General features: G+C 60.6%; 42 protein-coding genes and 2 riboswitches. Of the genes, 9 read left to right on the top strand and 33 right to left on the bottom strand.

Translation table 11 applies throughout. The features are described from left to right. Window positions 1-226: hypothetical protein (locus EXY20_RS39620; protein ID WP_207671398.1), on the bottom strand; the 226-nt coding region annotated here is incomplete at its 3' end. A 39-nt stretch (window positions 227-265) separates the two neighbouring features. Next, window positions 266-643, bottom strand: coding sequence for a hypothetical protein (locus tag EXY20_RS36555; protein ID WP_135557379.1), 378 nt, complete (start codon window positions 641-643; stop codon window positions 266-268). Window positions 644-1,038: 395 nt separating this feature from the next. Here EXY20_RS36555 and EXY20_RS36560 point away from each other — a divergent pair, with 395 nt between their 5' ends. Then, on the top strand, window positions 1,039-1,791 hold the full coding sequence (locus EXY20_RS36560; protein WP_135557380.1) for a hypothetical protein: 753 nt from the start codon (window positions 1,039-1,041) through the stop codon (window positions 1,789-1,791). 49 nt (window positions 1,792-1,840) lie between these two features. Here the strand turns inward: EXY20_RS36560 and rlmD are convergent, their stop codons facing one another. The 4 genes from rlmD to EXY20_RS36580 form a co-directional block, all read right to left on the bottom strand. Further along, window positions 1,841-3,322, bottom strand: coding sequence for a 23S rRNA (uracil(1939)-C(5))-methyltransferase RlmD (gene rlmD / locus EXY20_RS36565; protein ID WP_135557381.1), 1,482 nt, complete (start codon window positions 3,320-3,322; stop codon window positions 1,841-1,843). Beyond that, the gene (locus EXY20_RS36570) at window positions 3,319-4,248 is read right to left on the bottom strand and encodes a diacylglycerol kinase (RefSeq protein WP_135557382.1); all 930 of its coding nucleotides are present in this window, start codon (window positions 4,246-4,248) and stop codon (window positions 3,319-3,321) included. The genes rlmD and EXY20_RS36570 overlap by 4 nt, the downstream gene beginning before the upstream one ends. Window positions 4,249-4,299: 51 nt before the next feature. After that, on the bottom strand, window positions 4,300-5,166 hold the full coding sequence (locus EXY20_RS36575; RefSeq protein ID WP_328592622.1) for a sirohydrochlorin chelatase: 867 nt from the start codon (window positions 5,164-5,166) through the stop codon (window positions 4,300-4,302). Between the two features lie 288 nt (window positions 5,167-5,454). After that, window positions 5,455-5,745 (bottom strand): YerC/YecD family TrpR-related protein, encoded by a 291-nt coding sequence (locus EXY20_RS36580; protein ID WP_135557383.1) that lies wholly within the window; start codon window positions 5,743-5,745, stop codon window positions 5,455-5,457. Between the two features lie 263 nt (window positions 5,746-6,008). Here EXY20_RS36580 and EXY20_RS36585 point away from each other — a divergent pair, with 263 nt between their 5' ends. After that, complete coding sequence (locus tag EXY20_RS36585) at window positions 6,009-6,473, top strand: aminotransferase (RefSeq protein WP_135557384.1); 465 nt, start codon at window positions 6,009-6,011, stop codon at window positions 6,471-6,473. A gap of 195 nt (window positions 6,474-6,668) precedes the next feature. Beyond that, entirely contained in the window at window positions 6,669-7,217 is a 549-nt protein-coding gene (locus EXY20_RS36590; RefSeq protein WP_135557385.1) for a hypothetical protein, read from the top strand. A 231-nt stretch (window positions 7,218-7,448) separates the two neighbouring features. On the opposite strand, the gene purD is transcribed toward EXY20_RS36590, so the two are convergent. The 24 genes from purD to EXY20_RS36710 form a co-directional block, all read right to left on the bottom strand. Next, window positions 7,449-8,711 carry a phosphoribosylamine--glycine ligase gene (gene purD / locus EXY20_RS36595; RefSeq protein WP_135557386.1) on the bottom strand — a complete coding sequence of 421 codons (1,263 nt, stop codon included), beginning with the start codon at window positions 8,709-8,711 and terminating at the stop codon, window positions 7,449-7,451. A gap of 32 nt (window positions 8,712-8,743) precedes the next feature. Next, window positions 8,744-9,478 carry an IMP cyclohydrolase gene (locus EXY20_RS36600; protein ID WP_135557387.1) on the bottom strand — a complete coding sequence of 245 codons (735 nt, stop codon included), beginning with the start codon at window positions 9,476-9,478 and terminating at the stop codon, window positions 8,744-8,746. 166 nt (window positions 9,479-9,644) lie between these two features. Continuing rightward, window positions 9,645-10,823 carry a phosphoribosylaminoimidazolecarboxamide formyltransferase gene (locus tag EXY20_RS36605; protein WP_235886378.1) on the bottom strand — a complete coding sequence of 393 codons (1,179 nt, stop codon included), beginning with the start codon at window positions 10,821-10,823 and terminating at the stop codon, window positions 9,645-9,647. 23 nt (window positions 10,824-10,846) lie between these two features. Beyond that, window positions 10,847-11,473 carry a phosphoribosylglycinamide formyltransferase gene (purN, locus tag EXY20_RS36610; RefSeq protein ID WP_135557389.1) on the bottom strand — a complete coding sequence of 209 codons (627 nt, stop codon included), beginning with the start codon at window positions 11,471-11,473 and terminating at the stop codon, window positions 10,847-10,849. Beyond that, complete coding sequence (purM, locus tag EXY20_RS36615; RefSeq protein ID WP_135557390.1) at window positions 11,473-12,516, bottom strand: phosphoribosylformylglycinamidine cyclo-ligase; 1,044 nt, start codon at window positions 12,514-12,516, stop codon at window positions 11,473-11,475. Before purM ends, purN begins: the two co-directional genes overlap by 1 nt. Before the next feature lie 105 nt (window positions 12,517-12,621). Then, window positions 12,622-14,103, bottom strand: a complete 1,482-nt coding sequence (gene purF, locus EXY20_RS36620) for an amidophosphoribosyltransferase (protein ID WP_135557391.1) — start codon at window positions 14,101-14,103, stop codon at window positions 12,622-12,624. Next, complete coding sequence (gene purL, locus EXY20_RS36625; RefSeq protein ID WP_135557392.1) at window positions 14,085-16,331, bottom strand: phosphoribosylformylglycinamidine synthase subunit PurL; 2,247 nt, start codon at window positions 16,329-16,331, stop codon at window positions 14,085-14,087. Before purL ends, purF begins: the two co-directional genes overlap by 19 nt. Further along, on the bottom strand, window positions 16,309-17,001 hold the full coding sequence (gene purQ, locus EXY20_RS36630) for a phosphoribosylformylglycinamidine synthase subunit PurQ (protein ID WP_135557393.1): 693 nt from the start codon (window positions 16,999-17,001) through the stop codon (window positions 16,309-16,311). The genes purL and purQ overlap by 23 nt, the downstream gene beginning before the upstream one ends. Then, complete coding sequence (gene purS, locus EXY20_RS36635) at window positions 17,002-17,250, bottom strand: phosphoribosylformylglycinamidine synthase subunit PurS (RefSeq protein WP_135557394.1); 249 nt, start codon at window positions 17,248-17,250, stop codon at window positions 17,002-17,004. Between the two features lie 108 nt (window positions 17,251-17,358). Continuing rightward, on the bottom strand, window positions 17,359-18,243 hold the full coding sequence (locus EXY20_RS36640; protein ID WP_135557395.1) for a phosphoribosylaminoimidazolesuccinocarboxamide synthase: 885 nt from the start codon (window positions 18,241-18,243) through the stop codon (window positions 17,359-17,361). Between the two features lie 16 nt (window positions 18,244-18,259). Further along, window positions 18,260-19,555 carry an adenylosuccinate lyase gene (purB, locus tag EXY20_RS36645; protein ID WP_135557396.1) on the bottom strand — a complete coding sequence of 432 codons (1,296 nt, stop codon included), beginning with the start codon at window positions 19,553-19,555 and terminating at the stop codon, window positions 18,260-18,262. Between the two features lie 23 nt (window positions 19,556-19,578). Further along, on the bottom strand, window positions 19,579-20,775 hold the full coding sequence (gene purK, locus EXY20_RS36650; protein ID WP_135557397.1) for a 5-(carboxyamino)imidazole ribonucleotide synthase: 1,197 nt from the start codon (window positions 20,773-20,775) through the stop codon (window positions 19,579-19,581). Beyond that, window positions 20,772-21,257, bottom strand: coding sequence for a 5-(carboxyamino)imidazole ribonucleotide mutase (gene purE, locus EXY20_RS36655; RefSeq protein ID WP_135557398.1), 486 nt, complete (start codon window positions 21,255-21,257; stop codon window positions 20,772-20,774). Before purE ends, purK begins: the two co-directional genes overlap by 4 nt. A 225-nt stretch (window positions 21,258-21,482) precedes the next feature. After that, window positions 21,483-21,584, bottom strand: a riboswitch (purine riboswitch). A gap of 438 nt (window positions 21,585-22,022) precedes the next feature. Beyond that, window positions 22,023-22,457 (bottom strand): large-conductance mechanosensitive channel protein MscL, encoded by a 435-nt coding sequence (gene mscL / locus EXY20_RS36660; RefSeq protein WP_135557417.1) that lies wholly within the window; start codon window positions 22,455-22,457, stop codon window positions 22,023-22,025. Window positions 22,458-22,670: 213 nt separating this feature from the next. Continuing rightward, window positions 22,671-24,071, bottom strand: a complete 1,401-nt coding sequence (locus EXY20_RS36665) for an NCS2 family permease (RefSeq protein WP_135557399.1) — start codon at window positions 24,069-24,071, stop codon at window positions 22,671-22,673. 135 nt (window positions 24,072-24,206) lie between these two features. After that, window positions 24,207-24,307: riboswitch (purine riboswitch) on the bottom strand. A gap of 106 nt (window positions 24,308-24,413) precedes the next feature. Next, entirely contained in the window at window positions 24,414-26,912 is a 2,499-nt protein-coding gene (locus EXY20_RS36670; protein WP_135557400.1) for an ABC transporter permease, read from the bottom strand. Continuing rightward, the gene (locus EXY20_RS36675) at window positions 26,909-27,592 is read right to left on the bottom strand and encodes an ABC transporter ATP-binding protein (RefSeq protein ID WP_135557401.1); all 684 of its coding nucleotides are present in this window, start codon (window positions 27,590-27,592) and stop codon (window positions 26,909-26,911) included. The genes EXY20_RS36670 and EXY20_RS36675 overlap by 4 nt, the downstream gene beginning before the upstream one ends. A 411-nt stretch (window positions 27,593-28,003) precedes the next feature. Next, window positions 28,004-29,260, bottom strand: coding sequence for a HAMP domain-containing sensor histidine kinase (locus EXY20_RS36680; protein WP_135557402.1), 1,257 nt, complete (start codon window positions 29,258-29,260; stop codon window positions 28,004-28,006). Next, window positions 29,253-29,969, bottom strand: a complete 717-nt coding sequence (locus tag EXY20_RS36685; protein ID WP_135557403.1) for a response regulator transcription factor — start codon at window positions 29,967-29,969, stop codon at window positions 29,253-29,255. The genes EXY20_RS36680 and EXY20_RS36685 overlap by 8 nt, the downstream gene beginning before the upstream one ends. Window positions 29,970-30,588: 619 nt before the next feature. After that, entirely contained in the window at window positions 30,589-32,124 is a 1,536-nt protein-coding gene (gene guaA, locus EXY20_RS36690; protein WP_135557404.1) for a glutamine-hydrolyzing GMP synthase, read from the bottom strand. Between the two features lie 89 nt (window positions 32,125-32,213). Further along, on the bottom strand, window positions 32,214-33,560 hold the full coding sequence (locus EXY20_RS36695) for a GH39 family glycosyl hydrolase (RefSeq protein ID WP_135557405.1): 1,347 nt from the start codon (window positions 33,558-33,560) through the stop codon (window positions 32,214-32,216). Between the two features lie 36 nt (window positions 33,561-33,596). Then, window positions 33,597-35,225, bottom strand: a complete 1,629-nt coding sequence (locus EXY20_RS36700) for a response regulator (protein WP_135557406.1) — start codon at window positions 35,223-35,225, stop codon at window positions 33,597-33,599. Continuing rightward, window positions 35,200-36,981, bottom strand: a complete 1,782-nt coding sequence (locus EXY20_RS36705; protein ID WP_167859777.1) for a sensor histidine kinase — start codon at window positions 36,979-36,981, stop codon at window positions 35,200-35,202. Before EXY20_RS36705 ends, EXY20_RS36700 begins: the two co-directional genes overlap by 26 nt. Window positions 36,982-37,119: 138 nt before the next feature. Continuing rightward, window positions 37,120-38,811 carry a type 2 periplasmic-binding domain-containing protein gene (locus EXY20_RS36710; protein WP_135557408.1) on the bottom strand — a complete coding sequence of 564 codons (1,692 nt, stop codon included), beginning with the start codon at window positions 38,809-38,811 and terminating at the stop codon, window positions 37,120-37,122. Window positions 38,812-39,140: 329 nt separating this feature from the next. On the opposite strand from EXY20_RS36710, the gene EXY20_RS36715 reads away from it, so the two are divergent. Then, entirely contained in the window at window positions 39,141-40,001 is an 861-nt protein-coding gene (locus tag EXY20_RS36715; RefSeq protein WP_235886380.1) for an ABC transporter permease, read from the top strand. A gap of 52 nt (window positions 40,002-40,053) precedes the next feature. Then, window positions 40,054-40,932 carry a carbohydrate ABC transporter permease gene (locus tag EXY20_RS36720; RefSeq protein WP_135557410.1) on the top strand — a complete coding sequence of 293 codons (879 nt, stop codon included), beginning with the start codon at window positions 40,054-40,056 and terminating at the stop codon, window positions 40,930-40,932. Window positions 40,933-41,831: 899 nt separating this feature from the next. Here EXY20_RS36720 and EXY20_RS36725 read toward each other — a convergent pair. Genes EXY20_RS36725 through EXY20_RS36735 form a run of 3 tightly spaced genes read right to left on the bottom strand, consistent with a single transcriptional unit; the run spans window position 41,832 to window position 46,598 of the window. Beyond that, a complete protein-coding gene (locus EXY20_RS36725) occupies window positions 41,832-44,285 on the bottom strand; it encodes a transglutaminase-like domain-containing protein (protein WP_135557411.1) in 2,454 nt (817 codons plus the stop codon). Continuing rightward, entirely contained in the window at window positions 44,260-45,582 is a 1,323-nt protein-coding gene (locus EXY20_RS36730) for a DUF58 domain-containing protein (protein ID WP_135557412.1), read from the bottom strand. The genes EXY20_RS36725 and EXY20_RS36730 overlap by 26 nt, the downstream gene beginning before the upstream one ends. Before the next feature lie 14 nt (window positions 45,583-45,596). Then, the gene (locus EXY20_RS36735; RefSeq protein ID WP_135557418.1) at window positions 45,597-46,598 is read right to left on the bottom strand and encodes an AAA family ATPase; all 1,002 of its coding nucleotides are present in this window, start codon (window positions 46,596-46,598) and stop codon (window positions 45,597-45,599) included. A 229-nt stretch (window positions 46,599-46,827) separates the two neighbouring features. Here EXY20_RS36735 and EXY20_RS36740 point away from each other — a divergent pair, with 229 nt between their 5' ends. The 4 genes from EXY20_RS36740 to EXY20_RS36755 all read left to right on the top strand — a co-directional run bounded on the left by EXY20_RS36740 (window position 46,828) and on the right by EXY20_RS36755 (window position 51,332). Then, window positions 46,828-47,982, top strand: a complete 1,155-nt coding sequence (locus EXY20_RS36740) for a Gfo/Idh/MocA family protein (protein ID WP_135557413.1) — start codon at window positions 46,828-46,830, stop codon at window positions 47,980-47,982. A gap of 72 nt (window positions 47,983-48,054) precedes the next feature. Continuing rightward, window positions 48,055-49,215 carry a dihydrodipicolinate synthase family protein gene (locus tag EXY20_RS36745; protein WP_135557414.1) on the top strand — a complete coding sequence of 387 codons (1,161 nt, stop codon included), beginning with the start codon at window positions 48,055-48,057 and terminating at the stop codon, window positions 49,213-49,215. A 39-nt stretch (window positions 49,216-49,254) separates the two neighbouring features. Further along, entirely contained in the window at window positions 49,255-50,061 is an 807-nt protein-coding gene (locus tag EXY20_RS36750; protein ID WP_135557415.1) for a sugar phosphate isomerase/epimerase family protein, read from the top strand. Window positions 50,062-50,510: 449 nt separating this feature from the next. After that, a complete protein-coding gene (locus EXY20_RS36755) occupies window positions 50,511-51,332 on the top strand; it encodes a helix-turn-helix transcriptional regulator (RefSeq protein WP_235886379.1) in 822 nt (273 codons plus the stop codon). The last annotated feature ends 252 nt before the right edge of the window (window positions 51,333-51,584 follow it).

The following is a 51,584-nucleotide window of genomic DNA, read 5'->3' on the forward strand; positions in this document are numbered from 1 at the left end:
GGCAATTTAACGCTTTACCGTAAGCTGACCGAGCCTGATTTTTAGGCTCGGTTGGTGGAAAAATCCCCACGATTATGATGGGGAAAAATGCACGATTATTTGGGGGATTTTTGCTTGACGAAATACACAATCTCCCGACGCGTAGCCTGCCGCGGGTAACAATCACTACGTTTACCTGTTCCGGCTGCTGCCAGACATCAAGAATAAAGGAACCGTAATTCCACATTTTATCTTGTACCCGCCATAAACTTTCGCTTCCCGTATCTTATTCAAGATAGACAATGAGACGTTGCCCGTTCGGCAATTGAAACGTCCCCATCCCGTCAGGACGCAAAGGCATCTGTTTTTTCCCTTTGTCCCCAAGTCGAGCATAACGTTCCTCCGCATAACGCGTCCCCAACCATTCCACCCAGCCTTCATGGCTTCGGGATAAGCTATCCCCGATAGAACGGATGAAGAATGCGTTCGTTCCGTAGCTATGCTCCAATTGTATAGGCATCTGTCCCCAAACTCGCGATTGAAACGTCCGATAATCACCGTCTGCAAAAGCGGCTTCTTTTGCTCCTGCAGGACACAATAAATATCCAATGGTATTTCCACGTATAAATGGGAGCTTAATCGGTCGTATCAGTTCCCGTTTCATCAGAAACGATCCAACACGATGAATTCTTGCTGGCTGGTATCCGAGCAACACAGCAAGCTGTTTAGGACTCAGTACATGATACCGATACAGGGCAAGCAAGATCGCCTTGCACGCTTCAGGACTAAGTGCAAGAATGAATCTTTGCACTTCCAGTTAAGCACAGTACGTTATGGTCGTTATAGAATCGGAACGAATCTGTATATGAAAAAGGATACCATTGAACCGGCATCCTTCTGAAAATTCTGGTTCGTTTTGAAATTTCACTCTCATAAATCCAACATATCTACGCACTCGATGTCAAAATTCACGTCTAAAACAACGGAATCCTTAATCAGAATGCTGAAAACAAAAGACTTCTAGATATCGATTCGTTGTAGCACTATTACGCATTCCAAATGCACCGTTTGTGGGAGCATAGGCTATTTGGCTCCCGTCTGCCGCGGCAAACTAAAACCTTGATTTACAAGGGATTTCTCCACTCTTTACAGAAACGAGGAGTAAAAGAAACTATTGAAGAGATAGAAAACACCTACAACTCTGTACTAAACAGAATTACTACATTTGAGAAGGAACAAGTTGAAGTCGATATTCTAAGTGATAGTTTTTTTGAAAGTAACTTTTCATTGCTTAAACAAGATAAATACAAGAAACTAGAATCTAAATACTTTACCGCATTTTTCCGCGAATTTAACAGTAACTCAAGACCTGTGGTGGGTATTTACCATCCTGATACTAATCAAATGCAAATTCTTTGTGTAAATCATATTAACAAAACTAAACGTGATTCTAGGTTTCTAGACTTAAAACAGTTTTCACACAACAGCCCTTATATAGTAGAAATTTTAGTAGGAATAAGCATCGCCTTGCCATTAATGAAAGAAATTAAGTTTCACCTAGATGAATACAAACTCAAGAAACTAAGCACACGCATAGATGAAGAAACAGCTACTCTTAATCAAAGACTTGAAGAAATATACAAAAAATTAGAGACCATATCAACTGATAAAGGTCTGACATCTATAGAAAATGTTAAAGATGAGTATTTAAAGTCCCACATTGAAGAAACGAAAAATAATAACGATAAGAAAATTAATGAACCGATAATAAAATATGACTTCCTTTTGACTAATATTATTATAAAAGAGTAAGGGACCCCCCTTACTCTTTTCCCGCCAATACATCTCATAACTATTAGTGTTACTTCCTAACTAACAGTGAGCAACACTCCACATGCACCGTCCAAGGAAACATATCCACCGGCTGCACCTCTCTCACCGTGTACCCTCCATCGGCGAGCTGCCGCAAGTCCCGCGCCAGTGTCGCGGGGTTGCACGACACGTAAACGATGCGCTCGGGGCGCATGGCGAGCATCGTGTCGAGCAGCGACGGCTCACAGCCTTTGCGCGGCGGGTCGACGACGATGACGTCTGGCACTATGCCCTGCTCGCGCCAGGCGGGGATAATTTCTTCGGCGCGGCCGACGGCGAAGTCGACGTTGCCGGCGCCATTCAGCGCGGCGTTGCGGCGGGCGTCGGCGATCGCTTCGCCGACGATTTCGACGCCGTAGACGCGGCGGGCCCGCTGCGCCAGGAAAAGCGAAATCGTACCGATGCCGCAATAGGCATCGATCACGGTTTCGCTGCCGCCAAGGGCGGCGTAGTCCAGCGCCTGCCGGTAAAGCTTCTCCGTCTGCACCGGGTTGACCTGGAAAAAGGAACGCGCGGAAATCGCGAACCGGATATCGCCGATATAGTCGTAAATATAGGCTTCGCCCCACAAAACGCGGGTAACGTCGCCGAAAATAACGTTCGTTTGCTCCGTGTTTACGTTCTGGCAAATGCTGCGCACGCCCGGAACGGTTTCGCGAATGCCACGGATCCACGATTCGCGATGCGGGATGACGTCGCCGTTCGTAATCAAAACGACCATAATGTCGCCGGTCGAGAAGCCAACCTTAACGACGACATGGCGCAGCAGGCCGCGATGTGTCGCTTCGTTGTAAGCTTCGATGCCCAGCCGCCGTCCGATTGCTTTGACCGCATTCACCACGGCGTCGCCCTGCTCGTGCTGGATGAGACATGCCTCCATGTCGATGATGTCATGGCTGTTCTGCGCGTAGAAGCCGCCGACCAGGCCGCCGTCGCGCTCGCCGATCGGTACCTGCACTTTGTTGCGGTACCGCCACGGCTCGTCCATCCCCCATGTCGGATGGACGACGATGCCCTCCCCGTTGCCATCATCCCGCACCGCAAACTTGCCGATCCGTGTCAAGCTGTCGACGACGGTTTGACGCTTCCAGCGCAGCTGCGCATCGTAGCTGAGATGCTGCAGCTGGCAGCCGCCGCAAGCGTCATAGATCGGGCACGGAGGAGCCACACGGTCCGGACTTGGTTCGAGCAAATCGACCAATTCCGCATAGCCGAACGACTTTTTCAGCTTGGTGACGCGGACTCGCACACGATCGCCCGGAACGGCCCCCCGAATAAAAAGGGTAAAGCCATTCGCACGGCCCACCCCTTCGCCATCGTGACTCAAGCCTATGATTTCCGCCTCGTACACGCCGCGCTCCTCGACAGGAAGCCCCTCCAGGCGAGCGCTGGCAACAGGAGCGTGTCCTCTGCTTTTCCCGCCCAGACCGCCGCGTCCCTTCTTGCCCTTGCCGCCGCCACCCCCGCTCATCGCGAACCTCCCGACCGCTTGCGGTACGAGGAGTTGCCCGATTCATCGACGATGATGTCGATGTGCGACGGGAGCAAGCTGAAGACGCTCGGCAGCGTGCCGCCGAATTCGCCGTCGAGGTTGATCTGCACGTAGTCGGGCGACGTTACCTGCAGTTGGCTCGTCTGGAAGTGAATGATGTGCGGGTCGTTCAAATGGTCGCCCCGCAGCGCCGCGCTGGCGATCCGGACGAAGTCGGCCAGATTGCACTTCTTCAGAATGACAACGTCGAGCAAGCCGTCGTTCAGGCTCGCATCCGGCGCAAGCTTCTCGAAGCCGGCCACGGAGTTGCTGTTCGCAAGCAGGAACAGCATCACTTCCTCGTGCATATCCATCTGCGGCGACTTGATGTACACCTCGATCGGCCGCAGCCGCGGCAGCTTCTCGAGTCCTTTCATATAATAAGCGAGCTGGCCGAGCATCGTCTTCAGCTTGCTGGGCACTTCGTATGTAAGTTCGGTCATCGAACCGCCGCCGGCGATGTTGATGAAGTATTTGTGGTTCATTTTGCCGACGTCGATCGTGCGCGTGAATTGTTTGATGATGATGTCGCAAGCCGCTTCCCACTTCTTCGGGATATTGAGCGCCCGGGCAAAATCGTTCGTTGTCCCCAGCGGCATAATCCCGAGCGGCGGCCGGTTCGGCTTCTCCGCCATGCCGTTGATCACTTCGTTCAACGTACCGTCGCCGCCCGCGGCGATAATCAGGTCGAACCCCCGCTGCACCGCATCCGCCGCGGCAAGGGTGGCGTCGCCTTCGCCGATTGTCGCGTGCGTGGACGTCTCCAGACCGCCCCGCTCCAGACGCTGCAGCACATCGGGCAGCCGCTTCTTCATTTCTTCCCGGCCGGAGGTCGGGTTGTAAATCAGTCTTGCTCGTTTGGCCATTCGTAAGTTCACCCGTTCACTTATGTTTGCCTCGGGGCGTGTCTGAACGCCCTAGCGTTCGGCGGCTTGCGCCGCTTCCAGCATCAAGGCGACGCTCTCTTCCATCCACCGCGACAGCAGCGGATGAGGCAGCAGCGCCCTGCCGTTATAGCGATACTCATATCCGGTCAACCGCTGCGGAACGACTTGCTGCGAAAAATACCCGCCGCTCAGAAAGAACGGCGCCACAATAACGGCACGCTCCGGCCATTCCGCACGCCAACGCGCCAGCACGCCCGGCGCCTCGTCCGGCAGCAGCATCGCTCCCTCCGCCACGGCATAACCGCCCAGCTCGCGCACCTGCTCCGCCAACCGGTCCAGCCCGTCGCGCCAGCGCTCGCGGAACCCCGGCTTGTCGCTGCCGTGGCCGACGACAAGCACCGCCTCGTTCGCCGGATCGAGCGACAAGTCTCGAATATGTTCGCAGACGATCCGCGCGATCGTTGGACAGCCATCGATCGGCGCCCCCCAATGGACGCGAGCCCGCCGCCGAAACGGCAGCAAATCCGTCTCCAGCTTCGGCGACGCCGTAACGCCAAGCGCATAGCCGATTTCGTCGAGATGGGTGCTGCCGGACGAAAGGAACAGCGGAATGACGAGCAAATCCGTCACGCCCTGCCCCTCCAGCGCATCGATCCCATCCTGGATGAGCCGTCCGTCCACCAACTCCAGAAACGAGGAATACACGGGCACGCCGTCCGGCTCCCGCATCCCGTCAACCGCGCCATCGACGAGCTCCACCCATTCCTTGCTGCGTGAACCGTGGCTGATCGTCAGAACGCCATATCGGGGCACGACGACACCTCCATACAGCGTCGGCGACAGCCCGCTAAGGGCGCCGCGGCGAAGAGTCTTATCTTTTTCCCAGCCCAGTTTCATCATGTAACTCCCATGCTACCGAATCGCAATCGTAAAGTCAATTACGCCCCGACGACCGCCCCGACGCAAAAATCCTACTCTACGACTAGGGCGTGTTTAAAAACCCGCTCAGGGGCATCTTGCACCGCCTTTTCGCCCCCTGCTGCGTCAGATTTGCTTGACTTACCCCCGGTAAGCCTGCGCAAAACTTCCTTGCGTGGAACAAAAATTCGGCACAATTTGCTTCCTTCGGAGTTCTCAAACACGCCCTAGAGCAGGATTCGCGAAACCGCAAGCGGATGGGTTGATTTACCGGCCGAGCCGTTCGAGCGCCAGCTTATAGCCGTCGTTGCCGTAGTTCAGGCAGCGCTTGACGCGGGAAATCGTCGCCGTGCTGGCTCCGGTTTCCGCTTCGATCTGATTGTACGTATTGCCCTTGCGCAGCATGCGCGCCACTTCGAGCCGCTGCGACAACGATTGAATCTCGTTCACCGTGCACAAGTCGTCAAAAAACACGTAACATTCTTCCACGTCCTTCAGCGTCAACACCGCTTCGAACAACTGATCGATCGCTTTATCGTTCAACTTCTTCAGCTGCAAGTCGTATCAACCCCTGATCCTGTCTGTTGTGTGTCTTACTTGCCCACTATCATTCGACATCGTTGAAACCGTTTCCTGCTTTACATGAGCAGAACGGTAAACGTTTTCCGCGTTACCATGCTAAATCATCCGGGTGCCATTCGTCGCGGCCGGCGGCAAAATGGGCGCCTCTCTCTGCCCGCTCGCCCAATAATCGTGACAAACGTCCAATCATGCCATCCGCCTATGACATAGATTATAAATAAAAAAGGGTTGTGAATCCAGTGAAACCTTACGATCAGGCTTATACGCGAGCATTTATGCCGGATGGGTACGGCGGCAATCCGTTCCCCGGAGGCAGACCTCCGGACGGATTGTTCCAGGGCGGAGGCGCTCCGTTCGGCGGCTTCGGCGAATATCCGGGTCAGTCGATCGTCCCGTCGGGAAACCCCGGTACGGGCCTCGGAGCGGCAGCGGGCGGCAGCACGGGTTCGTCGTTCAACATCGGTCAAATCAAAGGCATGATCGACCGGCTGGGCGGCATCGAAGGCATCATCGGCACGGTGTCGAAAATGCAGAAGGTGTTCTCCAGCATCCAGCAGATGGCGCCGATGCTGCGGCTGCTCGCATCCTCGTTCGGAAGCGCCAAAGCGGCGACGAAAGGCGTATCGACAGCGCGCAGAAGAAGCCGGCCGCGGCGCACCGGCTATTCGTCCGGCCGGACCGGCGGACGTCCGAGACGGCGCTGACCGCAGGCCGCCCGCACAAACGCCTCTTCCAAAGACGGTCGCCCCTCGCAGGGCGGCCTCTTTGCGGAGCGACACGATTTTGCCGCAAAGTGTTCATTTGTCACCCGTCGGGCGCGTTTGCTACAATGGGACTGTTCGGCAGGTGTTGCGCAGGGCGCGAACCGGACAAGCTTCGAAAGGAGATCATCCATCCCCATGAGCAAAAATATGAAAGCGCTGCTGATCCTCATCCTCGTGCTTGGCGTCACGACAGGGGTTGTGTTTCTGCAAGTATATGGAATAGGCAACCGCAACGAACCGAAATTGGGCCGCCCGGTGCCGTCCGACGCCGCGGCGCGCGCTTACGTGCAGGAGCATCAGTTGCTCGCCTCCGTGACCCGCACGGAATCGGTCGTCGCCAGCGGCCCGACGTACATGATCGTCACCGGCACCGACAGCGCCGGAGCGGAGAAATTCGTCTGGCTGACCGGCAGAGACAAGAAGATCGAGAACCTCGGCACGATCCTGGCCAAAGACGGCGTACCGCGCGAGCAAATTGTGGCCAAGCTGGCGGCGGATAACGTGCCGGAGAGCGAGATCCAGTATTTGTTCGTGGCGCCTTACGACTACAACTCGGGCAAAATCGTCTGGTTCGCGCAGGACAAGTCGGTGCGCCACCGGGTGTTCTGGTTCGACTTCAAGACGGGCGGGCTGATCCGCGACGACGTGCTCGACCCAACGGCATGGAGCTTGACGAAGGACTAATCCGGCGCCGGAAGGGGACACTATTCGTACCGAACGACGGTACCGGATAGGAGGTCCGCGAGTTGATGCACCATGTACTGGATTTTGTGCGCAGCCATTGGCTGTCGCTGTCGCTGCTCGTCGGGGCGGCGGCGGCAAGCTGGTATGTATACAAGCATCGGGATACGCTGCTGATCAAATGAAAAAGGACCGCAACCGGGGATAACGAACCGGGCGGTCCTTTTGTTGTTTCTAGACGAGCGCTTTGCGCGCAATGTCGGTACGGTTATGTTTGCCTTCAAAATGAATATCGGCCGCGGCGGCATAAGCGCGCTCGCGGGCTTCGGCGATGTCGCGGCCGCGCCCGACGACGCCGAGCACCCGGCCCCCGTTCGTGACGAGCTTGCCGTCCTTTTCGGCCGTGCCGGAGTGGAACACCAGCGCACGATCTCCAATCGCGTCAAGCCCTTCGATCGCGACGCCCTTCGTCGAAGACGCCGGATAGCCGGCCGATGCCAGAATCACGCATACCGCCGCTTCTTCGCTCCAGCGAATGTCGAGCTCGCCGAGCGTGCCGTCCAGCGTCGCCAGGAAAATGTCGAGCAGATCGGTCTCCAGCCGCGGCAAAATAACCTGCGTTTCGGGATCGCCGAAACGGGCGTTGAACTCGATCGTCTTGGGCCCTTGCGCCGTCAGCATTAGCCCGGCGTACAACACGCCGCGGAACGGCCGGCCTTCGGCCACCATCGCCTCCGCCGTCGGCTTCACGATCGTGGCGATCGCCTCGTCGACGACCGACTGCGGAATATGCGGCAGCGGCGAATACGTGCCCATGCCGCCCGTGTTCGGCCCTTTGTCGTCGTCGAACACCGGCTTGTGGTCCTGCGACGGCACCATCGGCCGAACCGTAACGCCGTCGACGAACGCCAGCAGCGACATTTCCTGCCCTTGCAGAAACTCCTCGACAACCACGCTGTTGCCGGAAGCGCCGAACGCCTTGCTGACCATAATTTCGGCGAGCGCCGCTTCGGCTTCCTGCAGCGTTTGCGCAACGATGACGCCTTTGCCCGCGGCCAGTCCGTCGGCCTTGATCACAATCGGCGCACCCTGTTTGCGGACATATGCCAGCGCTTCTTCGTAGTTGTCGAACGAGCCGTAAGCGGCGGTCGGGATGTTGTATTTGTGCAGCAGATCTTTCGTGAATACTTTGCTGCCTTCGATGATGGCAGCGTTTTTGCGCGGGCCGTATACGCGCAGCCCTGCGGATTCCAGATGGTCGACGATGCCCGCCGCCAGCGGATCGTCCGGACCGATCACCACAAGATCGATCTTCCGCTCGGTTGCGAAGACGGCAAGTTCGTCGAATTGATGCTCCTGAATCGGCACGAGTTCGGCCAAACCGCGCATGCCGACGTTGCCGGGAGCGCAGAGCAGTTGGCTGATTTTCGGGCTTTTGGACAGCGCCCACACGATCGCGTGCTCGCGCCCGCCTTTGCCCACTACCATAACACGCACTTGGCTTCCTCCGTTCCTGCTTGGGCGCAAGGTTACGCCAGTTTGTTGACGATGCGAATGTCTGCGGCGCCGCTTTGGCGATCGATCGTTTTGACCAGCAGCGAAATGCGGTTCTCTTCGTTCAGGCGGCTCCAGTACGTCTCCACGTTGGCTTCGATCGTGTCGTGCAGCGGCACGAGCACCGGCTCGCCGGCAAACGAAGGCAGCGGGCTGCCGTCTCCCTGATACGTATGAATGAGGTGCCCGAAGCCGGGAATGCCATGCTCATAATGAAAAAAGTGGCGCTGCGTCTGCACCGGATCGTTGTGCAGCGACTTGAGAATCGACAGCTTGTACGCGCAGTGCTCGTTGCCAAGCTCGACAAGACCGGAAATGCGCGGCGTGTAGTTCGGCGCGTCCGGCTCGTAGGTGCGCGTCGTCAGCGCGTCCTCGAACGTGCCGCCGGCCGTCAGCGCTTCGTGGATCGTGTCCGTCTGGTCGCCGTTCGTTACGATATGCGACCGTCCGGTATGACGCACCGGGTAATAAATGATCAGCGAAGGATCGGAAAGCTTGGCCGGGTCGGCCGCTTCCGTGCGAACGAAGCCGTTGTCCTCGCGGACGAAGATGCGGTTGCGGCTGTTTTCGCTGCGCCCCATGATCCAGTACACTTGCACGAGTCGCGTGCCGTCCGGCGTCAAGCCGATGACGATGCCGCGTCCCGGGTACGCGTTGCTTGCCAGCCGCTCCAGGCTGCTTTGCGCTTGCGCGCTCCATGTCGATGACAAAACCGTTGCCCCTCTCTAAGAATCCCCACAAAGTGGAGTTTATTCTTCGATGCGTTTTCAGGTACTTTGCGAGGGCCCCAAAACGCGATCTTTCTGTCGAAAAGAGGGCCGCGAATCGTCCCGCCTTACCAAAGGAAGGCCGGGCGATCCGTGGCCGCTGTGAATTTTAGTGATGGAACAGCCGAACGCCGGAGTAGCACATGACCATATCGTACTCGTCCGCCGCTTGCACGACTTCTTCGTCGCGCATCGAGCTGCCTGCCTGCACAACGTATTTGACGCCGCTGCGGCTGGCGCGGTCGAGGTTGTCGCGGAACGGCAGGAACGCGTCCGAGCCGTACGCTACGCCTTGCAAACCGCTCAGCCACTCGCGCTTCTGCTCGCGCGTCAGCCGCGGCGGCACTTCCGCGAACGCCTTCTCCCACGTCGCCTGCTCAACCGGCGTCAGCTCTTCTTCGAGCCACAGGTCGATCGCGTTGTTCTGCTCCGCGCGGGCGAGCCCTTCGCGGAACTTCATGCCGAGCGCAATCGGGTGCTGGCGCAAGTACCAACGATCGGCCTTGTCGCCCGCCAGCCGCGTGCAGTGGATGCGCGACTGCTGGCCGGCGCCGATGCCGATCGTTTGCCCGCCCTGCGTGTAGCAGATCGAGTTGGACTGCGTATATTTGAGCGTGATGAGCGCCACGAGCATGTCGCGCTTGGCTTCTTCGGTCAGCTCCTTGTTCTTCGTCACGATCTTCTCGAACGATGTGCCGTCCAGCACGCCGTTGTTGCGCTGCTGCTGCATCGTAAGGCCGAACAAGGTGCGCGTCTCGATCTCGTCCGGCACATAGTCCGGGTCGATCTGCAGAATCAAGTACTTGCCGCCCTTCTTCGCCTTCAGCATCGCCAGCGCCTCTTCGGAGTAGCTTGGCGCCACGACGAGGTCGGACACTTCGCGCTTCAGCAGCTGCGCGGTGGAAGCGTCGACTTCGTCGCTAAGCGCGGCGGCGTCGCCGAACGACGACATGCGGTCCGCGCCGCGGGCGCGCGCATAGGCGGTCGCCAGCGGCGACAGGTCGAGTCCTTCGACGAAGTAAGCTTTCTTCAGCGTGTCGCTCATGGGCGCGTATACGGCGGCGCCGGCCGGGCTGACATGCTTGAACGAAGCGGCAGCCGGCAGCCCGGTCGCCAGGCGCAGCTCGCGCACGAGCTGGAACGCGTTCAGCGCGTCGAGCAGGTTGATGAAGCCGGGTTCGCCGTTCAGCACCTTGATCGGCAGCGGGCGGCCGCCGTTCGACAGCTTCGCTTCCTTCTGGTGCGGATTCATCCCGTAACGCAGGAGCAGTTCGGTGTTCTCGCTCATCGGTTTCGATTCCATCCTTGTCCTTATTGGGGTTTGGTTGCTTCTTCGATCCGCACATGCCGGCCATCGAGCCGGACGCGGCCCGCCTGGATCCAGCCGATCACCTGCGGCAGCAGCTCGTGCTCCGTGGCATGGATCGCCGCCTCAAGCGTTTCGAGCGTGTCTTCCTCGCGGATCGGCACGGCGCGCTGGGCGATGATCGGACCGCTGTCCAGGCCGCCGTCGACCACATGCACCGTGACGCCGGTCAGCTTCACGCCGTGGTCCCATGCTTGTCCGATCGCATTGACGCCGGGAAAGGCCGGCAGCAGCGAAGGATGCACGTTGATCATCCGGCCTTCGTACGGCGCCAGCAGCGTATCGGTGATGATGCGCATGTAGCCTGCCAGCACGATCAGCTCGACGCCGAGCTCCGCCAGCAGTGCGGCGATTTCCGTTTCGTACGCTTCCTTGCTCGCATACTCCTTCGGGCGAAACACATGCGCGCGAATGCCTGCGCGGCCGGCCCGCTCGACGACGCGCGCTTTCGGACGGTCGCAGACGAGCAGTTCGACCGTCGCCTCCAGCTTGCCGGCCGTTACCGCGTCGACAATCGCCTGGAAGTTGCTTCCGCTGCCGGAAGCGAATATCGCAATGCGGAGCGGATCCATTACACCACCGCTCCGTTAAAGGTGACGACCTGCTCGCCTTCGGTTACGGTGCCGATGCGGTAAGCCTGCTCGCCCAGGCTGCTTGCCAGCGCCAGCGCTTCCTCCGCCTGTTCGGCCGGCACGATGACGACCATGCCGATACCCATGTTGAACGTGCGGAACATGTCGTTGTTGCTGATATTGCCGTCCTTCTGCATCAGTTCGAAGATCGGCAGAATCGGCCACGAGCCGTAGTCGATCTGCACGTTCACGCCGGCCGGCAGCACGCGCGGAATATTTTCCAGGAAGCCGCCGCCCGTAATATGCGCCATGCCTTTGACCTGCACCTTGTCGATCAGCGCCAGCACCGACTTGACGTACAGGCGGGTCGGTTCAAGCAGCACTTCGCCCAGCGTGCGTTCGCCGAGCGCTTCGATATGCCGATCCAGCTTATAGCCTTTTTGCTCCAGCAGCAAGCGGCGCACCAGCGAAAACCCGTTGCTGTGCACGCCGCTAGACGCCAGGCCAAGCACCGCGTCGCCGGGGCGGATCGAACGGCCGTCGATAATTTTTTTCTTGTCGACGATGCCGACCGTAAAGCCGGCGATATCGTATTCGCCATCGGCGTACATGCCCGGCATTTCCGCCGTTTCGCCGCCGATCAGGGCGCAGCCCGATTGCACGCAGCCTTCGGAGATGCCGGCGACGATCGCTTCGATTTTCTCCGGCACGATGCGGCCGGTAGCGAGATAATCGAGGAAAAACAGCGGCTCCGCGCCTTGCACGACCACGTCGTTGACGCACATGGCGACGGCGTCGATGCCGATCGTGTCATGCTTGTCCATCAGGAACGCCAGCTTCAGCTTCGTGCCGACGCCGTCCGTGCCCGACACGAGCACCGGCTCCTCGTACTTGTCCTTGTTCAGGCCGAACAGTGCGCCGAAGCCGCCCAGTTCGGTCAGCACTTCGGGGCGGAACGTGCGTTTCACGTGCTTCTTCATGCGCTTGACGGCTTCGTTGCCAGCGGCGATATCGACGCCCGCTTGTTTGTAAGCTTCCGACACTGGATACCCTCCTAAAGGTTTTGCGATGCTTCCCGAACACACTGCTTTGCGAGCAAAAACTTGCATCGGAAGCATAATCTTAATTTAACAGCCTTCATCGTAAAATCAGCAGCCGCAGCCCGCGGCAGCCGCTTCTTCGTCGTGCACCACGGTCGGGTATTCGTTGTCGAAGCAGCCCATGCACATGCCGCGGTTGTACTCCAGCGCGGGCCGGCCGATCGCCTCCAGAATTCCTTCCTTGGTCAAAAAGTGAAGCGAATCCGCATTGATCGCCTGGCGGATTTCTTCGATCGACTTGCTCGAGGCGATCAACTCGCCGCGGTTCGGCGTGTCGATGCCGTAGAAGCAAGGATTTTTGTACGGCGGCGAGCTGATGCGCACGTGAACTTCCTTGGCCCCGGCTTCGCGCAGCATGTTGACGATGCGCAAGCTGGTCGTGCCGCGCACGATCGAGTCGTCGATCATGACGACGCGTTTGCCTTCGACGACCTTTCTCACCGCGCTCAGCTTCATCTTGACGCCGCGCTCGCGCAGCTCCTGGCTCGGCTGGATGAACGTGCGGCCGGTATAGCGGTTTTTGATCAGGCCGAGCTCGTACGGAATGCCCGTCTGTTCGGCGAAGCCGATCGCCGCGGAAATGCTCGAATCCGGCACGCCGGTAACGACGTCCGCGTCGACGAACGATTCCTTCGCCAGCTCCGCCCCCATCCGCTTGCGCGCGGAATGAATGTTGATCCCGTCGATATCGCTGTCCGGGCGGGAGAAATAAATGAATTCCATGGCGCAATGAGCCCGGCGCGGCGATACGGCGAAACGGTCTTCCTTCATGCCGTATTTATCAATGATGAGCAACTCGCCCGGCTTGAGGTCGCGCATGTACCCGGCCCCGATCGTTTCGAAGGCGCACGTCTCCGACGCAAACACGTAAGCGGCGCCGAGCTTGCCGATCGACAGCGGACGAAGCGCGTTCGGGTCCTGGGCGACGAACAGCATGTCGTTGATCATGATCAGGAACGCAAAACCGCCAACAATACGGCCCAGCGCTTCCTTGACGGCCAGCGCAATGTCGTCGTGCTTCGAGCGCGCGATCAGATGGATGACCACTTCCGTGTCGCTCGTCGTCTGGAAGATCGAGCCTTGCTCCTCGAGCTCCCGGCGAATTTCGCCGGCGTTGACGATGTTGCCGTTCGTGCAGATCGCAAGCTCGCCGCCCTTGTACTTGAATACGAGCGGCTGGGCGTTTTGCAGCTTGCTTTCGCCGGAGGTCGAATAGCGGACATGCCCGATGCCGATCGAACCTTTCAACCGCTGGATCGTCGCGTTGTCGAACACTTCCTTGACGAGTCCCATGCCGCGATGGTAATGGAACTCGCCGCTTCCTTCCGACGTGCAGATGCCCGCGCTTTCTTCGCCGCGGTGCTGCAGCGCGTGCAAACCGTAAAAGGAAAGGGCAGCCGCCTCCGGGTGGCCGTACACGCCGAAGACGCCGCATTCCTCCTTGAGCTTGTCGAAAAACGCGTTATCGGCGCCCTGGTTGTAGTAATCGCCGGTCCAAAGTGTCTCACGAATCAGGCGTTCATCAGACATGGAATCGCATCCTTCCAATCCTTTTCTAGTGGTTCCACAGCTGACTGGATGGCCGGTTGTCCGTTTATGCGAATCATAAGCTCGTTTCCTTGCACCGTGCCGATCGTCCGGCACGGCACGCCTTGCTCCTGCATCAGCCGCTGCAGCGCGGCGGCCTGTTCCGGCCGGACGCTGAGCAGGATGCGCGACTGGCTTTCGCTGAACAGCGCGTGGTCGGCGCGCAGGTCGGTCTTGAAGTCGACGGCGGCGCCTTTGCGGCCGCTGATGCACGACTCCGCCAGCGCGGCGGCAAGCCCGCCTTCGGACAAGTCGTGCGCCGAAGCGACGAGCCCGCCTTGAATCGCGGCAAGAACGGCGCCCTGCAGGCGCTTCTCGACGGCGAGGTCAAGCGCCGGCGGACGGCCTTCGGTTACGCCGTGCAGCACATACTGGAACTCGCTGCCGCCGAGTTCGGCTTTCGTGTCGCCGAGCAGGACGATGACGTCGCCTTCGTGCTTGAAGCCTTGCGTTGTAATATGATCGACGTCATGCACAAGGCCGACCATGCCGACGACCGGCGTCGGGTAAATCGCGCCTTTGGCATTTTCGTTGTACAAGCTGACATTGCCGCCGATTACCGGCGTATTCAGTTGCCGGCACGCTTCCGCCATGCCGTCGACCGCTTTTTCCAGCTGCCAGAAAATTTCCGGTTTCTCCGGGCTGCCGAAGTTCAGGTTGTCCGTCACCGCAAGCGGCTCGGCGCCCGAACAAACGACGTTGCGCGCCGCTTCGGCCAGCGCAATCGCGCCGCCCACTTCCGGATCGAGGTACACGAACCGGCCGTTGCAGTCGGTCGTCATCGCCAGCGCCTTGCGCGTGCCCGGCACGAGCACGACGGCGGCGTCCGAACCGGGAAGAACCGCGGTGCTGGTGCGCACCATATAGTCATATTGGTTATATACCCATTCCTTGCTTGCCACAGTCGGCGAGCCGAGCACCCGCTTCAGAGCGTCCGTCAAATCGCTCACTTCCGCATACCGCGTCGTGTCTACGGAAGCTCCTGCTGTATAGTATGCCGGAACGCTCGAAGGTTTGTTATATACCGGACACTCGTCGACAAGCGCCGTGACCGGCATGTCGCCGACGACTTCGCCGTGGTGGATCAGTTTCAGCCGGCCGTCGTCCGTTACTTTGCCGACTTTGGCGCAGATCAGGCCCCACCGGTCAAAAATCGCTTTGGCCTGCGCCTCATGCTCGGGCAGCACGACGAACAGCATGCGTTCCTGCGACTCGGACAACATCATTTCGTATGCAGTCATGCCGTCCTCGCGCTGCGGAACCGCGTCGAGGTTCAGCTCCATGCCGTTGCCGGCCTTGCTGGCCATCTCCGCGCTGGAGCAAGTCAGCCCCGCCGCGCCCATATCCTGAATGCCAATGACAATGCCGGAGTCGATCAGCTCGAGGCACGCTTCGAGCACCAGCTTCTCCATGAACGGATCGCCGACCTGAACGGCCGGGCGTTTCGCTTCCGATTCGGCGGTAAGCTCCTCCGACGCGAACGTCGCGCCGTGAATGCCGTCGCGGCCGGTAGCCGGTCCGACGTAAAAAACAGGGTTGCCGACGCCGCGGGCGACGCCTTTTTGAATTTTATCATGATCGATAAGACCGACGCACATGGCGTTGACAAGCGGATTGCCTTCGTAGCTTTCGTCAAACATCACTTCGCCGCCGACCGTCGGGATGCCGATGCAGTTGCCGTAGCCGGCGATGCCGGAGACGACGTGCTCGAACAAATATTTGACCCGGTCGTTCGTCAGCTTGCCGAAACGGAGCGAGTTAAGCAGCGCCACCGGACGTGCGCCCATCGAGAAGATGTCGCGGATAATGCCGCCGACCCCGGTTGCCGCGCCCTGGTAAGGCTCGATCGCCGACGGGTGGTTGTGGCTTTCGATTTTGAATACGACGGCCTGGTTGTCGCCGATGTCGACGATGCCCGCGCCTTCGCCCGGTCCCATCAGCACGCGCGGTCCCGTAGTCGGGAAGCGGCGCAGCACCGGTTTCGAATTTTTATAAGAGCAGTGCTCCGACCACATGACGCTGAACACGCCGATTTCGACGTAGTTTGGCTTGCGCCCGAGGAAGCCGCAAATTTTGGCGTACTCGTCGTCGGTCACACCCATTTGTTTGTAAAGCTTCTGTTCCGCGATCTGTTCGCTCGTCGGCTCTTTAACCGATAGCTGCTGCGCCATGTTGCTCCCTCCACGTGTTAAGAATCGATGTGAACATGCGCTTGCCGTCCTCGGAGCCGAGCAACTGATGCACCGCCCGTTCCGGGTGCGGCATCATGCCGACGACGTTGCCGCGCTCGTTGCAGATGCCGGCGATGTCGTCGACCGAGCCGTTCGGGTTGCTGCCCGCGTAGCGGAACACGATCTGGTCGTTCGCCTTGAGCTTCGCCAGCGTGGTTTCGTCGCAATAGTAGTTTCCTTCGCCGTGCGCGATCGGAATGTCGATCGTTTCGCCAAGCTTGTAGCCGCTCGTGAACGCGGTCCGGTTGTTTTCGACCCGCAGCAGCGTGGAGTGGCAGCGGAACTTCAGGGTCTTGTTGCGCAGCATCGCGCCCGGCAGCAGGCCGGACTCAAGCAGAATCTGGAACCCGTTGCAGATGCCGAGCACGAACTTGCCGGCGGCAGCCGCTTTGACCACTTCGTTCATGACCGGCGCGAACCGGGCGATCGCCCCGCAGCGCAAGTAGTCGCCGTACGAGAATCCGCCCGGCACGAGAATGCAATCGAACTTCGACAAATCCGTGCTGGTATGCCATACGTATTCCACCGGCTCGCCGATCGTCGTCTCTACTGCCTTGTAACAGTCGATGTCGCAGTTCGAACCCGGAAATACGAGCACCGCGAAGTTCATTTACGCTCCCTCCAATTCGTAGCGGTAATCTTCGATCACCGTGTTGGCCAGCAGCTTTTCGCACATCGTCTTTACGCGCGCCTCCGCTTCGGAACGTTCCGTCGTGTTCAGAATCAGCTCCAAGTACTTGCCGATCCGCACCTTGCCCACTTCGTTGAAGCCCATGGAGTGAAGCGCTCCTTGCACCGCATTGCCTTGCACGTCGAGCACGCTCTGTTTGATCGTTACGTAAACCGTCGCCTTGATCATTGGTTCATCCATCCTCCTAATATAGGGAGTTTAGCTTGCTAAACTCTCACCTCTAACGAAAAGTGGTCCTTCAATTTCCATTCCGAATTCGCAGGCTCGCACGCTTCTCTATTTTGCCAATCGTTGGAAAATATCGTTATAACGCTGCGAAGTCGCTTCGACGACGCTTGCCGGCAGCGGATCGGGTTCGCTGTTTTTATCCCAGCCGGAGCTTGCGAGGTACGTGCGCACCGGTTCCTTGTCCATGCTGTCGATTTCCGTGTCGAGCGCGTAATTCTCTTTGGCCCAGAAGCGGGACGAATCCGGCGTGAACAACTCGTCGATCAGAATGACCTGACCGTCAATCAGCCCAAACTCGAACTTCGTATCCGCCAAAATAATGCCGCGTTTCTCGCAGTAATCGTGAGCGAACTGGTACAGCTTGAGGCTCTTCGCGCGCAAATCTTCGGCGAGCTCGGCGCCGATCAGCTCCTTCATCCGTTCGAACGGGATGTCTTCGTCGTGGCCGACATCGTTTTTGGCGGCGGGGGTGAAGAGCGGCTCGGCGAACCGTTCGTTCTTGCGAATGCCGGCGGGCAGCGGGATGCCGTTGATCATTCCCGTTTGTTGGTATTGTCTCCAACCTCCGCCGGTAATATAGCCCCGTACGACGCATTCGATGTCGATGCGCTGCGCCTTGCGCGTCACCAGGAACCGGTTCTTGAGCAGCTCGGGTTCGGTGACGATGCCGGCAAGCTTCTCGATGTCGGCGTGCACGACGTGATTCGGCTGAATTGACGCCGTTTGCTCGAACCAGAAGCGGCTGAGCATGTTGAGCGCATTGCCTTTGTCCGGTACGGCCGGCTTCAGCACATAGTCGAAGGCGGAGATGCGGTCGGTGACGACAATGAGGTAGTGCTCGCCGAGATCGTACAACTCGCGAACCTTGCCTTTGTAAATGAGCGGCGCCTTGATGTACGGCGCGGCAGTGTCCAGCGCGACGGTTTTGTTCACCGGAGCGGCCTCCTTTTTATTCAAGCCCCAGACGGGCAAATATCGTATCCACGTGCTTCAGGTGCCAGCTCGGATCGAAGCAGTCGGCGATTTCCTCCAGGCTCAGCTGCCCGCGAATGACGCTGTCCGCTTCGACAATCTCGCGGAACGAGCGCTGCGTCTCCCACGCCTGCATCGCCTTCGGCTGCACCGTATCGTACGCCTGCTCGCGGCTGAAACCCTTGTCGATCAGCTTCGTCAGCACGCGGCCGGAGAACGGCACGCCGTACGTGCTTTGCATGTTGCGCTTCATATTTTCCGGGAACACGGTCAAATTTTTGACGATGTTGCCGAAGCGGTGCAGCATGTAATCGAGCAGAATCGTCGCGTCCGGCAAAATGATCCGTTCCACCGACGAATGCGAAATGTCGCGTTCGTGCCAGAGCGTAACGTTCTCGTACGCCGAAATCATGTGGCCGCGGATGACGCGCGACAGGCCGGAAATGCTTTCGCACCCGATCGGGTTGCGCTTGTGCGGCATCGCCGACGAACCTTTTTGTCCTTTGCCGAACGGTTCCTCGACTTCGCGGAACTCGCTCTTCTGCAAGGCGCGGATTTCCGTCGCGAACTTGTCAAGCGAAGTGGCGATGAGCGCCAGCGTCGCCATGTATTCGGCGTGCCGGTCGCGCTGCAGCGTCTGCGTCGAAATCGGCGCCGACTTCGTGCCGAGCTTGCCGCACACGTATTGCTCGATGAACGGGTCGATGTTGGCGTAGGTGCCGACGGCTCCGGACATTTTGCCGTATTGCACGCCGTCCGCGGCGAAGCGGAACCGCTCGAGATTGCGCTTCATCTCTTCGTGCCAGAGCGCCATCTTCAGCCCGAACGTCGTCGGTTCGGCGTGAACGCCATGCGTGCGGCCCATCATCGGCGTATGCTTATACGCCTTCGCTTTGTCCGCGAGAATGGCGATGAACATGTTCAAATCGCGGTCGAGAATGTCGTTCGCCTGCCGCAGCAAGTAGCCGAGCGCCGTGTCGACGACGTCCGTCGAGGTAAGGCCGTAGTGCACCCATTTGCGCTCCGGACCGACGGTTTCGGAAACCGCGCGGGTGAAAGCGATGACGTCGTGGCGCGTTTCCTGCTCGATTTCGTAAATGCGGTCGATGTTGAACGACGCTTTCTTGCGCAGCTTCTGCACGTCTTCCTGCGGAATGACGCCCAGCTCCGACCACGCCTCGCACGACAGCAGCTCAACTTCGAGCCACGCCTGGAATTTGTTCTGCTCCGTCCAAATGGCCGCCATCTCCGGCCTGCTGTAACGCTCGATCATCGCTTGATTCGCTCCTTCAATAATTACTTATTCCAATGGCCGATTTCCTTCGCCCAGATGCCCGTCTGCTCGATCCAGGCCAAGGCGCCATCGATATCGCTTGTCAGCACGTTGACGTGCCCCATTTTGCGTTTCTCTTTCGCTTCGTGTTTGCCGTACAGGTGCACCTTGACGGCAAGCCCGTCCGGCTCCGCCGTCTGGGCGCCGAGCCAATCGAGCAGCGGCTGCACGTGTTCGCCGAGCACATTCACCATAACGACCGGCGAGAGCAGCGCGGCTGCGCCCAGCGGCAAATTGCAGACGGCGCGCACGTGCTGCTCGAACTGCGACGTCGCGCACGCTTCCATCGTGTAGTGCCCCGAGTTGTGCGGCCGCGGCGCCAGCTCGTTGACGAACAGCTCGCCGTCCGCCGTCAGAAACATCTCGACCGCGATCAGCCCAACGACGCCGAGCGAGGCGGCGATCTTCTCCGCCAGCTTCTCCGCTTCGCGGCAAACCGCTTCCGTCGTGCGCGCCGGCACGATCGACAGATGCAGGATGTTGTCGACGTGAATATTCTCGGCGACCGGGAACGTCTTCACTTCGCCGCGCGGGCTGCGCGCCGCGATGACGCTGATTTCCCGCTCGAAGCGGATGAACTGCTCGAGCACCAGCTCCGTGCGCGCCTTGCTCAGCGTCGCATACGCTTCGTCGATTTCGGCTTCGGAGCGGATGACCCACTGCCCTTTGCCGTCATAGCCGCCGGTCGCCGTCTTCAGTACGCACGGCGTGCCGAAACGGGCAACCGCCGCGCGCAGCTCCTCCGCGCTGCGGATTTCCTCGTACGGCGCCACGCGGACGCCCGCGGCCTCGATCGCACGCTTCTCACGCAGCCGATGCTGCGTCGTATGCAGCAGTTCGCTGCCTTGCGGCACGTACGATTCGGCCATCAGCATCGCCGCCACGCCGGCGTCAACGTTCTCGAACTCGTACGTGATTACGTCCGCTTTCGCCGCCAGCCGGCGCGCTGCTTCCGCGTCGTCATATGCGGCAACGATCTGCTCGTCGGCCACCTGGCCGCACGGCGAATCCGGCGTCGGATCCAGCACAACGAACCGGTAGCCCATATGGCGACCGGCTAATGCCAGCATTCTCCCCAGTTGTCCGCCGCCCAGCACGCCGATCGTGCCGCCCGGCAAAATCACATTCGTCGAAGCTGCTGCTTTCGCTGTATGATTCATAACAATTCACTGCTTTCCATCACCGTCTTGGCGATCTGCTCGCGCCGCGCTTTCACCTTCGCTTGCACGTCAGGCTCGAACGCGCCGATGATTTGTGCGGCGAGCAGCCCGGCGTTGGTGGCGCCGGCGTGTCCGATCGCAACCGTCGCAACCGGAATGCCTCCCGGCATCTGCACGATCGACAGGAGCGAGTCGAGCCCATTCAACGTCGACGTCTTGACCGGCACGCCGACGACCGGCAGTTCGGTCTTCGATGCGACCATGCCCGGCAAATGCGCCGCGCCGCCCGCGCCGGCAATAATCACCTGAATGCCGCGGCCGGCTGCGGTTTCCGCATATTCGAACATCAAGTCGGGCGTACGATGCGCGGATACTACCTTTTTCTCATAAGCGATGCCGAGTTCATCCAATACGTCGCATGCGTGCTTCATCGTTTCCCAATCCGATTGACTCCCCATGATGACTCCGACTCGCGCGGACATGTCAGCCCCTCTTTCGTATCCGAAGATTCTATGTTTAGTATGCCTTGTTACCTGATTGGATAACGGCCGCCGCGGCTTGCGGAGGCGCAAAAAGCCCGTCGGCCGACCGTGCCGGGTCCGCCAACAGGACGACGAACGGATCAAACGCAGCGAAACGGTGCCGGAGAAAAAAATCGCTCCACGGACAAAAAAGAACAAACGAAGCGGCTGTCATCCGCTCCCTGCTCTCCTGCATTTGATCCCCGTAGTCCGAAAATTTGCGGTTTCCGGGTAGAAACATCCGGGCCGTATTCCCGGAAGTATACGAGGCGATTCGATTGATTTCGACGCAAAAGGTTCGATTTTGCGCCTCTTTAGTTTACCAGCCCCTCACCTTCCATGTCAACATTGAAAGGCGAACAATTCTGTGACATTCATTTTAAAAAGTTCGCCTTTCTCGCGCTGGATCGGCGGATGGAATACGCTTACAACGGTAACCTTCGTCTTCCGCTTCATGCGTTTGCCGCGGTGACGCCGCGTACGCCGCATCGCAACGAGACAACATAGGCCATGTTTTATTGGCTATTCCGGCATAAATGGCCCAAGACGCAGAAATAGCCAGTGAAATCACTGGCTATTTCTGTGAAACGTTCGATTTTGAGGCGGCTGACTCAAAATAACCATTGTTTTCACTGGCTATTTTCGACGTACCAAGGAAAAAGTGGCAAATAGGCCATTTTTCATGGCCTATTTTAAGAGGAGGCCTATTCAACTGACGGACCGTCGTTACTTCTCGCCTGCAGCTTGTTGCAGCTGCGACGTACATGCCGGGCAGCGGGTCGCCAGCACCGGAATTTTGCTATAGCAGTAAGGGCATTCCTTATCTTTCGGCGCGGCAGGGGCCGGAGCCGGTTCCGGCTTGCGGAAGCGGTTGATCTGCTTGACGACCATAAAAATGACGAACGCCACGATCAGGAAGTCGAGCACATTATTGATGAATGCGCCGTAGTTAAGCGTAACAGGTTTGTCGTCTTCGCCGTTACCCAGCTTGATTACCAGGTCCGCAAAATCGACTTTGCCGAGCAGCATGCCGATCGGCGGCATAATAACGTCGTTCACAAGCGACGTAACGATTTTGTTGAACGCCGTGCCGATAATGACACCAATCGCCAAATCGACTACGTTGCCGCGGGTGATGAACGTGCGAAACTCCTTGAACACCGTTTTCATGGCATAGCTCCTTCGATAATTTTTGCAATCCGATCCCCGATGCTGCGATTCCGTTGCCACGAAAGTTACATTCTACGGGAAAACCCGGTTTCCTGCTTGTCGGCGAATTTTGCCGAGAACGAACAAGGCCAAGCCCCCGTCCGGGAGATTGGCCTTGTTCGCAAAACATGCCCCTGCCCGCGCGGCGGCAGCGGCTCAGGCAACTTAGCCCTGGCTGCCGATCCAGGCGTAACGCGCAATGACGAGAATCGCAAGCACCCACATGAGCCAGTGCACCTTGTGCCCTTTTTTGCCGAACCAGTTGTCGATCGTTGCCAGAATGACGTACGCCACGATGCCGAACGAAATCCCGTTGGCGATGTTGTACGTAAACGGCATGAACGTGATCGTCAGGAACGCCGGAATGGCGATGACGTAGTTCTGGAAGTCGATTTCCTTGACCGACTGCACCATCAGCACGCCGACGATGATCAGCGCGGCAGCCGTCGCCGGCCCCGGAATAAGCGCCACGATCGGCGCGAGGAACAGCGCCAGCAGGAAACACACGCCGGTCGTCACCGCCGTCAAACCGGTGCGCCCGCCTTCGGCGATGCCGGCCGAGCTCTCGACGTAGGCCGTCGTGGTGCTTGTGCCGAGCAGCGCGCCGCCGCTTACCGCTACGGCGTCGACAAGCATCGCTTTGCCGACGCGCTTGCGGCCTTCTTCCGGATTCTTCATGATGCCGGCGCGGTTGGCCGAACCGACCAGTGTGCCGAACGTATCGAACAGCTCCACAAACGTAAACGTGGCGATGATCGAAATGATGCCGGTTTGCCAGACGCCGTCCCAGTCGAACGAAGCGAACGAGATTTGGCTGAAATCGGGCGCCCATGGCGTTTTCGGATCGCTTAGCGTGTCGAAGTCGACTTGTCCCATAATGATGGCGACGATCGTCGTGCCCAGAATGCCGAACAGAATCGCGCCGGGCACGCGCAGCACCATCAGAACCGAGATCAGCAGCAGGCCGACAAGCGCCAGCTGCACGCCGTGGTCTTCGAGGCTGCCCATATGAAAGATCGTTTCAAACGACAGCAGGTCGGTGAACGCGCCCGCTTTGACATCTTTGGTCGTTTCGGCGGCTACCGTCAGGAGGCCGCTGTTCTTCAGTCCGATCAAGGTGATGAAAAGGCCGATCCCAACCGTAATCGCGTGCTTCAGGCTGTCCGGCACGGCGACGATCAGCAGCTGCCGCACCTGCGTCACCGTCAGGATGATAAAAATAATACCGGAGATAAATACCGCCGTCAGCGCCATCTCCCACGTCACCGGCTTGCCGGTCCCGGCGGAAGACAGAATGACCGTCGCGAAGTAAGCGTTAAGCCCCATGCCCGGCGCAAGCGCTACCGGAAAATTGACGAACAGCCCCATCGCGATCGTAAAAATGCCGCCGGCCAGCGCAGTGGCGAGAAACACCGCGTACCAGTCCATGCCCGTTTTGCCGAAACCGGTCAGCACATCGGGGTTGACCGCAAGTATGTACGCCATCGTCATGAATGTCGTCAACCCGGCCATAATTTCCGTACGAATACCTGTTCCGTTCTCCCTGAGCCTGAAAAAACGATCCATTGCCGCTACTCCTCCTACTTGAATAGGGTGTGCCATGCAAAAAGAAGCCCGGATCCAATTGATCCTAGGCTTCCCAGTACAAGAAAGAATATGCGTTCCGGCCACGCCTCGCCGCGCGCAAGGGTCGCCGAGCCGATATGCTTTCAAGCGCTTCGTAGCCAGATCATTTACGGTGATCTCGTAGAGACTTCCGGGCCGATTCCCGGAATTATACGAAACATTCGGTTCTGCGACTATTCTATCAGATGGCGGGCAAATTGAAAACGCTTATTTCATGCAAAAACCGGACTTTTTCGCAGTTTTTCGACTGCAAAGCCCGGTTTTCAACATGATTCTTCAACCTTACTCTTCCGAGCGGATCGCCTGAACGACATCCATTCGTTCGATGCGGCGCAGCGGCACGCGCGAGGCGAGCATCGTAATAATGACTGCAGCGGCACCCGACACGGAGACGGCAAACCACGGGAATCGGTACGGCAACTCTTGCAAGCTGTTGATCTGTTGGTACATCCAGTAGGAAAGCAGCGCGCCGGCCGCTCCGCCGTACAGCGTCGCGTAAATGCCGTACGAAATGCTTTCGTAGACGATCATTCGCCGCATCTGCCGCATCGTCATGCCGACCGCGCGCATCGTGCCGAACTCTTTGGTCCGCAAAATCAGGTTCGTGCTGATCGTGTTGACGATATTGATGGCGCTGATCAGCGAAATGACGGCGACAAGTCCGTACAGCAGGATGCCAACCATCAACATCGAATCGGTCGAGCTCGTAAAATCCATCACATACCCGGGCTCCAGCCGGTCTGCCACCAGCTGCAGCTGGTCCTTGATCGCACCGTAATCGGCGTCGCGGTCGACGGCCAGATCGATGCGGCTGTACGCGTCGGCCGACCCGGTAAGCTTGCGGAATACCGCTTCCGTCGTCACAATCGTATACTGCTCGGAACCTCCGTGGTAGCTAACCGGCATTTTGTCCAGGATGCCCAGCACTTTAACCTGGACGATCTGCGGCTTGTTCGCCGGATCGTTCCACTGCAGACTGATCGGAATCATGTCGCCCACTTTATAATTCGTCATTTGCAAATTGTCGCCGGTGGCCCGGCTTTTCTGCGAGATGACAACGCCGGTTTCGCGGTCCATCTCCTCTGCGTCCATGCTGCCGGCAATCAGCCGGTCGCGGCTCAGGCTGAAATCTTCCTTGCGGTAGCCGAGCAGCTCGGCCGGAATGCCGAAGGAATCGCCTTTCGGGCTGCCGTCCCACACTTTTTTGATCAGCGCTTTGGTCATCTTGTCCGCGGGCGCTTGAACATACAATGATCGGAGCATCACTCGGTAAGCCTTTTTTACACCCGGCAGCTCCGCGATCGTTTCGAATTCCTGCGGCGTAATTTGCGGCTGCTGATCGCTTCTTGCCTGTTCGACTGCAAAATCCTTGGAGAAGGAGCGCGACTCCGACAGCTGGATAAATTTCATGAAGGAGAAGAAAAACACGAACAGCGCAATGCCGATGCTCATCGAGAACAGCGTGATCCGGAACCTCCGCCGGTTGCGCTTCAGGTTGTCGACGGCCATTTTGCCGGTGATGCCGAGCAGCGCTTGCGTCAATCTCCGCTTGCGGCGAATGATCTTCTCCTTGTTGAACTGGTTGCTGCGCATGATCGCCGTCAGCGGCGACACGCGGCCCGCAGCCCACGCCGGACCGAACGCCGACGCGTACACCGCGCAGAAGCCAAGCGCGACGGCCAGCGCCGTAATCGTCCACGGCACCGTCATGTGCAGGCTGGTGAAGGTCGCCGTGTTGTCGATGCTGGCAAACACGGCAAGAACCGTCTTGACGGCAAGCCAGCCGCACAACAGGCCGAGCGGGATGGCGATCAGCGCCAGCACTGTCGCTTCGCGGAACACGACGACGCGAATTTGCCGCGGCGTCATGCCGATCGACCGCAGCACGCCGAACTGGCGGATGCGCTCGAGCACGGAGATGTGGAACGAGTTGTAAATAACCGCCACCGTTGCGATGAGAATGACGCCGATCACAATGCCTTGCACGACGTTGATCGCCGTATTGTTGGATCTGTCGTCGCTTTCGCCGAGCGCGGTGAGCAGCGCGATGTTCGGAATTGCCTGCTCGCTGCCGGCGCCGATCGCCTGCGTCGTTTCCGGAATCGCCTTGCGGATGCCGACGTGTTTGTCGAAGCGGATGGCGGCGTTGTAGCTGGCGCTATCCGCCTGGCGAAGCGCCGCGGCGCCCTCCAGCGTCATCGTGGCGATGGCTTGGCCGCTGAGTTGGGTGTCCGTGCGGTTCACGTAAAATCCGGTCAGCACCGCTTCCGTCTCTACCGGCTTCGTTTCTCCGCCCGGTTGTTCCTCGGACAGTTCAAGCTTGAGCTTGATCCGATCGCCGATTTTCGGCTTGGCCGGGTCGTTGTCGGCGTACCAGCGCTCCAGCGCGATTTCGCCCGGGGCCTGCGGCAGACGGCCTTCCGCCAGCTTCAAAGCGCGGATGCTGCGGTAGCCGTCGTCGGCTCCGACCACGTTCAGTTGCATGTCGCGAGGGCCTGCCATATGGCCCGCGTCGACCCAAACGCCGACCTCCTCGACTTTGGCGTTGCTCTTGAGCTGCTCCAGCTGCTTGCCGTCAATTCCCTTGTAAGCCACATGGAAATTGCCTTGTCTTTCCTTGACGCTTTGCAGCGCTTGGCCCTTGATCGTTTCGCCCATGATGCCCGAAGCGAACATGAGCGCCACGGACAGCACGATCCCGATTGCCGTCAGGATCGAACGTTTGCGCTGCTGCCGCAAGTAGCGGAACGTCAGCTGGCGATAGTGCGTGATCGGTTTCATGCGCGCACCCGCTCGTCCCGGACGATCGCCCCGTCTTCGATGCCGATGACCCGGTCCGCCTGGGCGGCGATTTCCGGATCGTGCGTGATGACGACCAGCGTCTGGTGATACTTCGTTACCGTCAGCCGAAGCAAGTCCATTACCTCGCGGCTGTTTGCCCGGTCCAGGTTGCCGGTCGGCTCGTCGGCGAGCACGATCGACGGCTTGTAGGCAAGCGCCCGGCCGATCGACACGCGCTGCTGCTGCCCGCCGGACAGCTCGGTCGGCAGATGGGAGCGCCGTTCGCGCAAGCCGAGCAGGCCGATCAGTTCTTCGATGTAAGCTTTGTCGGCCGGTTTGCCGTCAAGCAGCAGCGGCAGCGTGATGTTCTCCTCCGCGGTCAGCACCGGGATCAGATTGTAAAATTGAAAAATAAACCCGACCTGCCGCCGGCGAAAAATCGACAGCTCCGTTTCCGGCAGCGCGTAAATGTCTTTGCCGCCAATCAGCACCTGGCCGTCGGTAGGGCGGTCCAGCCCGCCGAGCATGTGCAGCAGTGTGCTTTTGCCGGAGCCGCTCGGGCCGACTACGGCGACGAACTCTCCTTGCCCGATTGCCAAATCGACGTTGCTCAGCGCATCGACGCGGGTATCTCCTTTGCCGTATCGTTTGGCAAGCCCGACGGTGCGTACGATATCCATGGTTGGTTCCTCCTACTGCTTCGCCTGTTGGCGAAGTTGCTTTTGCGGACGGTTGCTGTCATCCTTCCGTCATGAATCCATCGTAACCGCCGAACCTTACGGTCAGGTGAACGCACAGCTTACAGTTCTGTAAGCTTTACATGAAGTGTTCCGTCTTCCCGACGATGTGTGCTGCCTATTTATGTGGCCCCCCCCCCAACTGCTCGATGTCGTGTGAGGTTGGCGGCGCTGATATGTATGAAAAATCATATACATTTGCGGAACTGCGTGCTTGGTGGTGCTGATATGTACCAAAATCATACAATAGTGACTGACTTGACTGTAAGAGCAGACATTTCATGTGAATAATCGCACAATCCCATGTTCCCCTGTAGCGATAGTTGGCACGAACGTCACAAACTCGGCCGCTTGTCAGACAAATTTGGCGAAGGTAAGCGTCATCACGGTGCCTTGGCCGGGCGTGCTCTGCACGGCGATGAAGCCGCCGTGGCGCTCGACGATCGCCTTGGCGAGCGACAGTCCGATGCCGGTGCCGACCGAAGGCGACGACGCGCGGCCTTTGTAGAACCGCTTGAAAATATGCGGCAAATCTTCCTCCGCTATGCCTTCCCCGTTGTCGCGAATGCGCACTCTCGCCAGCACCGGCGTTTCGCTGAGCTCAACCTGGACGACGCCGCCGGCGGGCGTATGCTCGATGCTGTTCTTAAGCAGGTTGGCGATCGCTTCTTGCAGCCAGTCCGCATCGTGCATGAACGGCGAAGCCGCGGCGCGCTCCGCCCGGAACGTCAGCCTCAGGCCGCCCGCCGCCGCCTGATCGGCCATCGTTTCCATGGCCCTCTCCACCGTAAGACGCAACGGCTGCTCCTTGCGGTTCAACTCGATTGCGCCCGCCTCCATACGCGCGACAAGCAGCAGCTGGCGGATCAGCCATTCCATCCGCTCGATCTGGGCCGCGCTGCGCGCAAGGAAATCGGCCCGCACTTTTTCGTCCTGCGCGGCTCCGTCCTGCAGCAGTTCGGTCATCATTTTGATGCCGGCGAGCGGCGTCTTCAGTTGGTGAGAAATGTCGGAGAGGAACGTCTTCATCCCTTCTTTCTCCTCCTGCAGCCGCTCCAGCGTCAGCTCCAGCCGGGCGGACATCTGGTTGAACTGATGCGCCAGCTTGGCGAAGATGCCTTCGGCCGGGCGAACCGCCTTGACGGAAAAATCGCCCTCGACGATGCGCTCCGCCATCACCGCATAGGCGCCGATTTCGCCGTAAAGGCGGCGGAACACGCGCCACAGCAGCAGCAGCAACGCGATCGCCAGCATCAGCGTGCCGGCTGTCGCGGCAACCGCGCCGGCCATTGCAAACCGGCCGAAATCGCGATTCATCGCCAACGGCAACCGCTTGTCGAAGCCGTAGCGCACGGCGGCAGCTTTGCCGGCGGCGATATCGGCGCCGGCAAGCGGAGCCGCAAACGCCTTGGTGACGTCGTCGCGCCATTCCGGGTGCTGAGCCGCCAGCCGGCCGATGATGGCGAGACTGCGGTCCTGCTGCGCGGCATGCAGCGCCGACGTCAGGAAATAGCCGGCAACCAGCGAAACGAGCAAAAAAAGCAGCAGCACCGCCGCCACACCGGCCGCGAGCCGCCGCACTTCGGGATTGTCCGCAAGCCGTTCACGCATGGGGTCCGCTCCTTTGATTCCATTTATAACCTGCGCCGCGCACAGTGACGATCCGCTCCGGCTGCGACGGCTGGTCCTCCAGCTTCTCGCGGAGCCGGCGAATGTAGACCGACAGCGTGTTGTCGTCGACGAACTCGCCTTGCTCGTCGAACAGCTTGCCAAGCAGCTGTTCGCGGGTCAGCGTCTGCAGCGGGTGGCGCATGAACAGCAGCAGCAGCTTGAATTCGACCGGCGTCAGGTCGATGGGTTCGCCGTTCAGCAGCGCGCGTGTCTCCAGCGGCAGCAGCGTCACGGCGCCGGAGACGAGCTTGGCCGCGGCGCTCGCTTCGCCGTCCGCCGCCGCGGCCGCTTCCGAGCGGCGCACGTTCGCCTTGATCCGCGACAGCAGCTCGCGCACGCGAAACGGCTTCGTGATGTAGTCGTCGCCGCCGTAATCGAGCCCCTGCACAACATTCACCTCTTCATCGCACGCGGTCAGGAACAGCACGGGCACCGCTGACGAAGCCCGCACCGAACGGCAGAAGTCAAACCCGCTGCCGTCGGACAACAGCACGTCAAGCAGCAGGCAGTCGTAGCGATCTGCGGCGAACAAGCGCCGCGCTTCCGCTACCGTTTTCGCATGGTCGGTTTCGTAGCCGGCTTCCTTCAGCGCGTACAGCAGGCCCATCGTCAGCACTTCATCGTCTTCAAGCAGCAGTATGCGGGGCATGAGGCAGTCTCCTTCGTTGGGCAGTTTTTTCGCGGTTGCACTCGACGCATTCCGCTTGTTGCCGACATCGTACTACAATTGACGCACTCCGCGCAAAATACCCCTGCAACACATATGCCCTGCCGCACTTCGCCAGGGGACTGTGCCAAGGGGATACTGAGCCAAGGGGATACTGAGCATACAGATGGTTGCCGTAGGTTGTTGCCTAGAGTATGTTTAAGAGGTTTGTTTCCAACACTTTTCCGAAGAAACGGGCGCAATGCGACGGTAGGCCGGCGACAACTCAACCTTATGCCCCCGACTTTGCGCGATACATGCCGCTTATCCCCCGCAAGAAAGTCACTTTTCAAAATAGGCCATGTTTTATTGGCTATTGCCTGCAAAAGTAACCTTCGCAACAGAATAGCCAGTGAAAACACTGGTTATTTCTTGGGATTGTACGTTTTCGAGGCCGTTTGGCCCGAATAGCCAGTGTTTTCACTGGCTATTTTCGATGGACCTAGGAAATTGAGGCGAATAAGCCATTTTTTAAGGTCTATTTTTCAATGAGCGACCAACGAAAAGGACGCCGCACATGGCGACGCCCCTGCTTCCCTATAGCGACCGCAGCGCGTGCGGCCTATTCCCACTCGATCGTCGCCGGCGGCTTAGACGTGATGTCGTAAACGACGCGGTTGACGTGTTCGACTTCGTTGACGATCCGGTTCGAGATGCGCTCCAGCACTTCCCACGGGATGCGCGCCCAGTCGGCGGTCATGCCGTCGATCGACGTTACCGCACGAATGCCGACCGTATGCGAATACGTGCGACCGTCGCCCATGACGCCAACGCTCTTCATGTTCGGCAGCGCCGTGAAGTATTGCCAAATCTCGCGATCAAGCCCGGCCTTGCCGATTTCATCGCGCAGGATGGCGTCCGACTCGCGCACGATCGTCAGCTTCTCCTCCGTCACTTCGCCGAGCACGCGAATCGCCAGACCCGGCCCCGGGAACGGCTGTCGCCAGACGATCGCATCCGGCAAGCCGCACGCTTCGCCGACCTTGCGCACTTCGTCCTTGAACAGCTCCTTGAGCGGTTCGACCAGCTTGAACTTGATATCCTTCGGCAGGCCGCCGACATTGTGGTGCGACTTGATCGTTTGCGCCGTGGCCGTGCCGCTTTCGACAATGTCGGTGTAAAGCGTGCCCTGGGCGAGAAACTCAAAATCGGCGAACTTGGCCGACTCTTCCTGGAACACATAAATAAACTCGTTGCCGATAATTTTCCGCTTCTGCTCCGGATCTTCGACGCCGCGCAGCTTGCCAAGGAACCGAACGCTAGCGTCGATCTTGACCACTTTCATGTCGAACTTGCCGACGAACGTGTCCATGACACTGTCCGCCTCTCCTTTGCGCAGCAAGCCGTGGTCGATGAACATGCACGTAAGCTGCTCGCCGATCGCCTTGTGCAGCAGCGCCGCCACAACGGACGAATCGACGCCGCCGGACAGCGCGCAGAGCACGTTGCCGCCGCCAACCTGCTCGCGGATGCTGCGCACCGTGTCCTCGATCCACGTCTCCATGCTCCAGTTGCCTTCGCAGCCGCAAATCCGGTACAGGAAGTTGCGGATCAGCTCGTTGCCGTGCACCGAATGCCGCACTTCCGGATGGAATTGTACGGCAAACATCCGTTTCTCCGGATGGCTCATGCCGGCGATCGGCGCATGGTCCGTGCTGGCGTCGACGACGAAGCCTTCCGGCAGCGCCGCGACCATGTCGCCGTGGCTCATCCACACTTGCTGGCGCTTGTCCAGGCCGTGCGCAAGCGGGGAAGCGGCGGCAAAATCGACCTCCGCCTTGCCGTATTCGCGTTTCGCCGCGCGCTGCACGCTGCCGCTCAGCTGGTGCGCCATCAGCTGCATGCCGTAGCAAATGCCGAGAATCGGCACGCCCAACTCGTACACGCCCGGATCGACCTGGGGCGCGCCCGCTTCATACACGCTCGACGGCCCGCCGGAGAACACAATCCCTTTCGGCGCCAGCTCGCGCAGCTTCGCCGCCGGCGTATTATAAGGAAGCAGCTCGCTGTAAACGCCCAGATCGCGAATGCGTCTGGCGATCAATTGATTGTACTGTCCTCCAAAATCGAGAACGACCACGATTTCATTCGGTTTCATTAATGTTCCGCCCTGCCCTCCGCAATAATACCGATAATTATAGTCAAACGGGGCGGATGCAGTCAAGGAAAGCGGAACGCCGCTGCGCCTTATTGCCGGCGCAGCTTCAGCAGCAGCACGCCGTGCTCCGGCACGAATGCTTCCGCCGCGCCGCCCGCGCGCAAACCGGCGACGGACGCTGCCGGCGCCAAGTCGCGCTCGCGGTCAAGCAGCAGCGTTTCGCCCGCGTAGGCCGCCCCGTCCGGCAAGCCGTCCAGCCGGATCGTGCAGACGCGCCCCGCGCCAAGGTTCGCGACCAGCGCCGCGGCGTCGCCGGCTTCGTCCATTCCCGCGCAGACTACGATGCCTGCCGCTTCCCCGTCAACGGCAGCGGCAACGCGCCGCGAATGCCCGGCCAGCACGTGAAACGCGCGAAACGCATGATACGTCTTCTGCGGCACGCCGTAGTAGTCGAACAGCCCGCACAGCAGCGCGCTCGGCTGGCCGTCGTAGTAATTGCCCTGGTCGACGCCGCAATCCTGCAGCGCCATCAGCGCGGCGGCGGCGAACGCTGCGCCTTCGACGCCTTTGGCCCGCTCGAACATGGCGCGGCGCGCCAGCTCCGCTTCCGGCGTCGGCGACCATAGCTTCTTTTTCCAATCGGCCAAGTCGACGTAATTCCATTCGTTCAAATGGCTTTCCGTCTTGGCAAAGCCGTATTCGTCGAGCAAGCCGCGAATCCTCCGCGCATTGCGCGTCAGCCGGTCCAGATCGATCGTATACGTATGCCACGAAAAAAAGTCGAGCGGCAGCCGATGCTCCCGGCAAAACGCCAAAAAGTTTGGCAGCCACGGCAGCTCAAGCCGGCACGCCGCGTAGCCGCCGACCTGCAGCTGCGGGTCGTGCGCCTTGAGCGCCGTCGCCGTCACGCGGTAAAGCTCGAAATATTGCTGCTCGGTTCCCGACCACATCACGCCGCTGTCGCCGTTGTCCGGCTCGTTCCACACTTCCCAGTAGCGGATGCCGTAATGGAAGCCGTTCGCCCAGCCTTCATTGTAATGACGGACGATGCCGAGGCAGATGCGCGCCCATTTGGCAAAGTCCTGCGGAGGGTGGACGTAATATTTGATCGCCGTATGCTCGATGCTTTGCCCCAGGCGATACACGATCTGCGCCCCCGTCGCGATAACGGAGCGCACATACGCGTCCGTGCGGGAAAAGTCGTAGCTCGCCGGATCGTCCGGATCGCGGTCGAAATCGGGAAAGATCGTATGAATGTCCACTTCCCGCGGATACGGCCAGTTCGGATCGTGCAGCCGCACGAGCGGAATGCCCGCCTCCGTAAAATGATGCGATACATCGATCAGTTCGCCGTAGCCGACCGGCCCGTTGTTGACGCCGTGCAGCCGTTTGATCGCACCCGCGCTGCGGCTGAAGTCAATCGCAATTTCACTCATGATGCCCGAAACCTCCGTATGATCGTCGGCGCCCCGTCAGTCGTTCGTCCGCGCTTGTTCCCGGTATTCCTGCGGGGTGACGCCGAACGTTTTTTTGAACACTTTGATAAAATGCGGCACGTTGAGGTACCCGACCTTGGCCGTTACCTCGTAAATTTTCATCTCGCTGGTCGCCAGCAGTTGAACCGCCCGTTCCATGCGCACGCGGAACAAATACTCGCTCAAGCCTTCGCGGGTTTCCAGCTTGAACACCTTGGACAAATAAACCGGATGCCAGTTCGCCTCCCCGGCGAGCCGCTGCAAGGAAACGTCCTCCTCCAGATGGGCGTGAATGAAGTCGATCACCCGGGCGATCGTCAGCTTGCGCGAGTCCAGGATGTCCTTGCGGTTCTCGCGGAACAGCCGATCGCACAGCCCGAACGCCCATTCGCGCAGCTCGGCCAGCGTCATGGCGTCCGGCGGCTGCGCCGGCTCGAAGCCGGCTTTGCCGAACCAGTCGGCGAACGTTTTGCCGTTCACGTGCGCGCAGTGGTAGCCGGCGGCAACGACCGTGTGGTACACCTCGGACAAATGCTCGCGGGCAACGCCGGGAGCCGCCGCAAGTTCGGCGAATACGTCGCCGAGCTTGCGGCGCACTTCTTCAAAGACGCCGGCTTCGAACAGATGGACAAGCGACGGCGCCTGGTGCAACGATTGCAGCGCGGGCACGACCGGCGGCTCCTGCTGCGCGTCCACCGTCACGAACAGCCCGGTATCGGCGCCGATGCCCCGGCGCATGACCGCCAGCGCTTCCCGGTACAGTTCGCCGATCTCGTCCGGCAGCCGACCGCCGCCGCCGACAACGACCGAAAGCTCGCTTTTCAAATAATGCTTCGCGTTATGCTGCAGCTGCAGCCCGAGCCGCACGGCCGTCGCGCGCGCTTCCTCCGGCGTCATCCGCTCCGGCGCATATACCGCCGCAAGCACGAACAACTCGTGTGCGTCCAGACAAGACCAGACGGCAAAATGCGGCCGGAACGTTTCTTCGGCCAAATTGCGGACGGCAAAATCGAACAGGCCGCGGTCTTGCCAGCTGGAGTCGCGCGCGTCGCCGTCCAGTCTGACGAGCGCCAGCACCAGCGCGTCGCCGCAGCGGAACGGCAAGCCGAACAGCTCGAGCCTGCCGTCCAGCGAAGCGCTGCCGTGCGGGCGCCGGCCGAGCTGCTCGCGCAGCAGGTTCGCGCGCAGCGCCGGCATCTGCTCCTGCAAGGCCATCTGCGTGAGCCGGTACGCCGCATATTGCTCGCGATCCCGCCCGAGCCGATCCACAATCGCCTTCACGACGGCGATCAGCCGTTCGTCGCTGACCGGCTTGAGCAAATAATCGGCGGTTTGCAGCTGGATCGCCTGCTGTGCATAATCGAATTCGGCATGGCCGGTGACGAGCGCGCACGCGGTTCGGGGGTTCGACTCGCGGATGCGGCGGATGAGCTCGATGCCGTTCATCCCCGGCATCCGAATGTCGGTAATCAGGATGTCGATGCGCTCGACTTCGGCCAGCTGCAGCGCCTCTTTTGCGGAATAGGCGCGGAACACGGCGCTTATCGCCAGCTCGCTCCATGCTATCGTTTCCGCGAGGCTGTCGACGGCCGTCGGTTCGTCATCCACGATCATCAGCTGGTACATGCGGCTTCGCCTCCTTCCGCCCGTCTTCTGCCGGCGTGACCGCCGCTTCGCCCGCGAGCCGAAACACGGCTTCCACCTTCAATCCGCCCAGCGCCGAACGCGACACATACACACCGGAGCCGGGACCGTACATCAGCGACAACCGTTTGTCGACGTTCCACAGGCCGGTGCTGCCGCCTTCCTCTTCTTCGCCGCTCGCGATGCGCGCCTGCAGCCGGGCGAGCGCTTCGTCCGACATCCCGACGCCGTTGTCCTCGACGGCAACGCGCAGCCCGTCCTCGTCCCGCATGCCGGTTATCGCGATGACGCCCAGCCCTTCCAGCGGTTCGATGCCGTGTACGATCGCATTTTCGACGATCGGCTGCAGAAACAGGCGCGGAATCGCCAGCCCGTTCATTTCCTCCGGTATCGCGATCGTAAACTCCAGCCTCTCCATGCGCAGGTTCTGGATCGTCAAGTAGTTGACGATCACGTCGATTTCCTCGCGCAGCAGCGCGGTTTGGTTCACCAGGCGCGTCGTGTAGCGGAAATAGTCGCCGAGATTGAGCGCCATCGCCACAACGGCTTCCCGATCGCCGAGCTTGGCCACGTTTTTGATGAAATACAGGCAGTTGTACAAAAAGTGCGGGTTGATCTGCGACTGCAGCTGCTTGAGCAGCGCCTCGCGGGAACGAAGCTGCTCGACGTGCACCGTTTCGACCAGCTCCTGGATTTGCTGCGTCATTTCGTTGAAGCGCGAGAACAGGAACGAAAAGTCGCCGGCGCCTACGTCCTTCACCCGCGCCGAATAGTCGCCTCGTTTGATTTTTTGCACGCCTTGCACGAGCCGGCGCACCGGCACCTGCACGTTGCGGTACAGCATGAACGAAGCGACGACGCAGATGGTCAGCAGCAGCACCGTCGAGCCGTAAAACAGATTGCGGCTCTTCGTAATCGGCGCAAGCACATCCTGCATCGGAATGTAATCGACCAGATACCAGCCGAGATTGTTCGAACGGATGTAGCTGATCATGTATTGGCGGCCGTTCAGCCGGATCGTCAGCGCCGGGTCCGAAACGCCGAGACTGGCGCCCTGCAAATAGGCCGCCAGCTCGCCGACGTGATCCGCCTGCGGCGTGCGGTTCGTCAGCACGCCGTACGCCGGATGGAACAGGAACGGATCGCCCTGGCCGTTTGCCTTGTATTCGTCGAGCATGTCCTGCAGATGCCCGGAACCGAAGCTCATGCGCACGACGATTTTCGCTTCCTGCGGCCGGTTGTAGGCGTACACCGGATAATAGGCGAACCAATTGAATCTGGCTTCGGCGCCCGCATCGGCTTTCACATACTGCCATCCGCCCGTCGGCGCGGACGGCAAGTCGCGCTCGTCGAAGTCGAACACGTCGCGCAGCGTCGAAACGACTTGCTGCGCCGTGCGGAAATAGAGCGAAATGTCGGCGTTCCAGCTGGAAATTTCCGCCTGCAGGTTGATATGGTCCTGAATGATGCGGATCGTGTTGATCCGGTCCGAGGTGTCGCCGGACATCGTTTCGTACTGCAGCTCCTGCGTCATCGGGTCGTTGGCGTACAAAATCGCGTTCGTCGACAACCGTTCGACCTGACCGTCCATCTGCTTGCCGAGAAACGACAATTGGTTAAAATTGATCGTCTTGACCGCATCGCGCACGACGGCGACGGACACCTGGTTCGAATACGTATAGAGCGCGATGACGGGAATGAGCAGCAGCAGGAAGATCACGACGACCTTCGTAAACATGTTGAACCGCCGAAACATGGCCCACCGTCCGTCCTGCCGGTTTCGCCGGCTGAAATGCCCCCATTATAGCATGCCCGGCGGAAGCGGCAGCGAAGCGATTGCAGGCGGCGGACAGCGGGCCGCCGCCGGTTAGGCCGTTTACTTTTGCGCGACCGACTTGTACCACTCGTTTACTTCCTGCGTGATTTTATCGCCGCCTTGCGCCTTCCACGTCTGCACGAACTTGTCGAACTCGTCGAGCGGCTTGCTGCCGGCGATAATCGCGCCGAACGTTTCCATTTCAAGCTTGTTCAAATAGTCCCCTTTTTCCTGCATCGTTGCGGTCGTCCCGGCGGTAAACTCGCCTCTGACGGCGAACTGCTTCTGGTTCCACACGTTGGTGGCCGATTTCTTCTCGATGTCCGGGGCAAGCGTGTTCCAATACGATTCGTACGGCGTTTCCGGCTTGCCGGTTTGCGCCAGCTTGACCAGCGCCTTGACGTTCTGCGACGGGATGCGCGCGCCTTGCGGCAGCAGGCTGTAGAAGAAGACGCGGACGCCGCCGCCGGGAATTTTCGTCAGGTCGGTCGTGACTTTGCCGTCGACGAGGTCCCAGTCGTAGCCTTTGGCCCAGCCGTTCTCGAACTCGCTGCCGGCTTTCGGATCCGCCTCGTTGTCAAACAAATAATTGGCGTAAGCGAAAAATACTTCCGGATGCTTCATCGTTTTGTTGATGAATACGCCGCCCTTGTAAGGATGCGTGCTGAAATGCATGCTTTTGCCGTCGGAGCCGGTCGGCAGCGGATAAGTGACGAACTTGGCGTTCGGATCGTTTTTGCTCATGTCGCCCATCGGCCACGCTTCCGACCAATACGGTCCGGAGAACGTGCCGGCTTTGCCCGCGGCCATGAACGCCCCCGCCTTGCCCGCGTCCCACAGGCCCGCTTCCGTCGGAATATACCCTTTGGCCGCCCAGTCCCGCAGCTTCGCCAGCCCTTGCTTGATTTGCGGCTGCACGGAGCCGTAGGCCAGCGTGCCGTCGGCCGCCTTCGTCCACGTATTCGGCAGCGCGCCGTAAGCGCCGAACACCCAGCCGAGGTTGAACGAATCGTTGTAGGTCGCCTTGAACGCCGGAGCGACGCCGTACGTGTCCTTCTTGCCGTTGCCGTCGGGATCGCCGTTCGTAAACGCGTCGAGCAGCTTCTCGTAATCGTCCAGCGTTTTCGGCGCCAACACGTTCAGCTTCTGCGCCCAATCCTCGCGCACCCACAGCACCGGATCGTTGTTGTAGTCGTAATCGAGCATCGGAATGCCGTACCGTTTGCCGCCGCGGGCGTATTCGTTCCAGACGGACGGATCTTCCTTCATCGCGTTTTTCCACGTTTCGCTTGCATACTTGTCGAACAGCGCCCCCGCGTCCTGGAACTTGCCGGATTCGATCAGCAGCTGGGCGACCTGCCCTTCGGCGTACAAGATGTCCGGCAGTTCCTCGTTGGCCGACAGCGCCAGCTTCAGCTTGTTGCCGTAAGCGGCGTTCGTGTCGACGACCGACCACAGGTTTTTGATCTCGATGCCGAGCTTGTCCTTGGCCCACTTGTAATGCACGTTGTTGTCGGCGGTTTCGCCGTTTTTGTACGTCGCCGCCGCCGGCATGCCGCGCACGGTCGTAATCGTCACCGGCGGATCGAACTTGCCGTTCGTCGGCTTCAGCTCGCCGCCCGCCGTCGCCGACGGCGAAGCCGCTCCTTCGCCCGCGCCGCCGCTCTTCGAGCAGCCTGCCGCTGTCGCCGTAACGGCGAGTGTCACGGCAAGCAGCAGCAGTTGTTTTTTGCGCAAACCTGGTTGTTGCATTCGTAAGCCCCCTGTCCCGCATAGTTGGTCGTGCAAGTTCATCGTAAGGCAGCCGTCGCGGCTGTGAAAATACCGCATTGTTAACCGCCGCATGTCGTTTTCTTAAGCCGGCGGCAGGCGGGGTCGCGGCGTTAACAGAACGTCATCCCAAGTTAACAACGCCATATTCAGGCGCCGTCCGGCGTGTGCTACACTGGTCGCACAGCTGACATCCAGAACGAAAGAAGGGTTGCCCCATGAACTCGGACACCTCGCCGGCCTTGACGAACGCTCGCCGCTCGCCGGCAGGCAAACGTTTGCTCCGCTCGCGGACGGGAGCGTTTCATCTTATGCTGCTGCCGGCCGTTGCGCTGGCGCTGCTGTTTCAGTATTTGCCGATGCTCGGCATCGTCATCGCCTTTCAAAACTTCAAGCCGTGGACCGGCTTCCTGCACTCGCAGTGGGTCGGCCTCGATCAGTTCCGCAGCATGTTCGACCGCCTCGACAGCCGCCAGGTGATCGCGAACACGCTGATTATCGCTTGTCTCAAAATCGCCTTCATCATCGCCGTTCCAGCGGCGTTTGCGCTGCTGCTGAACGAAATTCGCCGAATGGCGTTCAAACGTCTCGTTCAGACGCTCGTCTATCTGCCGCATTTTCTGTCGTGGGTCATCCTCGGCTCCATCCTGATCGACCTGCTGTCGCCGGACGGCGGGCTGGTCAACCGGATGCTGGCAGGCTTGTTCGGTATCAAGCCGGTCTTTTTCCTCGGCGACGGCGACTGGTTCCGCTTCACGGCGGTCGTCAGCCATATCTGGAAGGAGTTCGGCTACAGCACCATTATATATTTGGCTTCGCTGGCCGGCATCAATCCTTCGCTTTACGAGGCGGCCGAAGTCGACGGCGCGTCCCGCTGGAAGCAAACGCTCCACATCACGCTGCCGGCGCTGCTGCCGATCATTACCGTGTGCGCGACTCTTGAGCTGAGCAACATCCTCAACGCGGGCTTCGACCAAATTTTCAATTTATACAACCCGCTCGTGTACGCCAAGGGCGACATCATCGACACCTTCGTGTACCGGACCGGCATTCTCGGCAACAACATGAGCTTCGCCTCCGCAATCGGGCTGTTCAAATCGGTCATCAGCTGCGTGCTTGTCGTGCTCGTCTACCAGTTGGCCAAACGGGCGGCGAATTACCGGATTTTTTAAAATAGCGGGAGGTTTCCCGTTCCATTTTCCCATTCGCACGGAGGTAGCGACCATGTACTACAAAACGACGCCTTATCGCATTTTCAACGCTTGCAACTATATCGTGCTGGCCGCGATCGCCGTATCGTGCATCGTGCCGCTCGTGCATACGCTGGCCGTGTCGCTCAGCGGCCGAGGGCCGGCGGGCGCGCATCTGGTCGGCCTGTGGCCGATCGACTTCACCACCGACGCCTACCGCAAGACGCTGGACAACCCCAGCTTCTTGCGCTCGCTGGCGATTGCGGTGGAACGGACGGCGCTCGGCACCGCGCTCGGCATGCTCGTCACCCTGCTCGCCGCCTATCCGCTGTCCAAGGACGGTTCCGTCTTTCGGCGGCGTTCGGTGTACACGTGGTTTTTTGTCGTGACGCTGCTGTTCAGCGGCGGGCTGGTGCCGACATACATCGTCGTGCAGAAGTTGGGGTTGATGAATTCGATTTGGGCGCTTGTGCTGCCGATGTCGATCAATGTCTGGATGCTTGTGCTGATGATGAGCTACTTCCGCAGCGTGCCGAAGGAGCTGGAGGAAGCCGCGCTGATGGACGGCGCCGGGCAGTTTCGCATATTGGCCGCCGTGTTCCTGCCGATTTCGCTGCCGGCGGTGGCGACGCTGTCGCTGTTCACGATGGTCGGCCACTGGAACTCGTGGTTCGACGGCCTCATCTATATCAACAAGGCGGAAAACTACCCGCTCGCCACCTTTCTGCAAACGATTCTGATCCAGATCGATACGACCAAAATTACGCTCAGCAAAGAAAGCATGGAAAACGTCACCAACGAAACGGTAAAAGCGGCCCAGGTGTTCATCGGCGCGCTGCCGATTCTCGCGGTTTATCCGTTCCTGCAGAAGTATTTCGTCAAGGGGCTGGTGATCGGGGCGGTGAAGGAGTAGCGGCGGCCGCTGACAAGTCACCCGTTTAGTCGTCGGCAATAAAGTGCCTTCGAAAAGAATCGATACACACCTGCGTGAGACCGGCGATATCGGCTCCCGCTGCGCGCGGGGGGTTGGGATTCCGATCGCTTCTTGTTTTCCGGATACTTCGAACGAACAGGCCAAGGGGAATCCGGAAAACAAAGGCGAACGCAGCGTATGCTTCCGAAGCCGCTTTCTTACAGAAGCGCTCAGCTTCTCCACCCCAACCCCCGCTCTCCGCTCCCGCCACTCGTCCATGTTTTAAAAATCTCCAAGCAGACACGCTGCACAAAGCGCGGCATTCTACCCTCCCGCCAAGTAACCAATCTGCTTTCGTGCCTCCCCAATCAAGCGCCTTGCCAAATAGGCCATGTTTTATTGCCTATTTCGCCAAAAACGGGAGCAGCACCAAAATAACCAATGAAATCACTGGCTATTTCGTCTAAAAGGCCTGATTCGGGGGCCTGGCGGTGCAAATAAGCCATGTTTTCACTGGCTATTTCCCACGAGCCGAGCGAAATCGGGCATATAGGCCATTTTTTATTGCCTATTTTGGCAGTAACGGATGGATAGTAGCGGAGCGGAAGGGGAGCGGAAGGGGAGCTCTGGAGAAGCGGTCGCGGTCGGAGGAGGTTGAGATAAGGCCGATTTCGGCCTTGCAACAGGTTGGCCCTCCGGTTCCTGCCTCCTTGGGCAGGCGCGGGGGCCTCGCGTTAGGGCGTGTCTGGAAGCCCCGAAGACAGCAGATTGTGCCGAATTTTCGTTCCATGCAAGGAAGTTTTGCGCAGGCTTATCGGGGAGAAAGCCTGCGCAAAACTGACGCCGCAGGGGGCGAAAAGGCGGTGCAAGAAGCCACTGAGCGGGTTTTCAGACACGCTCTAGCGATGCTCGCGCAGCTGCTCCCACAGCGCGGCGAGCCGTTTGCGCGAAATGCGCCGCAGGTGCAGCGGCGTGTAGCGGGCGCTTTCGTCGAGCGCCGCCAGCTCGAGCAGCAAATCGCGCTGCGCCGCGTTGATGCCGCGCAGCGAAGCAATGTATTCGCGCACCGTATGGTTCGGTGCGCGGCTGCCGAAGCGGCGATACACGCGCCGCCACAGCTTGTCGAGCGCCGCCGCGCCGTCCGGCGGCGGGCCGGGATGCGGCGGCGCCGGTTCGCGCAGCGCCGCCTGCAGTTGGCGCAGCCGCGCTTGCAGCAGCGGCACGCCGGCGGCATACGGCGCGAACAGCAGCGCCGCGGCGGCAACAAGCGCCGCCAGCGATGCGGCGCGGCCCGCGGGCGAGGCGACGGCGGCTTGCGCCTTCGCCAGCCAGCCATGCGCCGTGCGCGCGCCGTGCGCCGCCGCTTGCAGCGCCGCCCAAGCGGACCGTCGCGCCGCGTCAAGCCATTCGGCAGCAGCCGCTTGCAGCTGCGGCAGCAGCCGCGAAGGCGTGCTGCCATCTGCGGCGGCGGCGGTCGCCGCCGCAAAAGCAGCCGCGTCCCCGGGAAGCGGCGAATCCGTCGTCGCGTTATCGGCATGCCCGGCGAATCCCGGCGTCGGGTCGAACGTTTGCCAGCCTTCGCCTGGTAGGTATGCCTCCACCCAGGAGTGGGCGTCGGCATTGCGCACCGTCACGTCGAACCCTTCCGCCGCCGTTTCGCGCGGCTGCGCTTCACCCGGCGTAAAGCCTTTCACCCACCTTGCGGGAATGCCCAGCGTGCGCAGCATAACGGCCATCGCGGTGGAGAAATAATCGCAATACCCGCTCCCTCCCCCGAACAGGAACGAATCGACGAAGTCCGCCCCTTGCTCCGGCACTCGCGCGTCTTGCAGGCTGTAGCGATAATGCCGCTGCAAATACGCCGCGAGCGCTTCGGCTTGAGCTCGGGCATCGGCTGCGCCCGCCTGGCCGACGATCGATCGCGCCAGCCCGGCCACCCGCTGCGGCAGCGCCGCCGGCAGCTGCAGATTGGCTGCGGCTTCCGCCTCCGGCAACGCGGCCGAATCCCGGACCGGCAGCGCCACCGCCAGCTTGTAATAGGAAAGCGACGGTACGCCGACCGTCGTATATTTGCCGCTTGCCGAGTCGCGGCGGACGCTGTCCGGAGCCGCTTCGCGCCAGGACCCGTCGCGCAGCTCGTACACGCGCACGATCGCGCCGCCGGCAAACAGCTGCCGGCCCGCCACGCTCGTGGTCGGGAACGCCACTTCCTGCACCATCGTGTCGGCAAGCGTTCTTGCTGCCGCCGATTCGTCCCATACGATATCGACCTGGGACCCGGCCGGCTGGGTCCAGCCGCGGCCGTCGTAGAAGCTTTTTGCCTCGCCGCGCCAATAGGCGAGCTTCTCCGTGTGCGCGACGAAAGCGATTTGCTCGTCGCTCTGCAGCGGCCCGCCAAGCGCGGAATCGTCGCTGCCGTAACCGGAAACGGCGGCGGACCGCCCTGGCGCCGCTGCCGCCGAAGCGGCGATTGCGCCGCCTCCCGGCTGGCCGTTCCACCGGTCCCACAGCCGGTACAACTCCGGCCAGGCGCCCGCGTCCGGCATTCGGCTTTGCAGGCCCGCCGCGCCATACGCGGCGGCGAACAGCAGCAGCGGAACGAACGCCGCGTATACAAGCGATCGCAATACCTGCTTGCGCCCGGTTGATTGCGGCAACTGCCCGCGCCGCGCCGCATGGGGCAAGTGCATCGCCGCCAGCAACAGCAGCCCGACCGCCGCCGCGCGGACGACGCCGGCCACCGTGCCGACGTCGGACCATAACGGCAGCAGCGCCACGTAGCCGAGCGTCGCGGCGACAATCCACAAACCGCTGCGCGTGTAGAGCAGCAGCGAGCGGGCGATTTGCGCCATCAGCGCCCAGCCGAGCAGGAACAGCAGCACGCGGCTTTCCGCCGATACGGCTTCCGGACGGCCGGCGACCGCGGACGCGATATCTTCCGCGGCGGTAGGCCCGAGACTGAGCCACCAGGACGAGTCCCGCACCAACGGCGGGTCGATAATATAGCCGGTCGTCGCGAGACCGGCGGCGATTTTCAGCACCCAGCCCGGCAGCGCCGGCAACCGCATCCAATCGGCGAGCAGGCCGAAGCCGACATATACGGCGAACGGCCAGCCGGAGGAAAGGCCCGACATAAACGCGATCGGCTCCAGCCATTCGCGCAGCAGCGCGAGCAGCAGCAGCGTGACGAACAGGTCGTGCCGCCGCGACCATTCGCGCGTTTCCCGCACATCCTTGAGCGGAGCCGCAAGCGGCGGTTTGTCCGCCGGCAGCCGATCCGCGCGGGACATGTCGCGAGTCGGCTCCGCTGCCGGATCGCGGGTCGGGTCAAGTGGCGTATACAGGCTCGACATCGGGCTTCGCCTCCATTTCTTCGCGCGGGTTTTCCACAACCGCAAACGCGCAGCCAAGCGCGGCCAGCCGCCGCTGCAGCCGCTCCCGCCAGGCGGCTTCCCGCTGCGCTTCCGCCGCCGCGCCCGCCGCTTGCCGGGCCGCTATCTTCCCCGCGCCGACGCCTGCGCCTTGCGCTGCCAGCCCCGGCTCCGCGCAGAAGGGGCGCACCGCCAGCAGCAGCACGCGCTGGCCGCCCGCGGCCAGCTGCGCCAACTGCCGCAGCAGCCGCTCGTCGGGCTGCGGTGTAATGCACGCCACGGCGCTGCCGGGATACGCGGCGACGGCAAGCTGCCGCGCTACCGCGTCCGCGTAGGGCTCGCCGGCATCGGCGCTGGCCGCGGCCAGCCGCTCCTGCAGCTGCCGCGCGCCGCTGGCTCCGGCGGCATTCGCCGCAAGCGGCCCGCAGGCGAAGGCGCAGCGCTCGCCGCGTGCCGCCGCATCGCGCAACAGCGTTGCGGCGGCACGCACCGCGCGCTCGAACAAGGCGCCGGCATCGGCGTAAGCGCTGCGACTGCCGTCGAGCAGCACGAGCAGGCCGCCGGCGGACGCCTTTTCGCGCTCGCGCGTGTGCAGCTCGCCCCTGCGCGCCGTCGCTTTCCAGTCGATCGCGCGTTGCGGATCGCCGCTCGAATAGGGGCGCACGGTTGCGGCGGTTTGTGCCGAGTCGAATGCGGTCTTACCGCCAGTCAGTTCGCCGCCGGGGCGAGGATTCGCCGCCGCAAGCGCCTGCTCCGGAAGCGTGGTCCGCAGCGCAAGCGGCTGCGGAACCACAACAAAGCTCCCGGGGCAAACAAGCTTTCGCCGCCGCTCAAGCAAACCGAAAGCGTCGCCGGTCGCCATCTCCACGTCGCGAAAACGGTACACGCCGCGCTGCAGGCCGCGAATCCGGTAAGCGCACGAAACGCGCCGGGCAAACCAGGGAAACAGCAGCACGTGAGCCGTTCCCTCCTGGCGGCGCGTTTGCTCCGACCAGTTGTCGCAGACGAGCAGCCACGGCACCGGCAATCGCGAGCGCAGCTCGACGGTCAGCGACACTGTCGTTTCGCTGCCGGCCGCAAGCGGACCGGAAGGCAGCGCGACATGCCGCCTGACCGCGGCGCCGCGCAAGGCGAGCGCCGGTACGACCGCCGCGTACAAGCCAAGCAGCGCAAACAAATCGAACAAAAACCAGGCCGTCCAACCTCCGCCCGCCGCCGCCGCGAACAGCGCCCCGGCCGCAAGCGGAACGAGCGCAAGCGGGTTCCACAACCGTTTCATCCGCGTTCCTCCGTTCAGCGGCCGGCCGTATGCCGGTAGCCGGGCGCCGCCAGCTTGCCGGCGATGTCCGCCAGCACCGCTGCGCCGGTAACGCCGTTCGCCCGCGCGAGGGGGTCGACGATAAGACGATGCGCCAGCACCGGCGCGAGCATCGCCTTGATATCGTCGGGGATCACATATCCCCGGCCGTTCATCAGCGCCTTCGCCTGCGCGGCGTGCATCAGCGCCAGCGTCGCGCGGGGACTGGCGCCAAGCGCCAGCTCGCGGTGCGTCCGCGTTTCCGCCGACAGCCGCACCATATAGCGCATCAGCGATTCGTCGACGTGCACGAGCCGCGTCTGCCGCTGCAGCAGCAGCAGTTCCTCGGGATACAGCGCCGGCCGCAGCTGGTCGATCGGATGTTTGTCCGAAAGCCGCGCCAGCATGTCGATTTCGTGGCGCTCTTCCGGATAGCCGAGCGACAGCCGGATCAGGAAACGGTCGAGCTGCGCTTCCGGCAGCGGATAAGCGCCGACGCTGTCGACGCTGTTCTGCGTGGCGATCAGCATGAACGGCTCCGGCAGCGGGTGCGTGACCCCGTCCACCGTAACCCGCTTCTCCTCCATCGCTTCCAGCAACGCTGCCTGGGTGCGCGGCGATGTGCGGTTGATTTCGTCCGCCAGCACGATATTGGCGAAAATCGGCCCCGGCCGAAATTCGAATGCGCCGGTGCCGCGATTCCATACCGATACGCCGGTTACGTCGGCCGGCATCAGGTCCGGCGTAAACTGGATGCGCCGGAACTCGCCATGGGCCGCTTTCGCCAGCGTGCGGGCGAGCATCGTTTTGCCGACGCCGGGCACATCCTCGATCAGCAAATTGCCGCCGCACAGCATAACAACGACGCTCGCTTCGATACTTTCTCTTTTGCCTACCATTACTTTCTCCGCATGGTGCACGAGCCGGCCGATCAGCGCCTGCGGCGGCTCCAGCGCAATCGCGCCGGAACCGGCGCCGACGCGCGGCGAGGCGGGCATTGACATCGTAATCTACCTCCCGATTTCATCTTGCAATCTCGCAATTGCTCTATCAGCCAGTTTGGCCAAACCGCCGCCGCTTTAGTCCCTGCGCGCCAATTATTTCGCCGCCTGCCGGAGCGGCCTCCATTTCGTTTCCGAAATTGGGAAGTTGGTTCGAATTTTGCTAAGACGGCGCTCTTGCGGCTGCCCTACAATGGGGATAATCACCGAAAGGAGAGTTTCCGAAATGACAACTCATACGATTGGCATTATTATGAACGGCGTTACCGGCCGCATGGGCACGAACCAGCATCTGGTCCGTTCGATCCTGGCGATTCGCGAGCAAGGCGGCGTTGCGCTGCCGAACGGCGACACGATTATGCCCGACCCGATTCTGGTCGGCCGGCAGGAGCACAAAGTCAAGGCGCTCGCGGACAAATACGGCGTCGCCCGCTGGAGCGTCGATCTTGACGCCTGCCTGGCGGATTCGTACAACACGGTATATTTCGATTCGCAAACGACCGTGCTGCGCGCCGAAAGCGTACGCAAAGCGATTCGCGCCGGCAAACACATTTATGTGGAAAAGCCGACCGCTTCGAGCCTGGAGGAATCGCTCGATCTGGCGCGTCTGGCGCGCGAAGCCGGGGTCAAAAACGGCGTCGTGCAGGACAAGCTGTTCCTGCCCGGCCTGCTGAAGCTGAAACGGCTGATCGACGGCGGCTATTTTGGCCGCATCCTATCGGTGCGCATGGAGTTCGGCTACTGGGTATTCGAAGGCGACTGGCAAGTGGCGCAGCGCCCGTCCTGGAACTATCGCTCCGAAGACGGCGGCGGCATCATCGTCGACATGTTCGCGCATTGGCGCTATGTGCTCGATAATTTGTTCGGCGCGGTGAAATCCGTTTCGTGCTATGGCGCGACGCACATCCCGAACCGTGTGGACGAACGCGGCCTGACGTATGCGTGCACGGCGGACGATGCGGCTTACGGCACGTTCGAGCTTGAAGGCGGCATCGTCGTGCAGGCGAACTCGTCCTGGGCCGTGCGCGTCGACCGCGACGACCTGCTGACGATTCACGTGGACGGCACGGAAGGCAGCGCGGTCGCCGGGCTCAGGGAATGCAAATCGCAGCATCGGGCGCAAACGCCGAAGCCGGTATGGAACCCGGACATTCCGAACCCGCACAAGTTTCGCGAGCAATGGCAGCCGGTGCCGGACAACCAGACGTTCGACAACGGGTTCAAAATCCAGTGGGAACTGTTTCTGAAGCATCTCGTTACCGACTCCCCGTTCCCTTGGGATCTGCTCGAAGGCGCCAAAGGCACGCAATTGGCCGAACTGGCGCTGCAATCGTGGCGGGAACGCCGCTGGATCGACATTCCGGAGCTGCACCTGCTGTAATGCGAAATTGCGCTGCGCGGATGTGCGTTCATGCGCAATGGGGATCGCCATTTTTTTGAAGGAGGCCGTTTCATGACTATGTTGCAGTTGCCCCGGGCGGGCGGAACGCTCGCCCCTTATACGCCCGGCCGTGCGGGCTCGTTCGGCAAACCGGACGGCGCTCTGCAAAGCCGCGTTGTCTTCTCGGCGGCCCACGTCGTCAGCGACCCGTTCGCCGATACCGACCCGCTGAACGATTCGCGCATCGACTGGGACGCGACGCTCGCTTACCGCCGCCATCTCTGGTCGTACGGGCTTGCCGTCGCCGAAGCGATGGACACCGCCCAGCGCGGCATGGGTTTGACCTGGCCGCTGGCTCAGGAACTGATTCGCCGCTCGCTTGCCGAAGCTGCCGCTGTCGGCGGACGCGTCGCCTGCGGCGCAGGCACCGATCATTTGCCGCCTGGGCCTAACGTAACGCTCGAAGACGTCGAAGCTGCCTACGAGCAGCAAATTTCGTTCGTCGAGCAGCATGGCGGCGCTGTCATTCTGATGGCGAGCCGCGCGCTCGCCGCTTGCGCCCGCGGGCCGGAGGATTATGCGCGGGTGTACGGCCGCATCCTGCGGCAAGTGAAGCAGCCGGTCATCCTGCACTGGCTCGGCGACATGTTCGACCCGGCGCTCGCCGGCTATTGGGGCCACCGCGACGCGGACGCCGCGATGGATGTCTGCCTGCAGGTCATCCGCGAAAACGCCGCCAAAGTCGACGGCATCAAAATATCGCTTCTGGACGCCGACAAGGAAATCGTCATGCGCCGCAAGCTGCCGGACACGGTCAAAATGTATACCGGCGACGATTTTAACTATCCGGCGCTCATTCGCGGCGACGAGCAAGGCTACAGCCATGCGCTGCTCGGCATTTTCGACGCGATTGCGCCGGCGGCTTCAGCGGCCGTGCAGGCGCTCGACCGCGGCGACCTGGCGACATACGAGTCGATTCTCGAGCCGACGGTGGCGTTGTCGCGGCATATTTTTCAGCGGCCGACTTACGCCTACAAGACCGGCATCGTGTTCATGGCGTACCTCAATGGGCACCAATCGCATTTCCGCATGCTCGGCGGCCAGGAAGGCTTCCGTTCGCTGGTGCACCTGAGCGAGCTGTTCGTGCTCGCCGACAAGGCGGGGCTGCTCGCCGATCCCGAGCTGGCGGCCGAACGGATGCGCCACGTGCTGGCGGTCAGCGGCATCGTCTGATTGGGAGCGAATTGGAAAAAGAACTAAGGAGGATTCGCCATGGAACGGCTTAGCTTGAATCAAATTACGACCGAACGCTGGAACTTGCGCGAAGCGGCGGAAGGCTGCGCCCGCGCCGGCATCGGCTGGATCGCCCCGTGGCGGCACAAGGTCGCCGAGCTCGGCCTGGCCGCCAGCGCGCAGGCGATCAAGGACAGCGGGCTGCGCGTGTCGAGTCTGTGCCGCGGCGGCATGTTCCCGGCCGCAACGGCCGCGGAGCGCGAGGAGCGGCTCGACGACAACCGGCGCGCGGTCGACGAGGCGGCTACGCTTGGCGCGGATACGCTTGTGCTCGTCTGCGGCCCGGCGCCGGACCGCGACATCGACAGCGCGCGCGGCTGGGTGCAGGACGGCATCGACCAGCTGGTGCCGTATGCGCGGGAGCACGGCATCAAGCTTGGCATCGAGCCGCTGCACCCGATGTACGCGGCCGAACGATCCGTCATCAACACGCTCGCGCAGGCTAACACGCTGGCTGAGCGGTATGCGCCGGAAGATGTCGGCGTCGTCGTCGACGCGTTCCACGTCTGGTGGGACCCGGAAGTGTACGCGCAAATCGCGCGGGCCGGCAAACGCATCCTCGGCTTCCACGTCTCCGACTGGATCGTGCCGACGCCCGATATGCTGTTGGGCCGCGGCATGATGGGCGACGGCGTGATCGAGCTGCGACGGCTTCGGGAAGCGGTTGAGGCTGCGGGGTACGCTGGGCCGATCGAGGTGGAAATTTTCAACCGCGTCATCTGGGACACGCCGGGTGACGACGTGCTGGCGCTGATGAAGGACAGGTACCGGGAGCACGTGCTGTAATGCGCGCGATCCCCTGTTTTCATGCATAGCTTTGCATAACTGGAAAACCTCCCGTTATTTCGCTTCAAAACCGCAGATTTGGCGAAATAAAAGGAAAACCTCCCGTTATTTTTCGCCATTTTCCCCTAAATCGGGTTATGGCGTCGAAATAACAGGAGGTTTTCCTGCTATTTTTCATTTTTCGCTTAAAAACGCAAAAATAACGTGAGGTTTTCCTGTTACGGTTGGCGGGCTGCCGCCATAAGCTCCTGCACGCGGGTCATCTAATATTTTGTGGCGAATAAGCCATTTTATATTATTTTATATGGGCTATTTTATTTTGAAGTGTTTTGGAGGCGGCACGTTTCGAGCGGTGGCGAGACTGGTGGAGGCGGCGAAATAATCGTTGCCCCGCCACAAGCGGGCCGGTACAATGAGATCAAACGATTGGACGGGCAAGGAGGACGAACGTGACGTTCCGCAAGCTTCATCTCCCGGCGCATGGCGTGCATTTATACGAAAGCAAACATGCGGAAGGCGATATCGTCGACATGCATCATCACGATATTCATCAGCTGCTGTACGGCCTCGAAGGCGAAGGCCAACTGACGCTGAACGGCGTCCCGCACGCTTTTGGCCAGGATATCGCCGCCTTGATCGTACCTTACGCCGAGCATGCGATTGTAACCGGCTCCAAGCTGACGCTGCTCGTACTGGCGTTTCACCGCGCCAGCTTCGACGCGTTCGCCCAAGAGGAGCTGCTCGCCAAAACATTCGGCTCCTCCTCCCTGCTGCGCCCGAACGCCTTCTCCGGCGGCGAGCTGCGCCGGCTGCTGCGCAAAATGCTCTACGAGCAGTCGCTCCCCGACGCGCTTGGCGCCTACGCGATGAAGCTGCACCTGCATGAGCTGCTGCTCGAGCTCGTCCGTTCGCGCCGGCTGCCGCAGGCGGCGGACGCCAACTCGCTGCGCGCCGAACGAATCCGCTTCTACATCGACACCCACTTTTTCGAGCCGATCACGACGAACGATCTCGCTGCCCGCATGGGGATCACCGCCCGCCATGTCAGCTCGATCTTCAAGGAGCAGTACGGCCAGACGCCGAGCCAGTATTTGACCGAGGTGCGCATCGGCATTGCCTCGCGGCTGCTGCTCGAAACGGATAAGGACATCGTCTCGATCTGCTTCGAAGTCGGGTATGAAACGTTGTCCGCCTTCTACCGCTCGTTCAAAACGATCGTCGGCACCTCCCCGCACCAGTTCCGCCAATCCGCGCAACAGCGGGGGGAGTGATTGCACGTGCTCCGCAGGCCGGATACACGCCGGCCGTCCCGGTCTACTGCAAGGCTGAAATCAGCCTTATTTCGTCCGCCACTCGCCGAAACGCCACTGCAAGGCTGAAATCAGCCTTATTTCGTCCGCCGTGAATTTAGACTAGAAAGTAGACACACTGTAACAGCGACCTGATACAATACAAACAAACGAAAGGTCGAGGTGTGTCATGGGAAATATCCGCCAACATTTTGATGAGGAGTTCAAACGCCA

The organism is Paenibacillus cymbidii (assembly GCF_004764705.1).
In the GTDB taxonomy this organism is placed as follows: Bacteria; Bacillota; Bacilli; order Paenibacillales; family NBRC-103111; genus Paenibacillus_AN; species Paenibacillus_AN cymbidii.

Excerpts from the sequence above, each read along its gene's own strand:
- EXY20_RS36555 (WP_135557379.1), bottom strand. The coding sequence starts at position 643 with ATGAAACGGGAACTGATACGACCGATTAAGCTCCCATTTATACGTGGA.
- EXY20_RS36560 (WP_135557380.1), top strand. The coding sequence starts at position 1,039 with ATGCACCGTTTGTGGGAGCATAGGCTATTTGGCTCCCGTCTGCCGCGG.
- rlmD (WP_135557381.1), bottom strand. The coding sequence starts at position 3,322 with ATGAGCGGGGGTGGCGGCGGCAAGGGCAAGAAGGGACGCGGCGGTCTG.
- EXY20_RS36570 (WP_135557382.1), bottom strand. The coding sequence starts at position 4,248 with ATGGCCAAACGAGCAAGACTGATTTACAACCCGACCTCCGGCCGGGAA.
- EXY20_RS36575 (WP_328592622.1), bottom strand. The coding sequence starts at position 5,166 with ATGAAACTGGGCTGGGAAAAAGATAAGACTCTTCGCCGCGGCGCCCTT.
- EXY20_RS36590 (WP_135557385.1), top strand. The coding sequence starts at position 6,669 with ATGAGCAAAAATATGAAAGCGCTGCTGATCCTCATCCTCGTGCTTGGC.
- EXY20_RS36605 (WP_235886378.1), bottom strand. The coding sequence starts at position 10,823 with ATGAGCGAGAACACCGAACTGCTCCTGCGTTACGGGATGAATCCGCAC.
- purN (WP_135557389.1), bottom strand. The coding sequence starts at position 11,473 with ATGGATCCGCTCCGCATTGCGATATTCGCTTCCGGCAGCGGAAGCAAC.
- purF (WP_135557391.1), bottom strand. The coding sequence starts at position 14,103 with ATGTCTGATGAACGCCTGATTCGTGAGACACTTTGGACCGGCGATTAC.
- purL (WP_135557392.1), bottom strand. The coding sequence starts at position 16,331 with ATGGCGCAGCAGCTATCGGTTAAAGAGCCGACGAGCGAACAGATCGCG.
- purQ (WP_135557393.1), bottom strand. The coding sequence starts at position 17,001 with ATGAACTTCGCGGTGCTCGTATTTCCGGGTTCGAACTGCGACATCGAC.
- purS (WP_135557394.1), bottom strand. The coding sequence starts at position 17,250 with ATGATCAAGGCGACGGTTTACGTAACGATCAAACAGAGCGTGCTCGAC.
- purB (WP_135557396.1), bottom strand. The coding sequence starts at position 19,555 with ATGATCGAGCGTTACAGCAGGCCGGAGATGGCGGCCATTTGGACGGAG.
- purK (WP_135557397.1), bottom strand. The coding sequence starts at position 20,775 with ATGAATCATACAGCGAAAGCAGCAGCTTCGACGAATGTGATTTTGCCG.
- purE (WP_135557398.1), bottom strand. The coding sequence starts at position 21,257 with ATGTCCGCGCGAGTCGGAGTCATCATGGGGAGTCAATCGGATTGGGAA.
- EXY20_RS36665 (WP_135557399.1), bottom strand. The coding sequence starts at position 24,071 with ATGGATCGTTTTTTCAGGCTCAGGGAGAACGGAACAGGTATTCGTACG.
- EXY20_RS36670 (WP_135557400.1), bottom strand. The coding sequence starts at position 26,912 with ATGAAACCGATCACGCACTATCGCCAGCTGACGTTCCGCTACTTGCGG.
- EXY20_RS36675 (WP_135557401.1), bottom strand. The coding sequence starts at position 27,592 with ATGGATATCGTACGCACCGTCGGGCTTGCCAAACGATACGGCAAAGGA.
- EXY20_RS36680 (WP_135557402.1), bottom strand. The coding sequence starts at position 29,260 with ATGCGTGAACGGCTTGCGGACAATCCCGAAGTGCGGCGGCTCGCGGCC.
- EXY20_RS36685 (WP_135557403.1), bottom strand. The coding sequence starts at position 29,969 with ATGCCCCGCATACTGCTGCTTGAAGACGATGAAGTGCTGACGATGGGC.
- guaA (WP_135557404.1), bottom strand. The coding sequence starts at position 32,124 with ATGAAACCGAATGAAATCGTGGTCGTTCTCGATTTTGGAGGACAGTAC.
- EXY20_RS36695 (WP_135557405.1), bottom strand. The coding sequence starts at position 33,560 with ATGAGTGAAATTGCGATTGACTTCAGCCGCAGCGCGGGTGCGATCAAA.
- EXY20_RS36700 (WP_135557406.1), bottom strand. The coding sequence starts at position 35,225 with ATGTACCAGCTGATGATCGTGGATGACGAACCGACGGCCGTCGACAGC.
- EXY20_RS36705 (WP_167859777.1), bottom strand. The coding sequence starts at position 36,981 with ATGTTTACGAAGGTCGTCGTGATCTTCCTGCTGCTGCTCATTCCCGTC.
- EXY20_RS36710 (WP_135557408.1), bottom strand. The coding sequence starts at position 38,811 with ATGCAACAACCAGGTTTGCGCAAAAAACAACTGCTGCTGCTTGCCGTG.
- EXY20_RS36715 (WP_235886380.1), top strand. The coding sequence starts at position 39,141 with ATGCTGCTGCCGGCCGTTGCGCTGGCGCTGCTGTTTCAGTATTTGCCG.
- EXY20_RS36720 (WP_135557410.1), top strand. The coding sequence starts at position 40,054 with ATGTACTACAAAACGACGCCTTATCGCATTTTCAACGCTTGCAACTAT.
- EXY20_RS36725 (WP_135557411.1), bottom strand. The coding sequence starts at position 44,285 with ATGTCGAGCCTGTATACGCCACTTGACCCGACCCGCGATCCGGCAGCG.
- EXY20_RS36730 (WP_135557412.1), bottom strand. The coding sequence starts at position 45,582 with ATGAAACGGTTGTGGAACCCGCTTGCGCTCGTTCCGCTTGCGGCCGGG.
- EXY20_RS36735 (WP_135557418.1), bottom strand. The coding sequence starts at position 46,598 with ATGCCCGCCTCGCCGCGCGTCGGCGCCGGTTCCGGCGCGATTGCGCTG.
- EXY20_RS36740 (WP_135557413.1), top strand. The coding sequence starts at position 46,828 with ATGACAACTCATACGATTGGCATTATTATGAACGGCGTTACCGGCCGC.
- EXY20_RS36745 (WP_135557414.1), top strand. The coding sequence starts at position 48,055 with ATGACTATGTTGCAGTTGCCCCGGGCGGGCGGAACGCTCGCCCCTTAT.
- EXY20_RS36750 (WP_135557415.1), top strand. The coding sequence starts at position 49,255 with ATGGAACGGCTTAGCTTGAATCAAATTACGACCGAACGCTGGAACTTG.